Source organism: Pseudomonas sp. GL-RE-26, assembly GCF_019956275.1.
GTDB lineage: Bacteria > Pseudomonadota > Gammaproteobacteria > Pseudomonadales > Pseudomonadaceae > Aquipseudomonas > Aquipseudomonas grandcourensis.
This window is the reverse complement of record NZ_JAHBDI010000006.1, coordinates 57,439-113,926: the sequence shown is the minus strand read 5'-3', so window position 1 is coordinate 113,926 and position 56,488 is coordinate 57,439. Positions and strand designations below refer to the sequence as shown.

The 56,488-nt window shown below is 58.9% G+C and carries 53 protein-coding genes and 8 pseudogenes (2 of these 61 running past the window's edge); 22 read left to right on the top strand and 39 right to left on the bottom strand.

The window, feature by feature from the left end:
* Positions 1–108: the 3' end of a site-specific integrase gene (locus KGB07_RS04830; protein ID WP_223464764.1), read on the top strand. It extends 1,017 nt beyond the left edge of the window; only the last 108 of its 1,125 coding nucleotides appear in the window; its start codon lies beyond the left edge, outside the window; it ends in the stop codon at positions 106–108.
* 1 nt (position 109) lies between these two features.
* On the opposite strand, the gene KGB07_RS04825 is transcribed toward KGB07_RS04830, so the two are convergent.
* On the bottom strand, positions 110–385 hold the full coding sequence (locus KGB07_RS04825; RefSeq protein ID WP_223464763.1) for a pyocin activator PrtN family protein: 276 nt from the start codon (positions 383–385) through the stop codon (positions 110–112).
* 674 nt (positions 386–1,059) lie between these two features.
* Between KGB07_RS04825 and KGB07_RS04820 the strand changes: the two genes are divergently transcribed.
* The 3 genes and pseudogenes from KGB07_RS04820 (at position 1,060) to KGB07_RS04810 (ending at position 5,218) form a co-directional block, all read left to right on the top strand.
* On the top strand, positions 1,060–1,533 hold the full coding sequence (locus tag KGB07_RS04820; RefSeq protein WP_223464762.1) for a hypothetical protein: 474 nt from the start codon (positions 1,060–1,062) through the stop codon (positions 1,531–1,533).
* A 2,486-nt stretch (positions 1,534–4,019) separates the two neighbouring features.
* Positions 4,020–4,253, top strand: a complete 234-nt coding sequence (locus KGB07_RS04815; protein WP_223464761.1) for an AbrB/MazE/SpoVT family DNA-binding domain-containing protein — start codon at positions 4,020–4,022, stop codon at positions 4,251–4,253.
* A pseudogene (locus KGB07_RS04810) lies at positions 4,246–5,218 on the top strand (tyrosine-type recombinase/integrase). Before KGB07_RS04815 ends, KGB07_RS04810 begins: the two are co-directional and overlap by 8 nt.
* A 794-nt stretch (positions 5,219–6,012) precedes the next feature.
* Here KGB07_RS04810 and pncA read toward each other — a convergent pair.
* The 5 genes from pncA to KGB07_RS04785 are packed head-to-tail and all read right to left on the bottom strand — an operon-like array spanning position 6,013 to position 10,823.
* Entirely contained in the window at positions 6,013–6,681 is a 669-nt protein-coding gene (gene pncA, locus KGB07_RS04805; protein WP_223464760.1) for a bifunctional nicotinamidase/pyrazinamidase, read from the bottom strand.
* Between the two features lie 12 nt (positions 6,682–6,693).
* Positions 6,694–7,428, bottom strand: a complete 735-nt coding sequence (locus KGB07_RS04800) for a GntR family transcriptional regulator (protein ID WP_223464759.1) — start codon at positions 7,426–7,428, stop codon at positions 6,694–6,696.
* A 41-nt stretch (positions 7,429–7,469) separates the two neighbouring features.
* The gene (locus KGB07_RS04795) at positions 7,470–8,405 is read right to left on the bottom strand and encodes a PfkB family carbohydrate kinase (protein ID WP_223464758.1); all 936 of its coding nucleotides are present in this window, start codon (positions 8,403–8,405) and stop codon (positions 7,470–7,472) included.
* On the bottom strand, positions 8,402–9,796 hold the full coding sequence (locus tag KGB07_RS04790; protein ID WP_223464756.1) for a purine-cytosine permease family protein: 1,395 nt from the start codon (positions 9,794–9,796) through the stop codon (positions 8,402–8,404). Before KGB07_RS04790 ends, KGB07_RS04795 begins: the two co-directional genes overlap by 4 nt.
* Positions 9,777–10,823 carry an ADP-ribosylglycohydrolase family protein gene (locus KGB07_RS04785; protein WP_223464754.1) on the bottom strand — a complete coding sequence of 349 codons (1,047 nt, stop codon included), beginning with the start codon at positions 10,821–10,823 and terminating at the stop codon, positions 9,777–9,779. The genes KGB07_RS04790 and KGB07_RS04785 overlap by 20 nt, the downstream gene beginning before the upstream one ends.
* Before the next feature lie 1,021 nt (positions 10,824–11,844).
* On the opposite strand from KGB07_RS04785, the pseudogene KGB07_RS04780 reads away from it, so the two are divergent.
* Positions 11,845–12,039, top strand: a pseudogene (locus KGB07_RS04780) (Tn3 family transposase); the annotation flags it as partial.
* 6 nt (positions 12,040–12,045) lie between these two features.
* Here KGB07_RS04780 and KGB07_RS04775 read toward each other — a convergent pair.
* Positions 12,046–12,791 (bottom strand): annotated as a pseudogene (locus tag KGB07_RS04775) (transposase); the annotation flags it as partial.
* 345 nt (positions 12,792–13,136) lie between these two features.
* On the opposite strand from KGB07_RS04775, the gene KGB07_RS04770 reads away from it, so the two are divergent.
* The 9 genes and pseudogenes from KGB07_RS04770 to tkt all read left to right on the top strand — a co-directional run bounded on the left by KGB07_RS04770 (position 13,137) and on the right by tkt (position 21,716).
* Positions 13,137–13,592: a transposase gene (locus KGB07_RS04770; protein ID WP_223464751.1), complete on the top strand. Its 456-nt coding sequence runs from the start codon at positions 13,137–13,139 to the stop codon at positions 13,590–13,592.
* 226 nt (positions 13,593–13,818) lie between these two features.
* Positions 13,819–13,962 (top strand): hypothetical protein, encoded by a 144-nt coding sequence (locus KGB07_RS04765; RefSeq protein ID WP_411741525.1) that lies wholly within the window; start codon positions 13,819–13,821, stop codon positions 13,960–13,962.
* A gap of 84 nt (positions 13,963–14,046) precedes the next feature.
* Complete coding sequence (locus KGB07_RS04760; RefSeq protein WP_223464749.1) at positions 14,047–14,760, top strand: GntR family transcriptional regulator; 714 nt, start codon at positions 14,047–14,049, stop codon at positions 14,758–14,760.
* Positions 14,757–15,761: an ADP-ribosylglycohydrolase family protein gene (locus KGB07_RS04755; protein ID WP_223464747.1), complete on the top strand. Its 1,005-nt coding sequence runs from the start codon at positions 14,757–14,759 to the stop codon at positions 15,759–15,761. Before KGB07_RS04760 ends, KGB07_RS04755 begins: the two co-directional genes overlap by 4 nt.
* A gap of 116 nt (positions 15,762–15,877) precedes the next feature.
* A complete protein-coding gene (locus KGB07_RS04750; RefSeq protein WP_223464744.1) occupies positions 15,878–17,344 on the top strand; it encodes a purine-cytosine permease family protein in 1,467 nt (488 codons plus the stop codon).
* On the top strand, positions 17,337–18,257 hold the full coding sequence (locus KGB07_RS04745) for a PfkB family carbohydrate kinase (protein WP_223464742.1): 921 nt from the start codon (positions 17,337–17,339) through the stop codon (positions 18,255–18,257). The genes KGB07_RS04750 and KGB07_RS04745 overlap by 8 nt, the downstream gene beginning before the upstream one ends.
* Positions 18,258–18,417: 160 nt before the next feature.
* Positions 18,418–18,660: pseudogene (locus tag KGB07_RS04740) on the top strand (MFS transporter); the annotation flags it as partial.
* Between the two features lie 45 nt (positions 18,661–18,705).
* Positions 18,706–19,632 (top strand): transaldolase, encoded by a 927-nt coding sequence (tal, locus tag KGB07_RS04735; protein WP_223464740.1) that lies wholly within the window; start codon positions 18,706–18,708, stop codon positions 19,630–19,632.
* 86 nt (positions 19,633–19,718) lie between these two features.
* Positions 19,719–21,716, top strand: a complete 1,998-nt coding sequence (gene tkt, locus KGB07_RS04730; protein WP_223464739.1) for a transketolase — start codon at positions 19,719–19,721, stop codon at positions 21,714–21,716.
* 94 nt (positions 21,717–21,810) lie between these two features.
* Here tkt and KGB07_RS04725 read toward each other — a convergent pair.
* Positions 21,811–22,003, bottom strand: a pseudogene (locus tag KGB07_RS04725) (LacI family transcriptional regulator); the annotation flags it as partial.
* A 2-nt stretch (positions 22,004–22,005) separates the two neighbouring features.
* A pseudogene (locus KGB07_RS04720) lies at positions 22,006–22,086 on the bottom strand (short-chain dehydrogenase); the annotation flags it as partial.
* 791 nt (positions 22,087–22,877) lie between these two features.
* On the opposite strand from KGB07_RS04720, the pseudogene KGB07_RS04715 reads away from it, so the two are divergent.
* Positions 22,878–23,105, top strand: a pseudogene (locus KGB07_RS04715) (site-specific integrase); the annotation flags it as partial.
* A pseudogene (locus KGB07_RS04710) lies at positions 23,099–23,305 on the top strand (transposase); the annotation flags it as partial. The pseudogenes KGB07_RS04715 and KGB07_RS04710, both read left to right, overlap by 7 nt.
* A gap of 316 nt (positions 23,306–23,621) precedes the next feature.
* Here KGB07_RS04710 and KGB07_RS04705 read toward each other — a convergent pair.
* The 8 genes from KGB07_RS04705 to KGB07_RS04670 form a co-directional block, all read right to left on the bottom strand.
* On the bottom strand, positions 23,622–25,265 hold the full coding sequence (locus tag KGB07_RS04705) for a hypothetical protein (protein ID WP_223464737.1): 1,644 nt from the start codon (positions 25,263–25,265) through the stop codon (positions 23,622–23,624).
* 383 nt (positions 25,266–25,648) lie between these two features.
* Entirely contained in the window at positions 25,649–26,788 is a 1,140-nt protein-coding gene (gene rffA, locus KGB07_RS04700) for a dTDP-4-amino-4,6-dideoxygalactose transaminase (RefSeq protein WP_080925257.1), read from the bottom strand.
* A gap of 14 nt (positions 26,789–26,802) precedes the next feature.
* Positions 26,803–27,555 (bottom strand): class I SAM-dependent methyltransferase, encoded by a 753-nt coding sequence (locus KGB07_RS04695; RefSeq protein WP_046038109.1) that lies wholly within the window; start codon positions 27,553–27,555, stop codon positions 26,803–26,805.
* A 17-nt stretch (positions 27,556–27,572) separates the two neighbouring features.
* A complete protein-coding gene (locus KGB07_RS04690) occupies positions 27,573–28,535 on the bottom strand; it encodes a lysylphosphatidylglycerol synthase transmembrane domain-containing protein (RefSeq protein ID WP_046038110.1) in 963 nt (320 codons plus the stop codon).
* Between the two features lie 133 nt (positions 28,536–28,668).
* Entirely contained in the window at positions 28,669–28,905 is a 237-nt protein-coding gene (locus KGB07_RS04685) for an acyl carrier protein (protein ID WP_052960539.1), read from the bottom strand.
* Positions 28,906–29,199: 294 nt separating this feature from the next.
* Entirely contained in the window at positions 29,200–29,829 is a 630-nt protein-coding gene (locus KGB07_RS04680; RefSeq protein ID WP_223464736.1) for a hypothetical protein, read from the bottom strand.
* The gene (locus tag KGB07_RS04675) at positions 29,826–30,725 is read right to left on the bottom strand and encodes a DapH/DapD/GlmU-related protein (RefSeq protein ID WP_223464735.1); all 900 of its coding nucleotides are present in this window, start codon (positions 30,723–30,725) and stop codon (positions 29,826–29,828) included. Before KGB07_RS04675 ends, KGB07_RS04680 begins: the two co-directional genes overlap by 4 nt.
* Positions 30,725–31,675 carry a glycosyltransferase family 2 protein gene (locus KGB07_RS04670; protein ID WP_185754737.1) on the bottom strand — a complete coding sequence of 317 codons (951 nt, stop codon included), beginning with the start codon at positions 31,673–31,675 and terminating at the stop codon, positions 30,725–30,727. The genes KGB07_RS04675 and KGB07_RS04670 overlap by 1 nt, the downstream gene beginning before the upstream one ends.
* A 415-nt stretch (positions 31,676–32,090) precedes the next feature.
* Here KGB07_RS04670 and KGB07_RS29500 point away from each other — a divergent pair, with 415 nt between their 5' ends.
* Positions 32,091–32,219 carry a hypothetical protein gene (locus KGB07_RS29500; protein WP_259674424.1) on the top strand — a complete coding sequence of 43 codons (129 nt, stop codon included), beginning with the start codon at positions 32,091–32,093 and terminating at the stop codon, positions 32,217–32,219.
* Between the two features lie 107 nt (positions 32,220–32,326).
* Positions 32,327–32,545: a hypothetical protein gene (locus KGB07_RS04665; protein WP_223464734.1), complete on the top strand. Its 219-nt coding sequence runs from the start codon at positions 32,327–32,329 to the stop codon at positions 32,543–32,545.
* A 67-nt stretch (positions 32,546–32,612) separates the two neighbouring features.
* Here the strand turns inward: KGB07_RS04665 and KGB07_RS04660 are convergent, their stop codons facing one another.
* From KGB07_RS04660 to KGB07_RS04635, 6 genes are all read right to left on the bottom strand, one after another.
* Positions 32,613–33,374, bottom strand: a complete 762-nt coding sequence (locus tag KGB07_RS04660) for a transporter substrate-binding domain-containing protein (RefSeq protein WP_404942344.1) — start codon at positions 33,372–33,374, stop codon at positions 32,613–32,615.
* Between the two features lie 116 nt (positions 33,375–33,490).
* Complete coding sequence (gene copD / locus KGB07_RS04655; RefSeq protein WP_046038117.1) at positions 33,491–34,414, bottom strand: copper homeostasis membrane protein CopD; 924 nt, start codon at positions 34,412–34,414, stop codon at positions 33,491–33,493.
* A gap of 3 nt (positions 34,415–34,417) precedes the next feature.
* Positions 34,418–34,801, bottom strand: a complete 384-nt coding sequence (gene copC, locus KGB07_RS04650) for a copper homeostasis periplasmic binding protein CopC (protein WP_223464732.1) — start codon at positions 34,799–34,801, stop codon at positions 34,418–34,420.
* 52 nt (positions 34,802–34,853) lie between these two features.
* Positions 34,854–35,741: a copper resistance protein B gene (locus KGB07_RS04645; RefSeq protein WP_223464730.1), complete on the bottom strand. Its 888-nt coding sequence runs from the start codon at positions 35,739–35,741 to the stop codon at positions 34,854–34,856.
* Between the two features lie 10 nt (positions 35,742–35,751).
* Positions 35,752–37,458 (bottom strand): copper resistance system multicopper oxidase, encoded by a 1,707-nt coding sequence (locus KGB07_RS04640; protein WP_223464729.1) that lies wholly within the window; start codon positions 37,456–37,458, stop codon positions 35,752–35,754.
* 80 nt (positions 37,459–37,538) lie between these two features.
* Positions 37,539–38,267, bottom strand: coding sequence for a murein L,D-transpeptidase catalytic domain family protein (locus tag KGB07_RS04635; protein WP_046038125.1), 729 nt, complete (start codon positions 38,265–38,267; stop codon positions 37,539–37,541).
* Positions 38,268–38,348: 81 nt separating this feature from the next.
* Here KGB07_RS04635 and KGB07_RS04630 point away from each other — a divergent pair, with 81 nt between their 5' ends.
* On the top strand, positions 38,349–40,106 hold the full coding sequence (locus KGB07_RS04630; protein ID WP_046038127.1) for a murein L,D-transpeptidase: 1,758 nt from the start codon (positions 38,349–38,351) through the stop codon (positions 40,104–40,106).
* 143 nt (positions 40,107–40,249) lie between these two features.
* Here KGB07_RS04630 and KGB07_RS04625 read toward each other — a convergent pair whose 3' ends face one another.
* Entirely contained in the window at positions 40,250–40,717 is a 468-nt protein-coding gene (locus tag KGB07_RS04625; RefSeq protein ID WP_046038129.1) for a hypothetical protein, read from the bottom strand.
* 212 nt (positions 40,718–40,929) lie between these two features.
* Here KGB07_RS04625 and KGB07_RS04620 point away from each other — a divergent pair, with 212 nt between their 5' ends.
* The gene (locus tag KGB07_RS04620) at positions 40,930–42,501 is read left to right on the top strand and encodes a GGDEF domain-containing protein (protein ID WP_046038130.1); all 1,572 of its coding nucleotides are present in this window, start codon (positions 40,930–40,932) and stop codon (positions 42,499–42,501) included.
* Between the two features lie 163 nt (positions 42,502–42,664).
* Here KGB07_RS04620 and KGB07_RS04615 read toward each other — a convergent pair whose 3' ends face one another.
* A complete protein-coding gene (locus tag KGB07_RS04615; RefSeq protein ID WP_223464728.1) occupies positions 42,665–42,991 on the bottom strand; it encodes a hypothetical protein in 327 nt (108 codons plus the stop codon).
* A gap of 360 nt (positions 42,992–43,351) precedes the next feature.
* On the opposite strand from KGB07_RS04615, the gene KGB07_RS04610 reads away from it, so the two are divergent.
* Complete coding sequence (locus KGB07_RS04610) at positions 43,352–44,182, top strand: arylamine N-acetyltransferase family protein (protein WP_046038133.1); 831 nt, start codon at positions 43,352–43,354, stop codon at positions 44,180–44,182.
* Positions 44,183–44,237: 55 nt separating this feature from the next.
* Here the strand turns inward: KGB07_RS04610 and KGB07_RS04605 are convergent, their stop codons facing one another.
* Positions 44,238–44,543: a BrnA antitoxin family protein gene (locus KGB07_RS04605; RefSeq protein WP_046038134.1), complete on the bottom strand. Its 306-nt coding sequence runs from the start codon at positions 44,541–44,543 to the stop codon at positions 44,238–44,240.
* A gap of 3 nt (positions 44,544–44,546) precedes the next feature.
* A complete protein-coding gene (locus KGB07_RS04600; RefSeq protein WP_046038135.1) occupies positions 44,547–44,828 on the bottom strand; it encodes a BrnT family toxin in 282 nt (93 codons plus the stop codon).
* Between the two features lie 254 nt (positions 44,829–45,082).
* On the opposite strand from KGB07_RS04600, the gene KGB07_RS04595 reads away from it, so the two are divergent.
* Complete coding sequence (locus KGB07_RS04595; RefSeq protein WP_046038137.1) at positions 45,083–46,600, top strand: nucleobase:cation symporter-2 family protein; 1,518 nt, start codon at positions 45,083–45,085, stop codon at positions 46,598–46,600.
* Positions 46,601–46,668: 68 nt separating this feature from the next.
* Here the strand turns inward: KGB07_RS04595 and KGB07_RS04590 are convergent, their stop codons facing one another.
* The 12 genes from KGB07_RS04590 to KGB07_RS04535 form a co-directional block, all read right to left on the bottom strand.
* Entirely contained in the window at positions 46,669–47,901 is a 1,233-nt protein-coding gene (locus KGB07_RS04590) for a dienelactone hydrolase family protein (RefSeq protein ID WP_046038139.1), read from the bottom strand.
* A 27-nt stretch (positions 47,902–47,928) separates the two neighbouring features.
* Positions 47,929–48,717: an SDR family oxidoreductase gene (locus tag KGB07_RS04585; RefSeq protein WP_046038141.1), complete on the bottom strand. Its 789-nt coding sequence runs from the start codon at positions 48,715–48,717 to the stop codon at positions 47,929–47,931.
* Positions 48,714–49,307, bottom strand: a complete 594-nt coding sequence (locus KGB07_RS04580; RefSeq protein ID WP_223464727.1) for a cysteine hydrolase family protein — start codon at positions 49,305–49,307, stop codon at positions 48,714–48,716. The genes KGB07_RS04585 and KGB07_RS04580 overlap by 4 nt, the downstream gene beginning before the upstream one ends.
* Complete coding sequence (locus tag KGB07_RS04575; protein ID WP_223464726.1) at positions 49,307–49,840, bottom strand: aromatic-ring-hydroxylating dioxygenase subunit beta; 534 nt, start codon at positions 49,838–49,840, stop codon at positions 49,307–49,309. Before KGB07_RS04575 ends, KGB07_RS04580 begins: the two co-directional genes overlap by 1 nt.
* Positions 49,830–51,161: an aromatic ring-hydroxylating dioxygenase subunit alpha gene (locus tag KGB07_RS04570; RefSeq protein WP_223464725.1), complete on the bottom strand. Its 1,332-nt coding sequence runs from the start codon at positions 51,159–51,161 to the stop codon at positions 49,830–49,832. The genes KGB07_RS04575 and KGB07_RS04570 overlap by 11 nt, the downstream gene beginning before the upstream one ends.
* A 17-nt stretch (positions 51,162–51,178) precedes the next feature.
* Positions 51,179–52,123: a PDR/VanB family oxidoreductase gene (locus KGB07_RS04565; RefSeq protein WP_223464724.1), complete on the bottom strand. Its 945-nt coding sequence runs from the start codon at positions 52,121–52,123 to the stop codon at positions 51,179–51,181.
* Positions 52,124–52,252: 129 nt separating this feature from the next.
* Positions 52,253–53,047, bottom strand: coding sequence for an alpha/beta hydrolase (locus KGB07_RS04560; protein ID WP_046038150.1), 795 nt, complete (start codon positions 53,045–53,047; stop codon positions 52,253–52,255).
* 6 nt (positions 53,048–53,053) lie between these two features.
* Positions 53,054–53,740 carry an ABC transporter ATP-binding protein gene (locus tag KGB07_RS04555; protein WP_046038151.1) on the bottom strand — a complete coding sequence of 229 codons (687 nt, stop codon included), beginning with the start codon at positions 53,738–53,740 and terminating at the stop codon, positions 53,054–53,056.
* Positions 53,733–54,482 (bottom strand): ABC transporter ATP-binding protein, encoded by a 750-nt coding sequence (locus tag KGB07_RS04550; RefSeq protein WP_046038152.1) that lies wholly within the window; start codon positions 54,480–54,482, stop codon positions 53,733–53,735. The genes KGB07_RS04555 and KGB07_RS04550 overlap by 8 nt, the downstream gene beginning before the upstream one ends.
* Entirely contained in the window at positions 54,479–55,495 is a 1,017-nt protein-coding gene (locus KGB07_RS04545) for a branched-chain amino acid ABC transporter permease (protein ID WP_046038153.1), read from the bottom strand. The genes KGB07_RS04550 and KGB07_RS04545 overlap by 4 nt, the downstream gene beginning before the upstream one ends.
* A 10-nt stretch (positions 55,496–55,505) precedes the next feature.
* Positions 55,506–56,417, bottom strand: coding sequence for a branched-chain amino acid ABC transporter permease (locus tag KGB07_RS04540; RefSeq protein WP_046038155.1), 912 nt, complete (start codon positions 56,415–56,417; stop codon positions 55,506–55,508).
* A 66-nt stretch (positions 56,418–56,483) separates the two neighbouring features.
* Positions 56,484–56,488, bottom strand: the 3' end of a protein-coding gene (locus KGB07_RS04535) for an ABC transporter substrate-binding protein (protein WP_046038156.1). 1,156 nt of this gene lie beyond the right edge of the window; the window shows 5 of its 1,161 coding nt (coding positions 1,157–1,161); its start codon lies off the right edge, out of view — the gene reads right to left on this strand; the stop codon is at positions 56,484–56,486.

Here is a 56,488-nt window from a genome sequence, read left to right as displayed (position 1 = left end):
CGGCGTTACACTCACCTACGCGGTCGAGGTGATGCATACGCAAAATGGGAGTGGCTGGAGAAGATCCTACAGGCGCCCGTGAAATTGGGCGCCAAGACGTTGAAGTAAATCAGCTTCCACGTGGTGCACTGTTTAACTGATTGCTTTCTTTGACAGCTGCAGCGTGTTGCGCGTCCAGGTACGCGGAAAGATCCGAGATATGAACTCCTTTCGCACTTTTTTGACTTGCTTCCAAGCGAGTGATGGGGATTTTAATTTGTCCCGCCATAACCTTTCGTTGAAACATGTCAGGGGTTAGGTGAGTGAAGTAGTCGTGGCAGACTTGCGCTAAGGGAATGATCGCCAGGCCGTTATATTGGGCCATGAGAACAAGTAGGGTTTTCATGGTCTTGCTCCTTTTGGATGGCTAATTTTGGCGAGCTGTATGTTCGTGCTAGCCTCGATAGCGCCACCGTTGCGGGTTTGAGCTTGCATGGTTCTCTCCTTTCTGGGGTGGTCGGTGTCGGGGAGTTGCACCTCCTCGACACCTCTTTTTAATCAGTGGCCCTAAGAACGCTTAACCAAGTAGGCTTGATCTGCGAACCAGGTGAATCACTAGGTCGCTCAACGTACCGTTGGTGAAGACGAACTGCAGACGCGAAGCCGTGATCTCGACTGATGCCGCGTCGAATTGGCGAACAAGCACCGACATTAGCCCAGTAGCCAGCAAGCTCAGCGTCATCAGACGACACTCAATTTTCGTGAGAGTGTGCCATTTGAATTCAACCGTCCCCACTTTTCCGCTATCAATACTTGCGCGATCCAACATGCTCACGTCTCCATAAAGTGCTTTGCTGAATCGACGTTATCGGATCGGAAAGGAGGACGTGCGCGGCTTTATACAAATAGTTGTCAACTACATAATTTGTTACACATCAGCTCGCATCGCATGAAGCGTCAGCTGCCAAAGCATTTAGAGAGCGGCGTAAAGCTTTTGGGTCATCCTTCGGGATACTACGGTATTGCGTTACCTGCTCCTGCTCCTCCTCTTCGTTACTTAAAGTTTCGACAGGAGTAGGCGTGCGGAGCCCAGTATTCGTCTCAACGACCTTTGGTACGCCGCAGTATCGGACCATACGGCCAGCCGTGCTGGCGGTGTCGATTGACCTCTACACCAACAACACGTCAGCCTTACTGCAGCGGACCGACTACATGTTGGCCAAGGGCTCGGTGGCGAAATGCCGGCCGGCGATTAAGGGGCGGCTGGCCACCAGTGAAGACTTGGCATCCGTTTCCTCAATCGTTGCTGCCCGGGGAAATTGGCACTGGACGCCCAACATCTTTCGGGATCCTCACCTCACAAACAGTGGCACCAGTTATAGCTGGGCAACTGGTGCGGCCACGCCGATCGTGATCACGAACGGCCAAGCATGCATCGAAACGCCTTCGAGCGCCTTGGCGTCAAACCGCCGGACGGCCAAGTTCAGTGTGGTGAACTTCAAAAGCGGAAAAGTCTCGGCCTCGCTGGTGGTCCAGGAGAAGATCGGCGACTAGGGCATACCCGCGGCTCACATAAAGACAGCTATCCGCACTCCTGCCTCGGCAATAGGTCTGCGGCCTGCAGGTTACTCATAGGTGCACTATTTAGAAAATCACGCGGTCCCTTCATATTGAAAGGCACTTAAAGCTCCTCATAGGTGTCCGTCAGTGAACCGGGAGGTTTTGTTTGCAGATTGAGCAGCACCTACGAGTAACTTGTAAGCGAATCGAAAAAGCTCGTGAGAGGTGCTGTGGGCTGTCAGGGAGTCGGCGACGATACCCATAAACTGGCTACGCAGTTAGTACGGTCAATGCTCACTGAACCGCAAGCCCCCCTGCTTCTCACGGCAGTGAACATGTCACTCTGCAGATCGCCTTCCTTCTGGATTTTCTGAGCTGCCTATGCGGCAGTGAACCCTTTCCTTGATAACTCCTTGTCCGCAAGGACAAATAGCCTACATCCCCACGCTAATCCTTTTTTTTGCGATCCTTCGTAGGTGTTTGGTAAGCGTCCGCCGAAGTCACCCTGCGTGACTAAGGCGGGCACCATCGCCTTTATAGCGGGGATCAGGTAGGTGACTTCGCCGGACTCTTACTTTGGACTCCCTAAAGGTGGCGGTAGCGGTGTCGTACACGGCGCTGGAACTCATGCGTGAGCCCAGGGTTGTCGGAGCGCTCAACGAGTCGCTGCTGACCCATAATTTTCAGGCTGATTCGGACGAGCGATGTTGATGGCAACGAGCCTGTTTTGGTTGAGCGTGTGGTGTCCTACTGTCAACAATCAGGCGTTTGACCAATCTCATCGTTCTTGCACTTTAGTTGTGCGCGTGGTTTGCTTTTCTTTTGCTGGATCTGAATAGGTTTGGCCACTAAAAGTAACAGTACTTTCGCAACACCACAATTTTTGATACTCACCTATTTTACAGGTAGGCGTAGGACGATGTGTAATTTTACCGCCAATATGATTGGGTTTAGCCCAACAACTATTTTTTAAGGCCATGAAGATTGGTCGTCAGAATATCAAGGGGCATGTGGGGCACCCCATAGGATGGGCCAGGCCTGAATGGCACCCCTTACTCGGGATTGTTGGCGATGTTTTGCCTCCTGTCTCTTCGTAGAAATCCTCATTTTTGAGTCTGGGCGCAATCTCTAGAAGGGATGCGCATATTACGGAAATTGCTTCTCTCGCGTTCTTAGCTGCATCGCATCTCAAGATGCTGGCTAGATTCGCTCTTGTAATCAACCTTTTCCTTAGAGGAGAGACTGTGACGTCGTTGACGGGCACAGGCATTTTGGCGAACAGCTCAATGGCCGAGGCTATAACCCCGGTTATCCGTAGCACCTAAAGTGCAGCCAAAAAGCTGGCAAGGTGAGTGCGTACCAGCCTATTGCTACTGCATCCTCCTTGCGGTGATTGGGTGTTTTAGTTTCCATAGTATCTATCTATTTGGAAAACGAATTCGATTTCTTCTCTGATTCAGCATGGCAAGCATGTGGTGAACTCTCCAGCTTTTAGATGTTGCACAAATACTTCCGCATATCTATCTATATGGAAATCAAATTCGATTTCTCCAGCAAGCCGGTATCGTGCTGTTGCTATACTATCTATATGGAAAACAGTTTCGATTTCGCTACTCAGCAGAGGTCTGCGGTTGGTGATTTGTAAGAACTGGAGTGGCAGTAATTACCTTGCGATCACTAATCTATCTATATGGAAATCAAATTCGATTTCTCTAGCAAGCACGGTATCGTGCTGTCGCTATACTATCTATATGGAAAACAGTTTCGATTTCGCTAATCAGCAGAGGTCTGCGGTTGGTTATTGGTAAGAGCTGGAGTGGCAGTAATTACCTCGCGATCGCTAATCTATCTATATGGAAATCAAATTCGATTTCTCTAGCAAGCCGGTATCGTGCCATCGCTATACTATCTATATGGAAAACAGTTTCGATTTCGCCACTCGGCTGAGGGTTGCGATTGAAGATTACTAAGGCGCTATGGTGGGTGTGATTTGCAGCTATTTTTTGTATTATGATGATTTTTAAGATGTGCCTCCAGTTAGCGAGGGCAGGGGTGTCACGGTGCGAATGAGGGGGCGTGATAGGCTGTTTTTGATTTTTTATTGGAGGCTGCGTCGAGTAATTGTTATTTTGCTTCGGAAGAGTTGGCTTTTCGGATGGCTAGTTTCTGTACTTGTGTCTCGGTGGTTAATGCGTTGCACTTTGATTTATTTATATTGGCATGAATATCAACGATGGTAGAGCGCAGGGCTGTATAGCTTCTAATAGGTTGTCATCCCAATTCACGCAGTGCCAGCACTGGATGTCGTTCTAACTATCAAGGAGCTGATTTCTATTGGGTGTTTGAAAAAAAACGCTCGCTCAGTGAGTTCGTCAAGTTCACGGGGAGCATATTCTTCTATCGATTTCCCATTGAAAGGTAAGCGGAGAAACTATCGATAAAAACGGTTATCGTGAGTTTTTTCGTGCAGGAGCAGGCCCATGAAAACCCAACACCTGGTGATCGAGGACTGGGACGGCGACGGCGCCCTCCGCCTCCCGGATGAAGCGCTGCAGGAACTCGGCGTCGACGTCGGCGACACCCTGTACCTGGTCGAGGAGGTCGTCGGCAGCACCCGCTGCCTGGTGCTCAGCAAGACCCCGCGAATTCCGGATCGGCTCGATGAGCTGGTCGGCCGCTGGGACACCTTCGGCAAGGACCTGCCCGATGACTAAGCCTCCCCGGCCCGCATATGCCGACAACGCCACGGCCGCGCGCCGCCTGACCGCCGCCGAGCTCCAGGGCCTGGCCACAGTCCCAGCCGCCGTCGAATGGTTCGCCAACTTGGCCAACCCGCGCACGCGCCGCGCCTACCAGAGCGATATCGAAGATTTCTGCGGCTTTATCGGCCTGCACACCCGAGCAGTTTCGGGAAGTGACCCGCGCTCACGTCCCCGCCTGGCGCCACCAGTTCGAGCAACGCGGCCTCTCCGGGGCCACCCAGCGACGCAAACTCGCCGCCCTGGCCAGCCTGTTCGATCACCTGCTGGACCGCAACGCGGTCGCCGGCGGCAATCCGGTGCACGGCGTCAAGCGCCCAAAGATTGAAACCAATGAGGGTAAAACCCCGGCCCTCGCCGATCACCAGGCCAAGGCTCTGCTCGAGGCCCCCGATCCGGCCACGCTGAAAGGCCGGCGCGATCGGGCGATTCTCGCCGTCTTGCTCTACCACGGCCTGCGCCGCGAGGAGGCCGCCCGCCTGCAGGTCGACGACCTGCAGCAGCGTCGCGGTATTCAACACCTGCGCATCCACGGCAAGGGCGGCAAGCTCCGTTATGTGCCGCTGCACCCGGTCGCCGCCGAACGCCTGCATAGCTATCTCGAGGCTTCGGGACATCACCTGGAGCAAGACAAAGCGCCGCTGTTTCGCCCGCTACGCGGGCCGAAAACGGGGAGCGGGATTTCCGCCGAGGGCATTTATGCCCTGGTCGGCCAGTACGCCCAAGCGGCCGGGATCGCCGTCGCCGGCCTTGGTGTGCATGGCCTGCGCGCCACCGCTGCGACCAATGCCCTGGAACACGAAGCTGACATCGCCAAAGTCCAGGCCTGGCTCGGGCACGCCAATATCAGCACCACCAAGCTCTATGATCGGCGCCACTCCCGGCCCGAGGATTCGCCGACCTTCAAGGTCCGTTACTGACACGGACGTAGGGATATATAGGGATGTATAGCGAATTTTCCTACACATCCCTATATATCCCTAGATATCCGTGTCTCGGGCAACCGGTGCAGGGTGGTTAGCCGGTGATCTGAAGCGGGCTCAAAGCCCGCTTGCTAGGATTTCTGAAGGCTTTTGTTGCCAAACAAAAAACAAGACCTCTTGCTTTGGCTTACCATTCCCCGAGTAATGATTTTTCGACCGCTCGACTTGATACCCAAAGGTGGCCATGCCTGATCTTTCTGAAGTTATTCTCACTTTGGTACCCGCACCCGGTGAAAGGGATTGGTCGACTGCCAACCGTCAGGCAGAACTGTGGACGGTCCTTCAACAGCTGAGAGCCAATAACACTGCAGTGCTACCACGAGTGAGTAAGGGAAACCTCATAGGGGAGTTCTCGATCTGGTTGTCCCAGCTGGTTGAGTCCGTTGTTAGAGCACCTCTGGAGACATGGATACAAAAGTGTCCTGGCCGCAAAGTGCATCTGACAGCGCCAGGTATCAACGCGCAGGCTGAATCACCAATAGAGATTGAGCATCTGCTAACCAAGGTTATGGCGTTACGCCAGAACGACGTATCCAGTTCAGTCATGGGCCTTGAAGGTCAGTGACCTCTGACGTGAGCAGGAGATAGATCGCTGGAAAATGAAACAGCTCCTGATTGTGACTGGGCCAATCCTAGACCTGGGCAATGTCAGCTTCGTCCTTCAGTGCGTGATGTACGGGTCGCACGGAGGCCATGCAGGGGGGCCTACAGAATTCGGAAAAAATCGTACGCTAAACGGCGACAGGTATTGATGGGTTCTCTTGGGGGTCATGAAACGTATTGGTCGTGATCAGTTGGACACCCGCCGCCTGCATCTGCCGGACGGCCTTGGCCAGCGATCCATCCAGGTCAATACCTCGGCATGCATCGACCACGACAAAGGTGTTCAGTCCAGCTGCTCGCGCATCCAGCGCCGACCAGGCCACACAAAAATCTAGGGCTAGGCCGGTGAGGTACACGGTGTCGATACCTCGCGCCTTGAGGTACCCGGCCAAGCCGGTGCTGGTACGGCGGTCGGCCTCGACGAACGCGGAATAGCTGTCGATGCCGCTATTGCAGCCCTTACGTAAAATCAGCTGCGCGTGAGGCAGGTCGAGGTCTACATGCAGTTCGGCGCCGCTGCTACCTTGCACGCAGTGGGTCGGCCACAGAGTCTGAGGCCCGTAAGGCAGGTCGATGCAGTCGAACGGGCTACGTCCGAAGTGGTTTTCGGCGAAGGAGATGTGGTTGGCGGAGTGCCAATCCTGGGTGATCACCACCTGTTTGAAGTGCCGGCCCACCTGATTGATCCGTGGGATTACGGCCTCGCCGTCGTTGACCGCCAGCGCACCGCCGGGGATGAAGTCATTTTGCACGTCGATCACCAGCAGGACGCTGCGTGACAGGTCGATTGCAGTCATGGGAGCCACCGTCTAAGCGTTGAATTCGATTTCGTAGATGTCGCTGCGGCACAGGGTTTCGCTGTATTCCAGCAATGAATCGTCAGGGCCATAGCTCAGTTGCTTGATTCTCATCAGGGGCGCCCCAGCTTGGATGTTCAGCCATTCGGCAACCTCGGCGGTGCACGCCAGAGCCTTGAGGGAGAAGGTTTTGCGCGCGGCGCGAATGCCGCGGCTTTCCCATAAGGCATACAGCGAGTGTTCCAGTTGGGCCGGGTCTGGCAGGTACTGTTCGGGAATGTAGGTGGTCTCCAGGGACACCGGCACGCCATCCACCAGGCGTATGCGCCGCAGCTTGGCAATCGGCGCACCGCTAGCGATGCCGAGGCTGCTGGCAATCAGTGCCGGCGCCTTGAGCTTGACCCGCAGCAGCCATTGGTTGCTGACCTGGCCGCCTTCGCGCTCCACCTGGGCGGTGAAACCAGGTTCGGCGTTCAGGGAGTAATCAAGGTGTTGGGCCACCCGTGTGCCGATGCCTTGCTGACGGATCACCAGCCCTTGTTTTTCCAACTGGGCTATGGCCTTGGTCACCGTGACCCGCGACAGGCCCAGGCCCTCGGCCATGACGCGCTCGGCGGGCAAAAAGTCGTGAGGGGCTAGAACGCGTTGGCGAATCACCGTCTCGATGGCCTGGGCCAATTGCAGGTACTTGGGCCCATGGGCCGCGCCTTGGCAATGGTGTCGCAGCGTCGTTATCAAATCATCCATAACCGGCGTTCGCTCGTGTTCAGTGTGGGTAGTGTGCCTGATCAGCCTGGGTAAAATCTTCTGCGTAAATGGTCCCAGTCCGGTGCACCCGCGGCGCCGGTCTGTTCGACGACACAAGCGGCGACGCGATTGCCCAGGTCGGCGGCCGCCATCAGCGACCAGCCTGCTGCCAATCCTGCCAGCACCCCGGCACAATGGGCATCGCCCGCACCAACAGTGTCCACCAACTGCACGGGATACGCCGGCACCGGCTGGGGAGGCTGGCCGGGTTGGCAGCACCAGGCGCCTTCGTGATCGAGGCGGCACAGCACGTTCAGTTGCAGGCGCTGCGCCAGTGCCTGGGCTTGCGCCACCGGCTCGCCCTCGCCGCAGAGCAGGGCGGTTTCCTGACGGTTGAGGGACAGCGTGGTATTGCTACCTGCCAATGCACTGATAAACGCCGACGGCAGGTCGACGATGCGTGGCCCGAAATCCAGAAAACAGCATTGCTGTCGGGGTAAGTCCAGCAGCCACTGGCGCAGCGTCGCCCCCGCGTCGCCCACCAGCTCATAACCGTTGGCGTAAACGATCGCCTGAGCATCCAGGGGCAGCGAGTCCAACGCCGTGGTGTGCCATTGGGTCTCGCAACCGGTGACTGTCACAAACGTGCGCTCGCCATTGGGCTCCACCAGGGCTAGGCACCAACCATTGTCCTGATTCAGATCGCGCAACAGCACCGGCAGGGTCAGGGCCTGCATCTGGGCAGCGATCTGCTCGCCCCATGGGCCATTGCCGACAGTCATGCCGTTGATCACCTCGACCTCCAGCCGCCGCAACGCGCGTGCGACGTTAAAGCCGCACCCGCCCACCTGACGACCGGTTTCCACGGCCAAAGTGTCGCCGCCACTCCTGGGCAGTTGGTCGAGGTTGAGCACGATGTCACCGATGGCACCGCCGATGACCACTACTGGGCGCTGGGCCTTGAACAGCGTAGTCATGCCATTTTCCTCGGTCCGAACAGCAGCCACATCCCGTAGCACATCAGGCTTGCTAGAAACGAGACGAACAACCCCAGGCTGGAGTTGGCAAAAATACCCAGGGCCAGTGGGCCGTCGATAAACCCGGTCTTGCTCACCAGCAAGCCGCTGATGGCGCCGATGACCCAGCAGGCTAACGGCACCACCTGCACGCCACGGTTATGCAGGCCATAGAGTGCGTCCGGGTCATAGCCCTGATGGCGGCGCAGGTAGAAATAGTCGAGGACAAAGATCGCCTCCCACGCGGAGAGAAACACGCCACAGAACACCAGGAATGAAATGAACGGCCCGATAAACTCGCCGGAGATAAAAATCACATACACCGCCACCCCTAGCACCAATAACGCGTCCACCGTAATTGCCAGGCTCTGCTTGACCTGCACCCCGAGGGTCAGCAGGTTCAGGCTCGCCGAATACAGGCTCAACACCGCAATTGAAACGATACCTGCGGTGGCCGCCAGCAGGTACGGCACGGCCATCCAGGTCGGCAGCACAGTGCCGACCAGGGCGATGGGGTTGGCGTCACTGGACAGCCCTGGCAACTGCGCCGACAGCAGCACACCGGTGCCGATCAGGATCAGCAGAGGCAGGGCGGCACCGCCGACCACGGCGGCAAAGATCCGCCCGCTGCTGGCGTCTTCATGCTGAAAGCGACTGTAGTCGGCCCCCGCAATCGCCCAACTGATACCGGTACCTGCGGCAATGATCGACACCGCCGGTAGAAACCCGCTCAACCAACTGCCGGATGGCCGCGCCAGTACCTCGGCCCAAGGCGTGTGGGCGACGATGTAAGCCACCACCACCAACGTCAACGCACCAAAGACCTTGCCGAACCAGCGTTGCAGCGAGGCGACGGTGTTCTGCCCCAGCAGGCTGACGATGACGGTCAGGCCGCCAAATAAGGCCAGGCTTAACACGCTCAGCCAGGTACCGGCGGCAAAGCCCAAGGCCTGGAACAACGCCACCAGGGTCAGCGTCCCGGTAATGACGTTGACCGCCTCCCAGCCCAGCAGGTTGATCCAACTGAAGGCGGTCGGCGGTACGTTACCCTTGATCCCGAAGATCACCCTGGACAAGGTCAAGGTCGAGGTGCGCCCGCGTTTGCCGGCGAAGCTGGTGAAGCCCACCAGTGCAAAGCTGGCGACCCCGACCAGTCCGGCCAGCAATGCCTGGATCAGCGACAGTTCAAAGGACACGATGATCGCGCCGTAGACAATCCCAAGAATGCCGATGTTGGCGGCGGTCCAGATCCAGAACAACTCGCCGGGTGTGCCGGTGCGTTGGTCCTCGGGAACCAGGTCGATGCCAGTGCTTTCCAGGGTCATTGCCGGTTTACTGTTGGGTTTGTGCATGACGGGACTCCTTGGTGTGCCGCAGTTGGTTAAGGGAGAGGGCGTAGGGCAGTAAATCAATCTGGTTGGCCTCGGCGATCTGGCGTTTCCAGGCGTCGGGGAGGCGTTGGGCGCCGTGCAGTGCGCCGCAAATGGCCGTGGCCATGGCGCCGATGGTGTCGGTGTCGCCGCCCAGGTTGGCGGCGAGGATCGCGCAGCGCACTGGGTCGGTGCGCGCCAGATCCACCAGTGCCACGGCGCAGGGCACCGACTCCAGGGTGTCCATGCCGGCACCGACGCTTTCATAGAGTTCTGTCAGGGCATCCAGGTCCGACTGCCCGCACACACCAGCGGCGATGTCCAACGCATAGCGCGTACGCAGCGCCAGGCAGGGGCTGAAGGTCGAGGCCAGGCGGGTCTGAATCTCCCGTGCCAGGGGCATCATCTCGGTTTTAATCTGCCCCCAGTCGGCGCCTTCGATCGCACGGCTCACACACCAGGCGATCATCCCAGCACCGGCTACCGCAATGTCGGACTTGTGCGTCGGACTCGAAGCCAGCACCACCTGCTCGATAAAATGCTTGCGGTCGGCGGTGGGTACCAGGCAGCCCAGCGGCGCCACGCGCATCGCGGCACCATTGGTCACGCCGTTGGAGACGATACTGGCCACCGCTTGCCCACCACGAATCGCCAGCAACGCCGCCTTGGAGCTGGGGCCGAGGATGTTCTTGTCGAAGGCGCCCATGCGCAGGGCCCAGTCAAGAATGTGCCGGGCGATCACCTCGGGAACCACTTGGCCCCCGCATTCGATCAGCGCGTCGGTCAAGGCTATGGCCTGCTCGGTATCATCGGTGTATTGGCCGGCAATGAAGCCGGCAGCGGCGACGTTTTCCTCAGGCCCCGGGAGGAAACTGTCGATCCAGCCAAAGTGCTTGCGCACCCGGGCCTGGGGCCACAGTTCCGAGGGCATACCCAGGGCATCGCCTATGGCCTGGCCGTAGAGGCAACCAAGGATCGCGTCGGTGCGAGGTGTGAGTGTTACTGGCATACCCATCGAATCTCTGAAAGCGGGAGGTAGGCTTTCAGAGGCATAAATGATGCCAATATAGATCCAATATCAGTCCAGTGTATTTCTATAACCGCACGACGCCGTTGATGGACGTCCGGGCACCCAGGCAGTTTTTATCTTTTTTCCGAATTCTGTAGGCTCCCCAAGCTGGCGGAGTTTGGCCCCACGTAAGGAGGGAGGGCCAAAGATATGTTTAAGATAATTAAGCGTATTTGGAGCCTCGTTAGAAACGGAATAGGTGTAGCGGATCGCGTTTGAAAACAGCCGGGCTCGCATTTGTCCCATTTTTCGGCTCACATTATTTGTATCTATCTGTAACCACTGGCTCAGATTAGCTGCAAGTGAGCTCACATTATTTGCGACCAGCTCACATTGCCGTCTCATCGACTCAGATTAAAAGCAACTGTGATCTGTCCCGTATGGGTAGACCCAAACGAGTCGAGACCGCGAGACATAATTTACGTATCGCAAGGGTCTGTACGGTTTTTTTGAGACGCATCCCGACAAACGTCTAGAATCTAATCAGGCAAAACAAGCCTGCCTGGTAATTGCAAATAGCGTGAGCCCGTGACGATGGAATGCGAGCCCGCCCCGTCGAATGCAAGCTCACTTGCAGCTAATCTGAGCCGGTGACCTTGGCTGGTCGCAGTTAATTTGAGCCAGAAATGCCGTTGAATGCGAGCCCGCGTGTTTTCAAACGCGAGCCGCTACAACTACCGCCCCGAAAAAGAAGCCACCCGCGATGCTGATCATGACCGTGCGACTCATTTCTGCGGTGGTGGCTGTCAGCAGAAATTGCCGCATGCTTTCGTAGTCACCAAGGGCACCAACCAGCAACAGGCCAAACGGAGTCCAGGGCGCGAGCCTGAACCCTCCAACCATCCGCTGGTGAAGGACCTGGTGAAGGGTTGGACGAGTCCAGCGGGACTCGATTTTGCCCTTGTGCTTACTCAGGATACCGCTCACTGCGGCGTTGAGTTTTTCTATGTCCAATCCACGCATTGAGCTGCGTCGTCGAGTGCATGCTGGGTTGAACAAGGGCGAGGCACGCAATGCCCTGGCCAGGGCGGTGTTCTTCAACCGCCTCGGTGAAATCAGGGATCGGAGCTTCGAACAGCAGCGCTACCGTGCCAGCGGCCTCAACCTGGTGACCGCCGCAATAGTGCTGTGGAACACGGTCTACCTGGAGCGCGCCACCCAGGGGAGGCCTGCCGCCAGGCTGCTTGCCGGTCAGTTTGGTCGCGGCGGCACGTTGGTCGAGTTTCGCCTGATAGGCGGCCTGCTCTTGCTCGAAACGGACGCGGGCGCGCGCCTCAATCTTGACCTTCGCGATGTCCATGGCGGCCAGCCGGTCTTGCCGGCGCTTGATCTCCTCGGGCAGGTTGATGCCGTCGGGAAGATCCGCTTGGTCGGCACTCTCGGCCAGCGCCAGAAGCTCCTGAACTTGGGCCTTCAGCTGGCCCTCGATTACCTGGAGATGGCCATGCGATAGCGCGCTGTGGCGTGAGGCGTTGACATGCAGCTTGGTGCCGTCGAGGCTGACAGTACCGAGTTTGAGCAGTTTCATTTCGCCCGCCAGCTCCAGCACCTGCAAGAAGATGCCGGCTAACTCGTCGAGGAAACGCCGGCGGAAACTGGCGAGGGTGTCGTGATCGGGGCGGCTACCCGCGGCGAGATAGCGGAAGGCAAGTGAGTCGTAAGTCGCGCGCTCGATCTTGCGACTGGAAAAATTTCCGGTGGCATAGCCGTAGACCAGTAGGCTGAGCAACACCTCGGGATGATAGGCGGCGCTGTCGCGCCCGGCATAGCACGGGTGAGCGCGCCCAGATCGAGTCTTTCGATGGCTTCGAGAATGAAGCGCGCCAGGTGATCGTCATGCAGCCAGTCGTCCACCGATGGAGGGAGCAGGTAGGCGGTCTTGCGATCAATCGTGCGAAAGCGGCTCATGTGCTGGTCATCGGCAGGGCAGATGCCGGGATTATCCTAGAGCGCAGCGGAAAAGTCCGACAGGCTGCAAGGCTGCAATGGTACAGTGCATGTGCTTCTGGAGCGCCATGAATCCGGCAAGCAGAGTCTATTGATCGAAGTGCTTCAACGGGTAAAGGCCACCGGTCAACCGGCAGCCCTGGCGACCGTCATATCGGCGGGCCTAAAATTCCGTGTGCGAATCGGCGCTCGGATGGGCCTGAGCCCCTTTATGAGCCCGTGCCAGGGCATCCACTGCCAAGCGCTTGAACACACACCCTGCGTAGCGATTTGCTCGGTACCCTTGAGCGCAAAAAGTCTCAGTTGATGATTTACGGAAGCGGTGAGGATGAAGTCGAGGTATTTCTCGAATACATCGCGCCACGGCGCCGACTGGTGATCTTTGGCGCGGGTCATGACGCCCAGCCTTTGGTGCGCTTGCAGGATCTGTTGGCAGCCAACCAAACGCTGATGACGGTCTACCTGATGAAGGCCGAACTCAAAACGCTTTGGACTGCGGCAACGGCTTGGGGCTGGAGAATGACTTGGAAACAATGGCTGCGCCATGCCCATGAAAGCGAAATACCCGCCTTGATTCAGTTCGCCAAGCGGCTAAAACGTTACTGGCGCGGGATCGTAAGCCGAGTTCGCTGGCCGATGCACACGGGTCAATTGGAAGGGATAAACAATCGAATAAAGGTCATCAAACGGATGGCTTACGGTTACCGGGACAGCGAGTTCTTTTTCATGAAGATCAAGAGCGTCTTTCCCGGTAATCCGTGAAGAACCTTTTTTTTTGGGGGGGGCGATACTCCGGCAAGCGTTGCCTTGGCCATTGTTGGCGAAATCATTGCCTACCTCAATCAACGCAATGGCTCGATGCTGAAGTAGCGTAAAACAACCATTCACGAATCCAGTGAGTCAATCCACTCACCAGCGGTAGACGGCTTGCAGGTAAAAATAGAAGCTTAGTGTCTATAGCGGTTGCTCACAAGACTACACGGCTGGGGTGCGATGGAACTCGACGTCGTCTACCGAGACTGCTCGACTCTACCAACTGGTGGAACTGGCGGTGCCCCGGCAAATCGACGGCCAGTCCTGGCTGGGCGTGTGGAGTGGCGGCGAGTTTTTCCCGATCGGCCTTGAGTGCTGAGCTGTTCTCAATCACACCACCATTCATCTCCCTGAAACATAAGTCCCTTGCATCCTGAGGCCTGTTTCGGTTATTAATTTGAACATGATTAGACATGTCCGATTCGATAAGAAAAAAAAGGTGGTCGATGAGCTGATCCGGCGCATCGAAAGCGGTCTTCTCGAAGACGGCTTGCTCTTGCCGGGTGAACATCAGTTGGCCGAAGAATTCTCGGTGAGCCGTGGCACGCTGCGCGAGGCCCTGGCCGAACTCAAGCGGCGCAACTACATCGCGACCCAGAGCGGCGTGGGCTCCATCGTCACCTACGATGGCATTCCCCTCGACCAGCGCGCCGGTTGGGCCCAGGCCCTAGCGGACAGCGGGGCGCTGATCAATACCGAGGTGCTGCGCCTGGAAGCGGTGACGCGGCCAGACCTGTTCAGTCGCTACGGTATCGAGCAGTTCATCGCCCTCGATCGGCGCCGGCGCAATACCGAAGGCACCGCGGTCTCCCTTGAACATTCGCTGATACCGGCCAGCGGTGGCCTGGAACGCCTGCCCAGCGTCGGCCTGATTGACAACTCCCTGACCATTACCCTGGCGGCCTACGGCTACGTCGGTGATCGCGGCGATCAATGGATCGGCGCCGAACCCCTGTCCGCGGAATATGCCGAACTGCTGGGCCGTCCGCTGGGCACGGTCTTTCTCAAGGCCTTGCGCGCCACCTACGACAAGCAAGGACGTTTCATGGAGCAGGTCGAAAGCCTGCTCGATCCGCTGCATTTCCGCCTGCACCTGGCGTTTGGAAACCCGACATGACCCCGATTCATCGCGCCCTCGGCGCCTTCTACGGCCTTGCCTTGGGCGACGCCCTGGGCATGCCGACCCAATCCCTGAGCCGCGCACAGATCCAGGCCCGCTTCGGTAGCATCACCACGCTGGTCGACGCCGGTCCCGACCAGCCGATCGCCCCGAACATGCCCGCCGGTTCTATCACCGACGACACCGAACAGGCGATCCTGGTCGCGCAGTTGCTGATCGACGGCAATGGCCATATCGAACCGCCCCTGCTGGCCGAGCGGCTGATCGCCTGGGAAGCGGTGATGCAGGCCAAGGGTTCGCAGGATTTGCTCGGTCCGTCGACCAAGCGAGCCATTGAAATGATCCTCGCCGGCCACAGCCCCGAAGAAGCCGGGCGCTACGGCACCACCAACGGGGCGGCCATGCGCATCACTCCGGTGGGCATCGCTGCCGATATCGCCCTGCCTCAGCGCTTTCTCGAGGCGGTGATCCAGGCTTGCCAGGTCACCCACAACACCAGCCTGGGGATCTCCAGCGCCGCTGCCGTCGCCGCGGTGATTTCCAGCGGTATCAACCGCCAGAGCCTGGCGCACGCACTGGATATCGGCACCGAGATGGCCTTTACCTCCGAACAGCACGGCCATTGGGTCGCCGGCGGGCGCCTGGGGCCGCGGATTCGCTGGGCCCGTGAGCTCAGCCGCGATTGCCCGGACGCCGAACTGGCCGATCTGCTGTATGACGTGGTCGGTACCTCGGTGGCCTCCCAGGAGTCGGTGGTGGTGGCTTTCGCGCTGGCCCAACGGGTCGCGCTCGGCAAGCTCAAGGCCTTCGAGGCCCTCTGCCTGGCCGCCAGTATTGGCGGCGACACCGACACCATCGCCGGCATCCTCGGCGCCATGCTCGGCGCCTGCGAGGGGCTGGACTGCTGGCCCGCCGAGATGATCGCGAAAATCATTGAGGTCAACGCGCTGGAACTGCAGCCACTGGTTCAGGGGCTGATCGCCCTGCGCAACACCTGACACGCAAAAAGCACGCAATGGACTGCAGGCGAAGTGGGCCCGGATATGGCCCCGAGTTTTCTACACCTTTCACACTGCCCAACAACTACAACAAGTGGCATTAGGAGTTGAATACCATGACCTCATCAAACGCCGGACAATGCGCCGGCCAACTGGAAACCCGCGGCATAGAACCGGTCCCGGAAGCCGAGTGCAACGGCCATCCGCTGCAACTGTTCTGGGTCTGGTTCGCGGCCAATATCAGTATTCTCGGCCTGCCGCTGGGGGCGACCCTGGTGGCCTTTCGCGGCCTGGCGATCTGGCAGGCGATCATCGTCGCGATTCTCGGTGCGGCGGGTTCCTTCGCCGTGGTGGGGATCATTTCCATCGCCGGTCGTCGCGGCCACGCGCCGAGTCTGACCCTGTCGCGGGCGATCTTCGGCGTGCGCGGCAATATCGGTCCGACCATCGTTTCGCTGATGTCGCGCCTAGGCTGGGAAACGGTCAACACCACCACCGCCGCGTTCGTGCTGCTGTCGTTGTGTTCGATCCTGTTCCACTCGCCGGTGGAGGCCAAGAGCGCCCCGGTGCTGACGCTGCTGTTTATCGCCATCTTCGTGCTGCTGACCCTGTCGGTCTCAGGCCTGGGGCATGCCACCTTGCTGGTGATCCAGAAGTGGGCAACCTATGTCTTCGGTGCCTTGAATATCCTGGTGGGCGGTTTCCTATGTGCGACCATCGACTGGAGCGCGGTGTTCAACGCCACCCCGGCACCGATGAGCGCGATGATCATCGGCATCGGCACCATGGCGGCGGGCACCGGGATCGGTTGGGCCAACGCCGGCGCCGACATGTCGCGCTACCAGCACAAGAGCGTCAAGGCGGTCCGTCTGGTGGCCTCGGCGGCCTTCGGTGCCGGTATCCCGCTGGTGCTGCTGATCACCCTTGGCGGCCTGCTGTCGGTGGGCAACCATGATCTGGCCCAGGCTACTGATCCGATCATTGCGATTCGCGACATGCTGCCGACCTGGATGGCCGTGCCGTACCTGATCACCGCGTTCGGCGGGCTGTTGCTGTCGAACAACCTGTCGGTGTACTCGGCGGGCCTGACGACCTTGACCTTGGGCCTGAAGGTCAAGCGCGTGCATGCGGTGATCGTCGATATCGTGGCGATCTTCGCCGGCTCCATCTACTTCATGTTGATCGCCGACAGCTTCTACGGACCGTTCATCACCTTCATCTGTTTGCTGGCGGTGCCGATTACCGCCTGGGTCGGGATCTTCGTGGTCGACCTGGTGCATCGTCAGTACTACAGCGCCAAGGACCTGCTCGATGTCAGTCCGACCAGTGCCTACTGGTATAGCGGTGGCATCGAATGGCGTGCCTTCGGTGCCTGGGCCGTGGCGATTGTCCTGGGCTTCAGCTTCACCACCATCGGCACCACCGCCGAGACCACCTGGTTTCGCGGTTTCCTCTCCGACTCCTGGCTGGGCCACAACGGCTTGGGCTGGGTCGTCACCTTCCTGGTTGCAGGCGGTATTTATGCCGTGCTCGGCGGTGCGGCGGATCGCCGTGTCGCTTTTGTAGAGAATGCCAATGGCTAGATTACTGCATACCGGCCAGGTCATGGTTGACCTGGTCATGTCCCTCGACCAGCTGCCGGTGACCGGTGGCGACGCGCTGGCGAACGCCGCCAGCTTCGAAGCAGGTGCGGGTTTCAATGTCATGGCCGCTGCCCGGCGCAGTGGTTTGCCGGTGGTCTACCTTGGGCGCCACGGTAATGGGCGCTTCGGCGACTTGGCCCGGCAGGCGATGGTGGCGGAGGGGGTCGAGGTGGCCCTCGACCGCTATGGCGAGAAGGACACGGGGCTTTGCGTGTCCCTGACCGAGGCCAGCACCGAGCGCACCTTCATTTCCTATATCGGTGCGGAAGGCGGTCTCTCGGCCGAAGAGCTGGCGCGGGTGTCGGTGCAGGCCGACGACTACGTCTATGTCAGCGGCTACAGCCTGCAATATCCGGACAAGGCGCCGGCGCTGCTGGAGTGGGTGTTGGCCTTGCCGAAGGCGGTGACCGTGGTATTCGATCCTGGACCGTTGGTCAACTCTCCGGACGCAGCACCCATGGCCGCGTTGTTGCCGCGCATCGATATCTGGACCAGCAACAGTGTTGAATCCTTGCGTTTTACCGGTGCGGCGGATATTGCCGGCTCCCTCGGCATTCTGACCGAGCGTTTGGCCGATGGCGCGCTGCTTGTGGTGCGCGACGGCCCGAACGGTTGCTGGGTCGGTCAGGGAGGGGAGCACCAGCACATTCCTGGCTTCAAGGTGCAGGCGGTGGACAGCAATGGCGCGGGCGATGCCCATTCCGGGGTGTTCCTCGCCGGGCTGGCGGCGGGGCTGGATACCGCCCTGGCGGCCCGTCGCGCCAATGCAGCGGCGGCCCTAGCAGTCTCGCGCTGGGGGCCGGCCACCTCGCCTGGGACGCAAGAAGTGGACGCGATGCTGGCTGAAGGTTGAACCTGATTCCTGTAGGTGCAAGGCTTGCCGGGACGCCGCCCGGACCAAGCTCTGCTCCTACATCGAGGTACGAGCGGTGTAACGTGTGGATCAAGCGTGCTTTGTACACAGCGACCACTCTTAAGGAATTTGAGCAGGTATTGGGACGCCCCATCGCCTCATGGGGTTCTGGATGCCGACCTTCATCCGTAACGCAGGGATCGTCGACACCGTCCACATCGGCATCCTCACCGCGCTGCCGAGCATCGCCGCATTGCTGGGCATGCTGCTGATCGGCGCCAGTTCAGACAAACACCGCGAACGCCGCTGGCACATCATCGTGCCGTTCTTGGTCGGCGCTGCGGCGATGGCCAGTGCACCGTTATTCGTACACAACGTGGTAGCGGCCGTGGCGCTGCGCGCCCGCAACATACCTCAACCCCCGACCATTACAGGACTCTGACGCGCTATGACCTTTAAGCTGGAACAACTCAAGCAAATCACCACGGTGGTTGCCGACACCGGCGACTTCGAAGCTATCGCTCGGGTCAAACCGGTGGATGCCACCACCAACCCTTCGCTGCTGCTTAAGGCCGCGGCCATTCCAGGTTATGCCGAGCTGCTGAACGCCTGCGTCAGCGACTGCAAGGGCGATATTGGTCTGGCCAGTGATCGCTTTGGCGTAGCGGTCGGGCAAGAAATTCTGAAAGTGATTCCTGGCCGTATTTCCACTGAAGTGGATGCGCGCCTGTCGTTCGACACTGACGCCGTATTGAAGCGCGCGCACCGTCTGATAGAGCTGTATGACAAGGCCGGTATTGGCCGTGAACGCGTACTGATCAAGGTCGCTTCCACCTGGGAAGGCATCCGTGCCGCCGAGCAACTGGAGCGCGAAGGCATCCAGACCAACCTGACCCTGCTGTTCTCGTTCGCCCAGGCGATTGCCTGTGCCGATGCCGGGGTATTCCTGATTTCGCCGTTCGTGGGCCGGATTTACGACTGGTACAAGAAGGCCAACGGTAGCGACTACACAGGCTCCGATGATCCGGGCGTGCAGTCGGTCACTCGCATCTACAACTACTACAAGTCCAATGACTACAAGACCGTGGTCATGGGCGCCAGCTTCCGCAATCTGAACCAGATCGAGCAGTTGGCCGGTTGTGATCGCCTGACCATCAGCCCGGACCTGCTGGAGAAACTCGCTGCCGATACGGGCAAGCTCGAGCGCAAGCTGGCCCCAGGCCACGCTGGCGAACCCCGTCAGAGCCTGACCGAGAGCCAGTTCCGCTGGGCCTCCAATGAGGACGCCATGGCCACCGAGAAACTTGCCGAAGGTATTCGTCAGTTCGCTCTTGACCAGGAAAAACTCGAAGCCTTGCTCGCGGCCAGAGCCTAATCCCGCCCTGACACACCGGCCTGGCAGGATGACTGTACAGGGTCGGTTTTTCCTTTTCGTCCTATTCGATTCTCTGGAGATCAGCGATGCCCAGCCGTCGTGAGCGTGCCAACGCCATTTGTGCCCTCAGCATGGATGCTGTGCAAAAAGCCAACAGCGGCCATCCCGGTGCCCCTATGGGTATGGCGGATATCGCCGAAGTACTTTGGCGTGACTACCTCAAGCACAACCCGAGCAATCCAGCGTTCGCCGACCGTGACCGCTTCATCATGTCCAACGGTCACGGCTCGATGTTGATCTACTCGCTGCTGCACCTGACCGGCTACGACCTGTCGATCGATGACCTGAAAAACTTCCGCCAACTGCACAGCCGCACCCCGGGTCACCCGGAATACGGCTACACCCCGGGCGTTGAGACCACCACCGGCCCGCTGGGGCAGGGACTGGCCAACGCTGTCGGTTTCGCCCTGGCAGAAAAAGTCCTGGCGGCGCAGTTCAACCGTCCGGGCCACAACGTTGTCGACCACCACACCTACGTGTTCCTGGGTGATGGCTGCATGATGGAAGGCATTTCCCACGAAGTCAGCTCGCTGGCCGGGACCTTGGGCCTGGGCAAACTGATAGCCTTCTACGATGACAACGGCATCTCCATCGACGGCGAAGTCGAAGGCTGGTTCACCGACGACACGCCGAAGCGTTTCGAAGCCTATAACTGGCAAGTGATCCGCAATGTCGACGGTCACGACCCGGAAGAGATCAAGACCGCCATCGACACTGCACGCAAAAGCGCACAACCGACGCTGATCTGCTGCAAAACCACCATCGGTTTCGGTTCGCCGAACAAGCAAGGCAAGGAAGACTGCCACGGCGCCCCACTGGGCGACGCGGAAATCGCTCTGACCCGCGCTGCCCTGAAGTGGAACTACGGCCCGTTTGAAATCCCGGCTGACATCTATGCCGAGTGGGACGCCAAAGAAACCGGCGCTGCTGCCGAAGCCGAGTGGGACCAGCGTTTCGCGGCTTACTCTGCTGAATTCCCTGAGCTGGCCAACGAGTTGATCCGTCGTCTGAGCGGCGAACTGCCGGCTGACTTCTCCGAGAAAGCTGCGGCCTACATCGCTGAAGTGGCGGCCAAAGGCGAAACCATCGCCAGCCGTAAAGCCAGCCAGAACGCCTTGAATGCTTATGGTCCGCTGCTGCCGGAACTGCTGGGCGGCTCCGCTGACCTGGCCGGTTCCAACCTGACCCTGTGGAAAGGCTGCAAAGGCGTCAGCGCTGAAGACGCCAGCGGCAACTACATGTACTACGGTGTTCGCGAGTTCGGCATGAGCGCGATCATGAACGGCGTGACACTGCACGGCGGTCTGGTGCCTTACGGCGCGACCTTCCTGATGTTCATGGAATACGCCCGCAACGCAGTGCGCATGTCCGCGTTGATGAAGAAACGCGTGATCTACGTTTACACCCACGACTCCATCGGTCTGGGCGAAGACGGCCCGACTCACCAGCCGATCGAGCAGTTGTCCAGCTTGCGTTGCACGCCGAACCTCGACACCTGGCGTCCAGCCGATGCCGTTGAATCGGCCGTGGCCTGGAAATGCGCGCTGGAGCGCGACGACGGTCCGTCGGCGCTGATCTTCTCCCGTCAGAACCTGCAGCACCAAACCCGCAACGCGGTGCAGATCGAGTGCATCAACCGTGGTGGCTACGTGCTCAAGGACTGCGCAGGCGAGCCTGAACTGATCCTGATCGCCACCGGTTCCGAAGTCGGTCTGGCCGTTCAAGCCTTCGACAAACTGACCGAACAAGGCCGTAAGGTGCGCGTGGTTTCCATGCCATGCACCAGCGTCTTCGAAGCTCAGGATGCCGGCTACAAGCAAGCGGTTCTGCCGTTGCAGGTCAGCGCCCGTATCGCCATCGAAGCCGCTCATGTGGACTACTGGTACAAGTACGTGGGCCTGGAAGGTCGCGTCATTGGTATGACCACCTACGGCGAGTCGGCGCCTGCGTCTGCCTTGTTCGAAGAGTTCGGTTTCACCCTGGAAAACATCCTGGGTCAGGCTGAAGAGTTGCTGGAAGACTAAAAAACGCGAGCGCGGAGGCTTGATCAGCGGCTACAGGTATTGGGGTGGTTTGTGATGGCCTGCATCAGGCCATCCAGAAGGTGGCATACGGCGCTCAGCCGTTCTCCAACTCACCGGCAATCACCACCTTGTTGCGAGGTTTTTGCGGGTTCTCCGGGCGATCCAGCAGCAGCCGCACCGCGCTGCTGCCGGCCAGCGATGCATCGTGAGCGACACAAGCGATCGACACCCCCGAAGATATCGGCGAACGGCAGACGGTCGATGCCGCAGATGGTGATGCTTTCATGGGTTAGCGGCTGGTGTATCCGCCATCGATGGGCAGGCTCACGCCACTGATCATGCTGGCGGCGTCGCTCAGCAGAAAAGGAACGGCGTTGTTTGGTCATCTGACACCTCGATCTGGCGAGCATTCTCGCCTAAATGGGTGTCCGGTTTCATTAGACCACTACACATCAGGTAACCCTGACAATGGCCAATCTAAACTCCGCAGAAAGGTGAAGAGGACATCGATAGCGCCAGTCCCCTTTAATCATGTCTGCGCTAGGGGTTTAGGTGGTGCTTGAACAACGAGCAAAGTGACCATTCAAGCTCCATCACTGCTGCTTCCAGGGCCAACTGGTTGTGGTAGATCCGTTCCAACACATCTGATAGTGAATATTGGCCTGGCATGATTTCGACTCCTTTCGAGAAAACCCAAGCATAGCAGCGACAGTGCCCGTAACAGGCACCACAAGGTGGTCGCTTAAATTTTGCTACAGAGCGGGTAGGAAAGTCGTCGGATTACGTATGGCTGGGGCATGTGCGGACCAGTGGCATCAAATGGCAAACACGTATGAACGCGCTCAGAGACGCGGAAATTACTTAGCGCGGACAGCAATTTGGAGTTGCGAGCAAATAACACTGGTACAAAACTGGTACGAGAAAATTCACAATTGGCTACAGGTCTTTAAGATGGGAGCTTCAGTCGTTAGTCGGTCCAATCCATCATGGGTGCAACAGAAAACCTCCTGGATACCGAATCGGCTGGATAGGCTAGGTTTTCTGTGGGTTTCATCGGCATTTCGCGACTTCTCATTTGCTGCGGTTTACTACGGTTTTTGCTTAATATTGAGAGAGCCTTGCTGCAATGTAGCAACGCAAACCACTCGTGTAGCAAAATCCATGGAGTCAATCACCGTTCGCAAGCGCAAGGATGGCTCTGCAGCGTACACAGCACTGATCCGCATCATGCAAATGGGTGTGACAGTTTATCAGGAAAGCCAGACCTTCGATTGCAAGACCACAACCCAAGCCAGGCTCAAGCGGCGCGAAACCGAGCTGGTCGAACCTGGTGCAATTGCCAAGGCCAATCGCATGGGCGTGACGGTCAAGGAAATGATCGAGCGCTACCGGGTATTGGCTTGCTAACCGCTAATGCGTTAATCGCCTCGATCGGCGATGCGAGGGACTTTAACAAAGGACGGTAATTGGCTGCCTGGTTAGGCCTCGTGCCTAGGCAGCACTCCGGCGGTGGAAAGCCGACGTTGTTAGGAATGAACAAACGAGAAGGCGCGTACCTACGAACCTTGATGATTCATGGCTCCCGCTCCCCCCACAAAAGCGAGTACCAACCGGATTGCCGGCGTCTTTCACGCCTGCATGGACGAGTCGTCGAGGTTTCATCGACGTAGATCACACCACTGATTGCACAGGCAATTACTTAGTGGGGGAAAGACAGGAAAGGCCGTGGTCGGCACCGTTCGCGCCGGACCAGGCAGTTGGAATGCGTGTAATCGATTGAGGCGTTGACCAGCAGGGGGGGGCGTCCATGAACGCCGGAACGCTGGTCGCGCGATTGCCTGATGCATCGAAACCCCTCGGCGTCCCGTTTCCGGGGGCCGAGGGCGCTAATGCCGGTAACGCTAGTCAGATTTTACCGAAATTGACACAGCAGTAGCCCATGTCGTCCTTCTCCTGCACCTGCCGGAAATCATACGGCACCCATTCGCAGCGCGTAATCAGGCCTGGGCTATTCAATCCTTTGAGAAATGGCAGCAGTCTGCCGTTACTCAAGTCGCCACCGTAACCGGTCTCAGACACATAGAGCACATGGATCGGTTTCTTGTCGCGCAAAAAGGCAAAATATGTCATGTGGTCCACTACGACATTTTCTGCCGACTCCGCAGGAATACCACATGACACCCCCAGCTTACTGATTGAATCCAAGTGAAGCTGAGACCCCAGCACCGGAATCGAAAGCGGCTGCCCGGGCAAACTCGATTGCGCGAAGGAGGAGTTGCGTGTGATACCAGGGGTCACGAGGGTTAACAGTGTCACCATCGACGCCATGGAAAGCAGCATTAACAGTGAATAGGCTAATAGTGTGGGTGTGTTACTCCGCTTCACTGCGCGCCGGGAGTGCATCAACAGGGCTGCGATGATGATCGACACAGGCATGAATTGATTAGCCGCATAAAAATTCTGGATGTTGTAAAAAAACGCATTGATTAAATCTGCGCCGACCAACAACAGCGCCAGCACGACAGACGCAGACACTTGGCGGCGAACCAATTGCAACAGAAATACCGCGATACTTACAATGTGGATTCCGATAATAAACGTGTACAGAGAGTAATAAATGGCAAGATTGATGTACGGCAACGCTTCAAAGCTACCGACCATAGGAGGCAGCCAGCCCGATTGAAAAGTTTCATTAAAGGTCAGATGTATCAACAACCGGTCAGGAAAGCTTATTAAGTTGTTGTATGCGGCGCTGACAAACTCAGCCGGTGCAGAGAACAGCATACCCGGTAACAATGTGTTGAACGCCAGCATTTTTTGAATGTTCGGCGCATCCTGACAGCCCGCCAGCGCGCTGAAATAGTGAAAGTTCTGAATGCACAGAACCACGACGAACAGCCACAAGCCATAGCGAATCGCTTTGTGGTACGTTGCCGTCGCGAACCACACGGCCGCTAGCGCGAATGGCGCATAGAACATGCTCTTGGGGTGAGCATAGAAAAATAATGTCAGCAACAATGCCAACCCAACAGTCATCGCCACCTGCGCGCGCGCAGGCTTCTGCTCCTTGAAGAAGAGTGCCAACAAACAAAGCACCAGGATCGGCAGCATCAGAAGTTGTTCAGGACGCGACAAGGCCCACAGATAGGGTAGGACACCCAGTGAAGCCACCGCCACCAATCCAGCGAAACGCTGAAGAGCCCCTCCAACATCACGCGCCTGCGCCAAGCACCAATACGCGAGCAAGGCAAACCAGATCAGCGATAAAGAAATCCCGCTCACTCTCAAGCCAAAAGGACCCAGGTGGGCATAGATCGCCGACAGTAATATACCGGCCGGATAAAATACCCATGAAACTGTCCGCCCTGCAGTTGTTGTGCATTGTGGATAAAGGGTGACCGCATTTCCGTCCTCCAGAAATAGCCGCGCAACCCTGAATTTTGTCATGACTTCATCGGAGTAAACCGGAAGAAATACCCCGCTCAGTAATACAGCAAAGAACAATGCCAGAACAATTATTGGAATTTTATTTGTTAAAACATCTCTCATTCTTCAATACCCAGTCGATTTAAAAATCGATTATTCTATCTTCGTCAGTAAAGGCTTATTAATCGGCGCCAATGATAGCCCAATCCCAGCATTGAACCTGCATTGTATCCATCGAACCTGAAAGCTCTCTGGAAACTCCGGGTAAGCCCTCAGGTGTGCTGAAATGCGCTCTGACTACCTGAAGCGAGCCTATAAAATCACTTCGTTACGCCAGTTCGCCCGGTAATCCTCCATTTTTAGTACTCGCCAAAAGTAGAGGTCAGGCCACTAGTGTGCTGAGCGGTTAGTTCATTTATCTACTGGTAAGGATATACCGTGCGTCCAATGTCATGGGTGCAGCTACGCAGTGTGCAGATCAGCAATTGCACGCTGCGTGTTCCTCTTCAGGATACGGCGCGCTGTAGCGAGTCGACGATACCTGCCTGTTGTTCCGTTGTCAGCCCCATCCACAGTGGCAAGCGAATCAAGCACTCCGACAGGGTGTCTGTATTTGTCATCGCGCCATGTTGTCGGCCGTAGCGCAGTCCTGCCGGTGAGGAATGCAGCGGTACGTAATGGAACACCGGGTGGATATTGTCGTGTTTAAGTTTATCTAGCGTGCGTTGGCGATCGATGCCGGGAGCAAGCAAGACATAGTACATGTGTGCATTGTGTGTGCAATCTGCCGGAATGATCGGGCGGCGTACTGCGCCTGTCGATTCAAGCCCTTCGAGCGCTTGGTGATAGTGGTTCCAGCTGTCCAGGCGATTTTGTGTAATCGACTGTGCCTCTTCCAGCTGGGCCCAAAGAAAAGCGGCGGTCAATTCACCTGGCAGGTAGGAAGAACCGACTTCCTGCCAAGTGTACTTGTCCACTTCACCTCTGAAGAAACGGCTGCGGTCCGTACCTTTCTCCCGAATAACCTCGGCGCGTAATGACAGTGTCGGGTCGTTAACCAATAGCGCACCCCCTTCGCCGGATATCACGTTCTTGGTTTCATGGAAGCTATATGCGCCCAGATCACCAATACTGCCCAAGGCTCTTCCTTTATAGGAGGCCATGACCCCCTGCGCAGCATCCTCAACCACGCGGAGACCGTGCCGGCGGGCGATCTCCATAATCGTGTCCATTTCGCATGCGACGCCAGCGTAGTGAACCGGAACGATTGCCTTGGTGCGAGGTGTAATCGCAGCCTCAATCAAGCGTTCGTCCAGATTCAGTGTGTCTTTTCTGATATCGACAAACACCGGTACTCCACCGCGCAATACAAAAGCGTTGGCAGTGGAGACGAAGGTGTAAGAGGGCATGATGATCTCATCCCCAGGTTCAATATTCAGCAATAGGGCTGACATTTCCAGAGCAGCAGTACAAGAGTGCGTCAACAGTGCCTTTTCGCTGGCGGTGTACTGTTCAAGCCACTGATGGCAACGTCGAGTGAAGGGGCCGTCACCAGCAAGCTTATTAACGAACTTTGCTTCTGCAATATAGTAAAGTTCCTTTCCCGTCATGAAAGGGCGATTGAAGGGGATTTTAACGTCGCTCACTGTAGGTCTCCAGATTATTGTTTTTTGGCTAACAGCAAGAGTGAGCCGCCGAGAGGAAAGGTGATACCTACCTTCAAAAGGTCAAACTCTATCTTCATAACGAATTCAAGGAGCCGATTGGTCCGGTCAGAAATATCGAACTCGCTGTTTACTTGCGCATTTTTTTGACCGGGGCGCTGTCGTGCCAGCCACATCAAGGAGACGAGCAGGGTGACAAAGGATGTGACGTATTGAACCTCAAGGCCGGCGCGGCCAACCTTGTCGACAAGCTCGCGTCGAGTGTAGCGGCGCACATGACAGGCGCGTTCATCCGCCGCGGACCACAGCCACCGGTGCTGGGGAACGGTCAGCAATAGATGACCATCCTTATGCAGTGCACGGGAAAGGTTCGCCAGTACCTGTTCATCTTCATTGATATGTTCGATGACATCAAAAGCGCCAATTACATCAAATCGCTCTGCATCGTTCATGGCGCGCGCGTCCAGCTTTTCAAAGCTTGCGCCGGGCACGCGTCGACGTGCGTGCATCTGGCCTTCTTCGAAAAACTCGGTGCCGGAGAGTGTCGTTTCGGGAAATTCCTGGTGAGTCCCTTCCAGCACAAAGCCGGTACCACAACCAATCTCCAGGAAATTCCGGATTTTGCCGATGCGAGATTTCAGCACCCAAATGATCACGCGGTTACGGGCGCGAAACCACCAGTGGCGTGCCTCTGCCAGGGCAAGCACCTCAAAGGCGGACTTGGGGAGCGGGGTGCGATCTGGGGGCATCAATCTGGCTCTCTGTTTTAGTTTCTGTCCTTCTGGCGATTTTCCCGAATAGTATCCCACAAGTAAATAAAGCCACCGCAAGTGGCAGGGATCAGGGCCATTAGAATGTAGTTTGCCAGGGAGGCGCCTACAGCTATATTGGCTGGTACGTCTAGTAGACCATAAAAATAAACAAAAAAACCTTCGCGTACCCCAAGTCCGCCCACTGTTATTGGAACCATGGTCAGGATGGCGATGACTGGATAGAGAGCAAAGTGCTGAATGAAGGGGATGTCATAGCCATAGGCACGAAATACCAAATACACTACCGATATCAGGGATATTTGATAGCAGCAGATAAAAAGCAGGGATGACGTGAGCGCCTGCCGGTAGGGGAAGTTTATCGTGCTGGCATGAAGCTTTTGAATATACATCAGCAATAGAGCAAGTAACGAGTTTTTGACGGTGCGGTGGCTATAAAGTGCATGGATTTTTTTGCTGGTCAATATAATTTGGGTCACTACGGCTATGCTGCTAACGGCACCGACGGTCATGATGAGCAGCGTGTAGTTGTCTGATGCAGGTAAGAAGGGCAAGGCAAAAAGGGTAAAGGTACATAACACCAATAGTCCAATCATGCGCTCAATAATTACCGTACTGCCTGCGGTACCCCGCTTTTTCGGGTGGCGTCGTTCGATGTGAAGCATACGAAAGGCATCCGCACCCTGTGTTGAGGGTAAAATCAAACCTTGAAATTGAGAGATCAGATTTATTTTCCAGAGGTTTGTTAACGCTTCGTCAATCGAATTGAGCCGCAGGAACACTTGCCAGCGGTTGGCAGAAAAAAAAGAACTCAAAGTGATTGGGATAATAGCAGCCAGCGCAAGGTAGTGCCATGCTGTAATGTCGCTGATTAATGCCGTTAGTTTAAGGTCAAATGTGTGTATGAGAAATGCACAGATAAAAAACGCGATCAACAATTTCAAAAACGTTAAAGGCATGCAGGGTGCTCAACGTAGGAGGGTGAGGCTAACGCTTTGTAGATAATAGGTTGGCGAACCCTGTCACGGTCGAGAACGGCATGAGGGAGAGTGAACATATTGTCTGCCTCCCCTACATGACAAGGGATGTCGGTTATTGCAGTTTTGATTTTATGTAAGCGGCCAGGTCATTGATGGTTTTAAGGTCTTCAATATCCTCGTCAGGTATCTCGATGACGTAGTGATCCTGGATAGACAGAATGATATTGAACATGCCGAGAGAGTCAACACCCTGGTCGCTCAGGCTAATATTGTCGCGTAGCGTTGAGGCATCTGCTACAACATCAGCCTGGGAAATGATGTTGATAAGTTGTTCTTTTGTCTGGGGCATGGTTAGTAATTCATCGTATAGGTGTTGAAGTTACCCCGGCCGGTACGTTTGTACTGCGGGAGGGAAGCTTGGTGGCATTGCTGGCAGTTGACGAGGTTGTCTGCAGGCTACTGAGCTGAGCGGTGGTCATGTTGCCACACTCCATGCAACAGAGGGGGGCTGCTCTGTTGCCTGCTTCAAAAAGATGTAGCACATTAGCAGCTGTCGAGAGAGGCGTGTAGTGTTGATCGTCGAGCCATAAACCTCGCTGAACCGGCACCTCGCCTTACTGCAAGGTTCGTGTGCAGCGGTAGGCTACTCGACTTTGAGGGCGCTGAAGTAGAGCATGCCGATATGTTCTGCATTGAGCTCAATGCGACTACGGGTCAATCGAGTGCCCAGCGTCTGCTCAAGTGTCAGCCCTACCCCGCTCAAGTCAGAACACGGCGGCCACTTCGGGCTTTCCCAGCGACAGAAAACCCACTGGCTGCCACTGGGTATGCTCAATTCCTTGAGATGCAGTGCCTTGTTCATGGATACCAGCACTTCGATCGGAGAGAAGTCATCTGGCATGGTCGTCAGGCTCACTGACCGATGGGCGGGTGTGAAAACACATTGTTTTTCAACCAGCGACTCGTTGTAAGCACGTCGTGTATCGGCGCAACCTTCGCCTTGAATCAATTTGCCTTCATGATCAATACCGTCGAGTTGAAAGGTGAAGGTAGCGACAGCCTCACCCGGCAATGATCGAGGGGTTGCTCTCGGCCACCAGTGACAGGTGAGTAGATGTCTGGTCATTCTACTGATTCTGAAGTCCAGCTTTTCGATCCTTGCGTGCGGCGCGTGGCGAGTGATGGCCTGCATCGTGGCATTGAGCATGTCGGACCCGTGTATGTAGGTTCGTTCGCCCTTGAATCCCAGTGATAGCTCGATGAAGTGCGTCACTTTTGTTTCCTGAGGTGAGCTGTCATGTTAGCCCTGTGATTGATTGCGAAGTTTCCAGAAACGACGCTGTTTGGCGCGATGTCGCCGATGACAACCGAGCCCATTTTTATTTGTACTGCGTCGCCAATCACAAGGCCCTGTGCGATGGAGCAAGAGGCACCGACCCATGCTCCGGCCCCCAGGCGTGTGCGTCCTGCAACAACGGTGTTGCCAGAAATTACCGAGTTCTTGCCAATCACGGCGCCATGACCAACATTGGTCATGATGCCGATCTGGCAATTTTCTCTGATGGTTGTCGGCTGCTGGAACAAGGACCTGGCGATTACAGCGCCGGCAAGTATCTGGCAACCCGATTCAATGCGTACACCGCCCTGATGTTTGATCACCATCAGCGTGCCGTTGTCGTTGCGTAGCGTGATCAAGCCCTCGGCGCCTACCACTGCATTTGAACCGATGTAGACATTGTCCCCGATCTCGACAGGGCCTTCGATCACCACATTTGCTGAAATTTCGACATTGTTACCCAGTGTGGCCCGTGGCGAGATAACCGCGCTGGGGTGCAGCGTGCAATTTTCGCCGATGGTCGGTGTTTGCGCCGTTGCGTACTTTGCATCTTCACCCAACCGGTTGTAGAGGTGGAAAAAAGAGGTGCGTGGGTCGGCACAGAATACAATTGATTTTTCAGACGCTAATTCTTCATTTTTTAAACTTTCGGGGCACAGGACACACGCGACGTTGGGTGAGGCCAGGGCTTTTTGCAAATAGTGCAAGTTCTGACAGTAGACCAGTGCGCCTGGTGTTTGCGCATCGATTTCGTCGAGGTGTGCAAAGACCCCATCGTTCAAAATGTGTTCAGCAGGGAAATAATCCACGACGCGGTAAGCGGATGTCATCATTACTCCACATGCTCTTCAATAATGGGGAATTGACTAAGGTGGGTTGCATTTTCGACCAGTCGTCCGAGGTACTCGCCTTGCACACCCAGGGCCAGAAGGATGTTACCGGCGAGGAATGACAGCAGGATCGCCAGCGACGCCCAGCCTGGCACTACATGATCGGTCAGGAGGGTGCGCAGCAGAACATACATAGCGAAAAAAATGCTCGACGCGCTGACCAGAAAGCCCCAGATCGACACGTAGCGAAGTGGCAACAGGGAGTAATTGACGATAAGGAACGAAAGCGTTTTGAACATCTTGCCAAGGGTGTAAGTGCTCGGGCCGCCATCGGCGCGTGGCGCGTGGCGAATACTCACGTTCGCCATCATGCTGACGGGCACCGAATTAAAAAGCATCGCGGCGATATGTGGGTGTGAACCCTGATATCTGACGAGCTGTCTTGCCACCTGTTGACTCATGGCCCTGTAGCTCGAGAGGCTGAAACCGGTCGGTTTGCCCATGACCTTGCTAACCAGTTTCTGGTTGATGCGCGAAGCCATGTTGCGCCAGGCGCTGTGTTGTTTTTCAGCCATTGGGATCTTACCGATGACGACATGCTTGCCAGCTTGAAGTTGATCAATAAACAGTGGGAGGTCTTCGGGGAAGCACTGCAGGTCATCGTCGATTGTCACGACATAGCGTTTGCCGGCATAGCCGATGCCGCACAGCGTAGCGTGTTGTTGTCCCTTGTTCTTCGCGAAGCGAACGACTTTGACTCTGCGGTCTTGTTCGTGAAGTGCCAGAGCGGCAAGCCACGTCTGGTCCGGGCTCGCGTCATCGACAAGAATAATCTCCCAGTCGTCGCAAATCTGATCAAGAGTTGCGCGCGCACGCTCGTAAAATTGCGGGAGCGTACTTGCGCTTTTATAAACGGGTACCACCAAGCTTACTGAGACGGTTTTATTAATCACCTTGAGCCTCATCCTGATCATTCGGTTGTGCGATGACGCATGCTGCTAACGGGTCCTGCCTGGATTTTGCAGGCTCGTAGAGTTGTTGTTTGCTACTTGGCATCGCGCGCAGAGGGGGGGAGGGTATGCTATATGCCATCCGATTGGTAATCCTCAGGGAGCCGGTCACCGAACACATGAACAACATTACTGCTCATGCAAGGTGGACCATCAGGCTCTACCAGCAGCCAGGCGTCGGACAACTGTGGACAGGGCACCGAACGAAGCATGTTGATTGGTCGGTTGAAGCCGCGGATTTTAAGCTATGGGGGGAAAGGTGTCACGGTGCTGGAAACTTTGCCTCTCGTTTTCAATCTGTTCGGGGGTGTAGTGGTCTGATTACCCCCCCTGAAAAAATTTAAGCAGGCGTTTTTTCATGTCTGGTCTGGCGCTGTCGATTCAGCAACTGGCGGTGGTGGAAGAGTTGTTGGTGAATCGAGCATTGGACAATGTCGATCCACAAGGCAGTGGGTGTGAGAGATCGCCAGGTGCGCACGGTTTCTGAACCAACGCTGTCACCCCCTAAAGTTTCATGTTGTCAGGCACAACCGAGGAATAGGATGTCCGCCAAAGGTCATGTCCCCCCGCGCCTCAACCCACAGGAATCAAAAAATGATCGCAAACCTCGTCAAAGTCTCGCTGATGGCCGGTGCTTTGTTGTTGAGCGCCTGTTCGGGTGTGAACACCCACAGCGATTATTCGGTCGACTCCGTGCAACCTGCCGACTTCGGCCCGGGGCCTACCAGCAACCCCGACAAAATGAATTTCCACGGCAGCGCGCTCGGCAATAGCTTTGGCGAATACGGTTCAGGTTTGCTGCACGACGACTGATACGCGCTCCGCAATGAAGAAGGGCGCTCCTTTGGGGGCGCCCTTTTTTGTGCGAAAAAACGATCCGTTACTTGGCGTCAGGCACCGCCAGCCACTGGCGCAGAATCTTCTGGTAGTTGCCTGTCGCCTTGGCCAGGTGCAGCCATTGATCGACGTACAGCTTCCAGGTGATGTCGTCGCGGGGCAGCAGGTAGGCTTTTTCGCCGTATTGCATGTAGTGCGTGGGGTTGACCGCGCACAGGCCCGGTTTGAGCTTCTGCTGGTACAGCGCCTCCGATGCGTCGGTGATCATCACGTCGGCTTTTTTATCCAGCAGTTCCTGAAAGATGCTCACGTTGTCGTGCAGTTGCAATTGGGCCTTGGGCAGGTAGGCGTGGACGAACGCTTCGTTGGTGCCGCCAGCGGGTTCGACCAGGCGAACCGAGGGTTGGTTGATCTGTTCGACGGTCTGGTACCGCGCCTGTTCTTCGCAGCGCACCAGGGGGATTTTGCCGTCGACGTCGAGGATACTGCTGAAGAAGGCTTTTTTCTGCCGTTCCAGGGTGACCGAGATGCCGCCCATGGCGATGTCGCACTTGCCGGCGAGCATGTCGGGCATCAGGGTTTTCCAGGTGGTGGGCACCCACTCGACCTTGACGCCAAGGCTGTCGGCCAGGGCGCGGGCCATGGCGATGTCGATGCCGGAATATTCGCCGTCCTCGGCTTTGAGGGTGTAGGGCTTGTAGTCGCCGGTGGTGCAGACGCGCAGTTGTCCCTGTTGCATGACGCTGTCCAGATGCGAAGGTTCTGCCTGGGCCCCAAGGGAGAGTGCGAGCAAGCCGCCGAGCATCATTGCTCTTTTGATTTTCGTCATTGTTGTCGGGCTTTTGTGCTGGAGTGGTTTTGAAGCAGAGAGTGTAGTGAAACTTTCACTGGTGTGAAAAATCAACGCCCCTTGAAGATTGCTCATTCCACTTCCGGGCTCAACGTCCCCAACCACGCCACCAACCCCACAATCAATACCGCCGCGGCCATTTCCACCACCACACTACGCCGAAGTGCATGGGCCGCCACGCGATATTGGCCCTCCCGCAACGACCGCTCCAGCAAGGGGCCAAGATGAAAGCGGTTCAACGCCGCCAACACCAGCATCCCGGCAAACAGCAGCACTTTGATCGCCAGCAGAATTCCGTAGTGGCTGAGTAAAACCTCATCGAGTTTGGGCCCGACGATGAACAGGTAGTTCACCACGCCGGTCACGGTGATGATCACAACGACCAGCGCACCGACAAGCTCAAATCGCATGACTGCGCGAGCCAGCAACCGTATCTGTGCTTCGGTTTGCAGGGCCCTGGGTTGCGCCATCAAGGCAAACGCCAGCAACGCGCCGAGCCAGGCGCCGGCCGCCAACAGGTGCAGGATGTCCGCAGTAAAGTGCCAGAAACGGCGACTGCCTTCGTCCATGGCGCCATGCCCGCTCCAGGCCAAACTGGCGAGGGTGATGCCGCCTGCAACGGAGGCGATCACCAGGCTGATACCGGGTGCGCGTGGGTTGAGCATCAACGCCAATCCCGCGACCGCAAATGCAATCATCCGCACGGCCCAGGCCAACCCGACATCTGTCTCGAACAGCATCATTTCGAGGTGAGGGCGCAACTCGGTAACGTCTGATTCGCCGCTCATGGCGCGGACCATCAGCACCATGCCGGCGACGGACAGCAGGGCGCCGAGTCCGGCTGTTGCCGTCAACAATCGGCGAAAGGGCAGCACCGTCCCGGATAACCGTTCCTGTCCCTTGAAGCTGTAGAGCCCGAACAGCGCCACGCCAAACAACAGCATCAAATCCACATACAACACAAACCGCAGCACGACGTTGGCCGAGTCGCTCATCGATCATTTCACTTTGAAGGTGACGTTACCGGTAATCGGGTGGGTGTCCGAGGACACCGCGCGCCATTCGACCTTGTAGGTGCCGGCAGTCAGGGGTGTTGTCGGGGTGATGAACATGCTCTTCGGGTCACTGCCGCCGCTGACTTTGGCCTTGACCGGCATCGGGGCGTGGGCCATGCCGGCCATTTCGGTCATCAGCAGTTTGGCGCCGGAAAACTGGGTGACGAGGTTTTCGGAAAAGTGCAGTTCGATCTTGTCGGGTGGCGCACCTTCTGTGCCTTCCGTTGGGGTGGAGGCGAGCAGTTTGGGGTGTGCTGGAGCGAGGGTGCTAACAAGCAGGCCGCTGAGCAACGCGATTGCGACGGCGGTGGGTTTGATGATGCGCATGCAAGGTCCTTTACCGCTCGAGGCGGTTGTTGTTGGTTTTGGGTGAGTCTGTTCAGAACCACATCCGAATACCGAGCACGAGGCGGGTTTCGCTGCGGTCCTCGCCTTCGTCGTTGGCATAGTCGGCGGTGTTGCCGTAGGTGCGGTTCCAGGTCACGCCGAGGTAGGGCGCGAATTCCCGGCGGATTTCATAGCGCAGGCGCAAACCCGCCTCGGTGTTGGACAGCCCTGCGCCGATGCCCCGTTGCGGATCGTTTTTGCCGTAGGCATTGAGTTCGACGGTCGGCTGCAGGATCAGCCGATTGGTCAGCAGGATGTCGTAGTCGCCCTCCAGCCGCACGGCGCTCTGGCCGCCTTCGCCGATGAAGGCCGTGGCTTCGGCTTCGAAGTTGTACAGCGCCATGCCCTGCACGCCGAACGCGGCCCAGGTTTGCGGGGCGCCGGGTTTGAAGTCCTGGCGCACGCCGCTGACGACGTCCCACCACGGGGAAATGGCGTGGCCCCACAGGGCCTGGATTTCCGCGTCCTCGGTCACGCCGTTGGTGCGCTCGCCTTCGGAGCGCAGCCACAGGCGATCGATGTCGCCGCCGACCCAGCCGGACAAATCCCAGGCCAGGGTGCTGCCGTCATCGGCGTCCTGCCATTCCAGTTTGTCGGCGAGGAAGAATGAATTGAGCGTGCTGTCATGTACGTGGTGACCGGCGGGATCGGCATACACCGCCGCGCGATCGGCATCGGTCAGCACCGGGATCGGCGTGCGGCTTTCGCTAGGCGCGGCGGGCTGCATCTGGCCGTCGTCCATGCCTTGCATCTGACCTTCGACCATGCCTTGCATTTGGCCGTGGTCCATCTGGCTGTGATCCATGCCTTGCATGTCATCGCTGGCGGCCATCGCCGTCGAGGTCGCGAGTGCGAAAAAAAACGGGGTGAATCGAATCATGGGGTGCGCCTCATTCTTCCACGCGAACTTCACGGAACATGCCCATTTCCATGTGGTACAGGAGATGGCAGTGATAGGCCCAACGGCCGAGCGCATCGGCCGTGACCCGATAGCTGCGCCGGGAGCCGGGTGGCATGTCGATGGTGTGTTTGCGCACCATGAACTGGCCGTTCTCGTCTTCGAGGTCGCTCCACATTCCGTGCAGGTGGATGGGGTGCATCATCATCGTGTCGTTGACCAGGACGATTCGCAGCCGCTCGCCGTACTTGAGGCGCAGGGGCTCGGCATCAGAGAACTTCACGCCGTTGAACGACCAGGCGAATTTTTCCATGTGACCGGTCAGGTGCAACTCGATGGTGCGGCCAGGCTCGCGGCCGTCCGGGTCTTCGAAGGTGCTGCGCAGGTCGGAATAGGTGAGCACGCGACGACCGTTGTTGCGCAGGCCCATGCCGGGGTCGTCGAGTTTCGGTGAGGTGGACATGGCTTGCATGTCCACCAGCGGGTTGTCGGTTTCCGAGGCCGGGTGGGACTGCATACCGGGCATGTCGCCCATGGCCATGTTGCTGTGATCCATGCCCGCCATGCTGCCGTGGTCCATGCCGCCCATGCCCATGTCATCCATGGTCACCAAGGGGCGCGGGTCCAGTGGCGGCAGCGGCGCAACCTGTCCCGCTTTCACCGCCAGGGTGCCCCGTGCGTATCCGGTGCGATCCATCGCCTGGGCGAACAGGGTGTAGGCCGCTTCGGTCGGCTCGACGATAACGTCGAAGGTTTCGGCCACGGCGATGCGAAACTCGTCGACGCTCACCGGTTTGACGTGCAGGCCATCGGCGGCGACCACGGTCATTTTCAGGCCGGGGATGCGCACGTCGAAGTAGGTCATGGCCGAGCCGTTGATGAAGCGCAGCCGCAGCTTTTCCCCCGGGCGGAACACTCCGGTCCAGTTCGAATCCGGCGCCTGGCCGTTCAACAGGTAGGTGTAAGTGGCGCCGCCGACGTCCGCCAGGTCGGTGGGGTTCATCTTCATCTCGGCCCACATCTTTCGATCGGCGACGGTCGGCCCCCAGCCTTTTTCGCTGACGTCGTGGATGAAGTCGCCCACGGTGCGTTTGTTGAAGTTGTAGTAATCGGACTGTTTTTTCAGGGTCTTCATCAGGCCGACCGGGTCTTCGTCGGTCCAGTCGCTGAGCATCACCACGTAGTCGCGGTCGTACTGGAAGGGTTCCGGGTCTTTGGCGTCGATCACCAGCGGGCCGTAGACGCCAGATTGCTCCTGAAACCCCGAATGGCTGTGATACCAGTAGGTACCGTTCTGGCGCACGGTGAACTGGTAGACGTACATGCCGCCGGGCTCGATGCCCTTGAAGCTCAGCCCCGGCACGCCGTCCATGTTGGCCGGCAGCAAGATGCCGTGCCAGTGAATGGAGGTGCTGTCCTTGAGTCTGTTGCGCACCCGCAGCGTCACCGTATCGCCTTCACGCCAGCGCAGCATTGGGCCGGGGATGCCACCGTTGATGGTCATCGCGGTGCGCGGGCTGCCGCTGTAGTTGACCGGGGATTCGCCGATGAACAGCTCGAAATCATTACCGGCCAACACCTGGGGTTCGCCGGGGCTGCTGATCGCCCAGACCGGCGTGCGCCATAACCCGAGGCCGCCGCAGAGCCCGCCGATGGCCAGGCCTTTGACGAAGGTGCGTCTTGAAGTGTGGGAGTGCATGCCGTGTGTTCCGCCCGTCAGCCTGTTGAACTTGTCGACGAGGCTAGCGGGCGGTGCCTTTCAGCAGGCTGAGGCGGGGATTACAGTTTTGACAGGTTGGGCGTCGCTTTCTGGCTTGAAGTGGACTTTTCCCTTGAGGCCACGGTGTCGCCGCCGCAGTTGATGTAGGAAGACGACTTCAGCCAGCGTTGGTCCGGGTAGTAGGAAAACAACAACTGCCCGTCCTTCATCGAATCGATCAGCCGATGGGCAATTGCAGGCCTGACGGCCGGGCATCCCAGGCTGCGGCCGATGCGGCCATTGGCGCGGGCCAGCACCGGGCTGACATAGGGCGCGCCGTGAATGACGATGGCCCGGTCAAAGGCGTTATCGTTGAAGCCGGGCTCCAGGCCTTCCATGCGTAACGAGTAACCGTTCTGGCCGAGGTAGCTTTGCTGGGTGCGGAACAGGCCGAGGCTGGTGGCGTGGCTTTCGTTGCGGTTGGAGAACAGCGTGGCCATGTTTTCACCGCTGTTGCGGCCATGGGCGACCAGTTCGTGAAACAGCAACTTGCGCCGCTTAAGATCGAAGACCCACAGGCGTTGTTCGGTCGAGGGCAGGGAGTAGTCGATCACCGCCAGTCTTTGGGCGGGGGCAACACCTTGGGCACGGCTGCATTGGGTGGCGCGAACGGCCAGGGCAATCACTTTGGCGTCGGCGCCGGGTGCTGCTTTGACCAGCGCGTTTTCAAGCGAATCGGCGTAGGCTGACGTTACTGAAAGGCACGTCAGTAAAATGGCAAATAAAAGGCCAAAGCGGTTTAGCGCCATAGTCGGGTCTCATCATGATAATTTCGAGTCTAGCAGCGAGTGGAAAGCTAGCCGTTTGAAACGGAGGATTAAGGATTATCCATGGTGCAATTAACAAGGTCATTCGTCATAAGCCGCATGTTTTTTATGGGCTTTCTGATCAGCGGTGCGGCGTTTGGGCAAACTTCGCCGATTGAGCCGGTATCTGCGGCAAGCAGCGCAAATGATGCCGCGGCGCCCGACGACGCAGTCGGCCAAGCGATTCAGGCGACGCTAGAACCGCTGCGGTCGGCTTTTCCGCCGCTGCTCACCTCCAGGCGTCATCAGCGTGTCGATGTCAGCCGGGTGGTGCTGGATTTCTATATGCATCGCAACTATCGCGCCGCGTGGACGGACGATCGTGACGTGGCGCAATTGCTCAAGAGCCTCGAAGACACCCGTATCGACGGCCTGAATCCGGCGGATTTCCGTATCTCCGAACTGGCCCAGGCCCATGAATCGCTGGTGGCCGCCATGCCTTCCACGGCGCAACGGGCGATGTTCGACATGGCGGCCACCCGCACCTTCATCACCGCGCTGCTGCAACTGCGGCGGGGCAAGGTCGATCCGGCGCGCTTGGACATTCACTGGAATTTCGATCCGGCTGGCGGTGATGCCCGGGAGGACATGAACAACCTGTTTGCCGCCCTCGATGCCCATGACGTGGCGCGTGCATTCGCCGATGCGCCGCCTCAGGAAATGATTTACCGCAATTTGCGTGAAGGCCTGGCCCGGTTGCGCCAGGTCCGGGACGCGGGTGGCTGGCCGAAAGTCATCGAAGGTCAATCGCTCAAGCCCGGCATGGACGGGGTGGCGGTCACACAATTGCGTGCGCGTCTGGTGGTGGGCGGTTACCTGGACCCGCACCTGTCGAAAAAGGCCGGTTACGACGACAAGGTCATTGCCGCGGTGAAGAGGTATCAGACCGAGCAATACCTGGGGGCCGATGGCGTGGCGGGGGCGGCGACGCTGGCGGCACTGAACGTGCCGGTCGAGGCGCGGATCGATCAGGTGCGGGTCAACATGGAGCGCGCCCGGTGGCTGTTGTACAAGCTTCAGGGAACCTTCGTGATCGTCGATATCGCCGGCTACAAGGTGGCGATGTACCGCGACGGTCTGCCGATCTGGCATTCACGGGTGCAGGTCGGTAAACCGGTGCGCAGTACGCCAGTGTTCCAGGCCGAAATCACCTACATCACGTTCAACCCGACCTGGACCGTGCCGCCGACCATCCTCAAGCAGGACGTGATTCCGAAAGTCCAGAACGATCCGGGTTATCTGGCGGCCAACCGGATTCGCGTGCTTGACCGCGAAGGCAATGTGCTCGATCCGTCGGACGTTGACTGGAGCAATCCGCGGGGCATTCACCTGCGTCAGGATGCCGGCCCCGACAGTTCGCTGGGGCAGGTGGTGATCCGTTTCCCCAACGACTATGCGATTTACCTGCATGACACGCCGCACCGCGAGTTGTTTGCCAAAACGGTCCGGGCCACCAGTTCAGGCTGCATCCGCGTGGAAAACCCGCTGCAACTGGTCGAACTGTTGTTCAACGACCCAGTGCGCTGGAACAGCGCCGGCATTCAGAAGCAGTTGGCCAATGGCCGGACCGAGAACATCCTGCTGCCGGTGAAAGTGCCGGTGCTGTTGGCCTATTGGACCGTGGACCTGAGCAATGACGGACGGGTGACGTTTAAGCCCGACATTTATGATTACGATGCCAGGGTGCTGCAGGGCTTGAGTCAGCCTGCGAAGTTGCCAGCCCTGGACTTGCGTCGCGTAGAGATACCGCTGGTGGTGACGGGGCAGAACCAACAGCAATGACCAAACCCGGACACTGTAGGAGTGAGCCTGCTCGCGATGAGGGAGGCACATTCAGAAGTGATGTGACCGACAGTCCGCTATCGCGAGCAGGCTCGCTCCTACAGGATTTGTGGCACTCGATAGACTGGCATTCAGCTAATCCCCTAAAGCGCCAACCCTTGTTGCACCACGACAAGCAGATCGGTTTCCGTCAGCGCCACCGCATCCAGCTGCGCGGTGGCCTGCTCGATCGTTTGTAGCCACCAGTGTGTTTCACCGTGTTCGTCCACGGTGCGCAACAGGGCGAGTTCGTTGCCTGTCGTGTGGATCTCGACCCGCCCCTCGCCATCGGCGGTGAAGCGTGCAACCGGGTCAAAGGTAATGCTGTGTTCGTTGCCGGTGATCACCAACTGGTCGATGGCGTAGTCGTAAGCGTCGCCATCGGGGTGACTCTCGAACACGTGGGTGGGGTTGCGCCGCAGGACCAGGCCCGCTTCGGTCAAGGGCAGCAGCCAGGCCTCTATCCGTTGATACAGTTCGTAGACCTGGCCCGGCCAGCCATCGATCGCCTGATCCGCGCTGGTCAGCCGTGTCTGTTTCAATTTTGCGGCGAGCTCGTCTGCTTTGCTCATGTCGATTCCCTGTTTTGAGGTCAGTCTAATCGTAGCTCGTTGACGCACAGGTAGCGCTTGCCCCGGATCATGTTTGCCGCTCAGGCCGGGCAGGTGTGATACCTCTGGGCAAGTGGCCACCCATTTATCCTGGATAACCCCGTAAACTACGGCCCACAAAGACTGAGGGCTTTGGGTTGTTGCCCGCGCCTTGCCCCCGACAGGATGAACTTTTGCCCACGCGCTTTAACGACCCGGACCACACCCCTGGCATCGCATTGAAACGCATACCGTTGCGCAAGGCCGCGGTATTGTTCATTGCCACGGTGTGCCTGTGCCTGTGCGGTTTGCTCTACCTGCAACTGGAACAGTCCCGTCGCCATGACCTGAGCCTGGCGCAAGTGGCGTCTTCGAACCTGACGCGGGCCATGGCGCAGCAAGCCGAAGACACCTTCATGAAGGCCGACCTGGTGCTGACCAGCCTGGTGGACTGGATTCAGGTCGACGGTTTCGGCCCGGACCAGCGGCCACGCTTGCAGCAGACCTTCGCCCGGCGGGTGCTGGCGCTGGATCAGTTGCACGGCATCCTGCTGTTCGACCAGAAGGGCCAGTGGGTGGTGACCTCGTTTGAAAACCTGCCGCGGGGGCCCGGCGTCGCCGATCGCGAGTACTTCAAGTACCACCAGCAGAACGTATCGTCCGTGGCGCATATCGGCCCGGCCATCCGCAGTCGGGAAAACGGCGAGTGGATCATTCCGATTTCCAAACGGGTCAACGACAGGAACGGGCATTTCCAGGGCGTGTTGCTGGCCGGCATCAAGATGTCGTACTTCGACCAGTTCTTCAAAAGCTTCAGCCTCGACGACAACGGCTCGATGTTTCTCGGCCTGACCGATGGCACGTTGTTGGCGCGTCGACCTTTTGTAGAAGCGCAGATCGGTGTATCGCTGGCCCAGAGCGAGATCTTCCAGAAGTTCCTGCCACTGGCCACCTCCGGCAATGCGATGTTCACGTCCATCATCGATGGAGTGACGCGCATGTACGGTTACCGACAGCTGGAGGGGTATCCGCTGGTGGTCACCGCTGCGTCGTCCACGGAGTCCATTCTCGCGGGCTGGTACGACACGGCGTTTCGCTCCAGCCTCATCGTTGCCCTGGTGTTGCTGGGCGTGGGGCTGTTCGGGTGGGTGTTCCTGCATCAGGTGCGTGTCGGCGAGCGGGTCGAGTCGGATTTGCGCAGGGCCCAGCAAGCGCTGGAGCTGATCGCCACCCACGACAGCCTGACCGGGCTGGCCAACCGCCGACTGTTCGAGCGGGCGCTGGACGTCGAGTTCGGGCGCGGCGCCCGGCAGGCCAGCCCGTTGAGCCTGATCATGCTCGATATCGATTACTTCAAGCGCTACAACGACACCTACGGCCACGTGGTGGGAGATCACTGCCTGGCCGAAGTGGCGCGCGCGCTGAAGAGTTGCTGCCACCGCAAGGCCGATCTGGCGGTGCGTTACGGCGGCGAAGAGTTTGCGGTGCTGCTACCGGACACCGACATCCATGGCGCCATGACGATTGCCGAGCAGATCCGCCGCAGCGTCATCGACAGGCACATCAGTCACACTGGCTCGCCCAATGGCTGTGTGACGGTCAGTCTGGGTTGCTATTCGTTTGTGCCGTCGGGGCGTGACAGCATGGACGTGTTCGTCGAGCGGGCGGATGCGGCGTTGTATCAGGCCAAGCATTCGGGGCGAAACCGCGTGGCAACCTTGTCGATGGCCGGCGGTGTCGAGGCCTTGATGCGCTCTGACCGCTGAAGTGCTTGTGCTGCCGGTGGTCCGCCTCCCGGGCCCGGTGGCCGTTCAACCTGACCATGCGTCTGTACGGCCCGAAAGCCGAGGCGCTGAATGGCAAATGGAACCCGCCGGCGGTCAAGCCGATGTAAGCCTCAGGCGACAAAAAGCGGCCAATGACGGCGGGTCATTGGCGGCTTTGGCCTGTCCAGCTACCCGTCCCGCCGCCAGCACCGCCGGTTCCGCCACCGGGCGCACCAGTGCCGCCGCCCGCGCCACTGCCCGGACCATTGACGCCGGTAGTGCCGCTTGACGAACTGGGGCCGCGACTGCTGCTGTTGTTGCCCGAGGGTTCACTGGGTCGGTTGTTATCAGGCAGCAGGGTTGAATTGCGGGTTGCGCCGGGTGCCGTACCGGGCGCGCCAGGGACATCGCCGGGCGCCGCAAAGGTGGCCAGGGACGCTGCCGACAACAATCCGGCCAAGAGCAGTGAAGTCATTCTGATGTTCATCATGGTCGTCTCCAGGGATGAGTCGTTACCTGATGTTGGTGTGAAGGGCACGCGGTGGGTGCCGACCGGTTGACGAGTGGGGCGGACTTGACCGTAACCGGCACTGGGCCGCAGTGGGGGAGGCACCTCATCCTTAGGAGTGCCCGTTCAGGAAGAAGTTGCGGATCGCTTCGTTCAACGTCAATCACCTGCGCGCACGGCTACCGAAGCTGCTGACCTGGATTGAACCGGGTTCGCGCAAGCGGCGTTGATTATCCGCACAAGGCGATTGGCTAAATCAATTGTCGGCGACAGTGCTTGATCCCGTATACATAGCGGCCACTGGCGGAGCAATCCGCCGCTTGCGTGCAAAAGGATTGAACGATGAGCGAGCCACGCCTGACCGACCCAGCCTTGTATCTGCGACGCCTGGGTTTCGATGCACCTCCGGCACCGATCCTGGAAACCTTGCGCCAACTGCAACTGCGCCATACCGGTGTTTTCCCGTTTGAAAACCTCACCACGTTATCCGGCGAACCGGTGCTGATCGACTTGCCGTCCATCGAGCAGAAGGTCTTGCACGATGGTCGTGGCGGTTACTGCTACGAACTCAACAACCTGTTCCTGGCCTTGCTTCAGGATTTGGGTTTCGACGCCCGTGCCATCAGCGGCCGGGTAGTGATGGGCCAGCCGGAGGGTGCCTGGACTGCCCGGACCCATCGCCTGAGCCTGGTCATCATCAATGACGTGCGCTACATCACCGACGTCGGCTTCGGCGGCATGGTGCCGACCGCGCCCCTATTGCTTGATACCCGCGCCGAACAACCCACCCCGCACGAGTCGTATCGCATCGACCTCCACATCGACGGTTTTACCCTGCGGGCCAACGTCGCGGGCGAGTGGCGAGCGATGTACATCTTCGACCTGCAACGCCAGGAAGACATCGATTTCGCTGTGGGCAACTGGTACGTCTCGACCCACCCCGAGTCGTCTTTCGTCAAGCAGTTGATGGTGGCGCGCACCGGGGAGGGCTGGCGGCGCACGCTCAACAACGGCAGCTTCGCGATTCACCGGGTTGGCCATGACAGCGAGCGGCGGGAGGTGGCGGATGTTCAAGAGTTGATTGGCCTGCTGAGCAGCGAGTTCGGCATTCGCGTACCGGAACAGGCGCAATTGGCGCGGACGCTGGAACGATTGATCGCAGCACCGCAGTAGCTGGCTGATCCTGGACATCACAATGGGCTGATCCGATTGATCGGCCCTTGGTGTTTCAGGGCCGGACACCCGGCTCCATCACCCGTTGGATTTCGCGCAAGGCCTCTGCCAGTTTCTGCTCCAGGCCCTTGAGTTCGGCAGGGGTGAGGGGTTGTTTCAGGTGCGCGCTTTTGCCTTCGTTGAGCAGGGCTCGGCGCAACGTATTGTTGATCGCCGTCTGGTAGCCGTACCCCTCGTGTTCTGCCAGTGCCCGGGCGGCTTCGATGACAGCGTCATCGAGCATGATGGTAATGCGGGTCTTACCTTTGGCGGGCACCACGGCCCCGCGCCTGGCGTTGCTGAAATCGTATTCGTCTTTCATCGGTCATGCCTCCAGATACTGACGGCGCTCGCTTTTGGTAGCGACGCGCGCGGATATGATTCGAACGAAATCCGGATCGCGGTGGGTGTACACGACAACCAGTAACCGGCCTTTGGCATCCAGCCCCAGGGTGATCCAGCGTTGTTCCTCATGGTGGTTGTCCTCGATGGTCAGCGCTCGTTCGTCATGGAATACCGGTTCAGTCTCGGCGAGGCTGATGCCTTGGTGCTTGAGTTTGTTGGCTGCGTTCTTGGCCTTGTGGAACTGAATTTCGAATGACTTCATTATGCATACTTTATATGTATAGAGAAGAGGCGGGCCTTGCCGATGGTCGCCAGGAATTCAAAAGACTAGTCAGCACCCGGTGGTGGGCGGCGAGGGATGTATTTCAAGGTTTTTGGCGGGGCCAGGAGGGTGGGTGTCAGGCGGAAATGGACAAGTATCCATTTTGTGATCGATAAGTTGTATACAACTCTATAGACATTTGTCCCGTGTCTTGCATACAGTGTGCGCATAACAAAAACCAGGGAACCCCCTCCATGAAAACGCCCCATGTTTCACACCAACGGCCCGAGGACGAAAATCTTGGGATCGGCGCGAATATGGCTTATGGCCTGCAACATGTTCTGACCATGTATGGCGGTATCGTCGCGGTGCCATTGATCATCGGCCAGGCGGCCGGGCTCTCGCCGGCGGACATCGGTTTGTTGATTGCTGCTTCATTGTTTGCGGGGGGGCTGGCAACACTGCTGCAAACCCTGGGTTTACCGTTTTTTGGTTGTCAATTGCCGCTGGTACAGGGCGTATCCTTCTCTGGCGTCGCGACCATGGTGGCGATTGTCAGCAGTGGCGGGGAGGGCGGGTTTCAATCGGTGCTGGGGGCGGTGATAGCGGCGTCCCTGATCGGGTTACTGATAACCCCGGTGTTCTCGCGTATCACCAAGTTCTTCCCGCCGCTGGTGACCGGCATCGTGATTACCACCATCGGCCTGACGCTGATGCCGGTCGCCGCGCGCTGGGCAATGGGTGGCAACAGCCATGCGCCGGACTTCGGTAGCATGGCGAACATCGGTCTGGCGGCGGTAACGCTGATGCTGGTACTGCTGCTGAGCAAAATCGGCAGTGCGACCATCTCCCGCCTGTCGATTCTGCTGGCCATGGTCGTCGGTACGGTGATCGCGGTGTTCCTTGGCATGGCGGATTTCTCGTCCGTGACCCAAGGCCCGATGTTCGGCTTCCCGACGCCGTTCCACTTCGGCATGCCGACCTTCCACTTCGCTGCGATCCTGTCGATGTGCATCGTGGTGATGGTGACGCTGGTGGAGACCTCGGCGGACATTCTGGCCGTCGGTGAGATCATCGGTACCAAGGTTGACTCCAAGCGCCTGGGCAACGGTCTGCGCGCCGACATGCTGTCGAGCATGTTCGCGCCGATCTTCGGTTCCTTCACCCAGAGTGCCTTCGCCCAGAACGTCGGGCTGGTGGCGGTCACCGGCATCAAGAGCCGCTACGTGGTGGCCACTGGCGGTGTGTTCCTGGTGCTCCTCGGCCTGCTGCCGTTCATGGGCCGGGTGATCGCCGCCGTACCGACCTCCGTACTGGGTGGTGCCGGCATCGTACTGTTCGGTACCGTCGCGGCCAGCGGCATTCGGACCTTGTCCAAGGTCGACTACCGCAACAACGTCAACCTGATCATCGTCGCGACCTCGATCGGCTTTGGCATGATCCCGATCGCGGCGCCGAACTTCTACGATCACTTCCCGAGCTGGTTCGCGACCATTTTCCATTCGGGCATCAGTTCCTCGGCGATCATGGCCATCGTGCTCAACCTGACCTTCAACCACCTCACCGCCGGTAACTCCGACCAGCAATCGGTGTTTGCGGCCGGTACCGAGCGAGTGCTGCGTTATCAGGATCTGGCGGCGTTGCGCGAAGGGGATTACTTCAGCGATGGAAAGCTTCACGACTGCGATGGCAAGGAAATTCCGGTGGTTGAGGTGGACCACGGGCATGGCGAGCCACACGCGGTGCATGCGAAAAGCAGTGAGCATGTCTGACGTTTAAACGAATGAAAAAAAGGCCGATCTGTTGAGTGACAGATCGGCCTTTTGCATTCATGCGGTCTCTATTGCTCGCTTTGCGTCCAGCGCCCCATCAACGTATTGGACGGCAGTTGTTCATCCAACAGCTTTCTCGCCGTTTCCACCCCTGCCACCGGCAGCCCTTCAGGGTTCAACAAGCCAATTTGCACTAGCACGCTGGCCTGGTCCCAGTAGATATGCTCGTGGTACAGCTTGTCCCCTCGGAACTTGATCACCCCCAGCATCGGAATCTCGACGTACTTCCCGGTCGGTGCCACGTTGGGCAGCATCCAGTCGATTTCGGTGCTGTGGGTGAAGCACATGATGAATTCGTCGACGATCTGCAAGGCGCCGATGGTGCGGGAAATAGGGATGAGCTTCATGTCCGGCGGATTGCCGTGGACAAAATGGTGTTGGTAGAAGCGGCTGAGTTCCCTGGCGCCGACGCCGCCGGTCATGGTCGGAATATGGTTGACGTAGGGTTCGGCGACCATGGTAGCCATGGTGGCGGGCACGTCGCGGGTGTCGAACTCGTGGCGGATGTGTTCTTCCCACAGGGCTGACAGGTTGAAGTGGGGGCCGATCTCGCGCTTGAGTGCGGCGATGCTGCGTTCATGGGCCATCAGCGAGGCAGGCTTATCGTAGTGTGGGCTGCCGGCTCGGGCGAAGGCATGGTCGACGCCTGGGTACACGTAGATTTCGGTTTTGTCGTTGCCAGCCAGGTGTTCGCTGATCCGGGCGCGAGCACTGGCGTCGCAGTAGCCATCGTTTTCGGCAAAATGCAGGACCAAACGGCCCTTGAGGTTTTCCGATTCGTGCAGCAGGTGTTCGATGCCCATGCCGTAGTAGCCGACGGCGCAAGCCACATCGGTGCGCGTGGCGGTCAGCCAGGCCAGCTTGCCACCCATGCAGAAGCCGACATAACCCAGGCCCGCGCCTTCGACTTCAGGCAGTGCACGCAGGGCTTTTAAGCAGGCGTCGATGTCGGTGATGGCCTTGTCCACGTCCAGGCGCTGGAACAGGTCGACGGCAACGGCAAAATCCGTTTCGGTGTAACCCAGATCAATGCCAGGCTGCTGGCGCCAGAACAGGTCCGGCACCAGCGCCACATAGCCTTCCTCGGCATAAAAATCGGCCACCGCGCGCATATTGGCGTTGACCCCGAAAATCTCCTGGCCGATCACCACCCCGGGGCCTTTACCGCTGGCCGGCATGGCCAGGTAACCGCTGAACGTGGCGCTGCTGTCCGTTGCCCGGATCTCAATCATCTTGCCCATGTCATCTACCTCATTCGGTTATCAGATTTATTGGCTGTCACGGTGTTGTTGGAACCACACGCGCGGCGACACGCCGCGGTCTGGTCCGAGAATCGAAAAGCCGCCGTCCACTGGTACATCGACACCGGTCATCCAGCCGGCACCGGCACTGCACAGAAAGGCCACAACGCTGCCGATCTCATGGCCCCGGCCGATGCGTCCGAGCGGGTGAAAGGGTGCCCCGACCCGATCGGCCAGCTGCGGGTCGTTGTCGCTGAACTCGGCGACGCTGGGCGACCAGGTCCAGGCCGGGGATACGCTCAGCACCCGGATTTGTTCCGGGGCCAGGGTCATGGCCAGGTTTTTTGTCAGTTGCAGGATGCCGGCCTTGGAGGCGGGGTAGAGCGCGCGCCCGGCCGCGCCGAACTTGCCGCCGGTGCTGCCGATGTTGATCACCACGCCGCCGCTGGGCAGATGCACGGCGGCCTTCTGGGTAAAGATCGCCGCCGACACCAGATTGACGTTGAGGGTTTTCAGCCACTGCGCGCGATCCGAAGCCAGCCCCTGATCGGCGTACAGGCAAGCGTTGTTGACCAGAATGTCGAGCCTGCCGAAGCGGGCCAGCGTGGCAGCGATGCACGCGTCGATGTCTTCGTCGCGCTCCACATCGCAGGCGCAAAATCCGCAACCCAACGCTTGCGCCAATGCCATACCACTGTCGGCGTTGCGCCCCACCAGCATCACCCGGGCACCCTCAGCCAACAGTTGCCGAGCGATATCCAGACCCAGCCCCTGCGTGCTGCCGGTCACAATCGCCACTTTGCCTTCGAGCATCATGACAAGTCCTCCAGAGCTTCGTTGACGTGACTGATACGGGCGATCAGCGCCATGCTCGCCAGTGATGCCGCGTGTGCACCGGTGTCCGCGCTGGCGCAGGCATCCGCTGCGACCGTCACCTCGAAACCGCAATCCACCGCATGGCGCACGGTGCTTTCCACCACCGAGTGGGTCGCCACGCCGGCGATCAACAGGTGCGAGGGATTGAATCGGCGCACCACGGTTTCCAGCGGCGAGCCATAAAACGCATTGATCCGGTTATGGGTGACGACGAACTCGTGGCGGCTGTTCAGTGGCGCCAGAGCGCTGAGGAACTCCGCGCCCCAACTGCCTTCCCGGACCGCGCCAAGGGTGGCGACCGTGCGCAGGATCGGCGCGTTCTGGATCAGGTCGGCGTAGTCCGGTCGGAACGCCACACGCACGTGGACGATCGGCCAGCCCTTGGCGCGAGCGCCGGCGAGTAATCGGCCGGCCGCATCGAGCAGGGCGGCACGCACGCTGTCATCTGCCCCCAGCCCGACCCGAATCTTGCCTTCGGGGTGCAACACGTCATTCTGATAGTGCAGGGCGATCACCAGCGGCGTGTTCATCACACGAACACCTCAAGGTTGGCGAACACATCGTTGCAGTTGATGAGATCCACGCGTTTGAGCTGGATCTGCCAGCCACCACTGTCCCGGGCGGCCAATTTATAGGTGTAGCGACCGGCGAGCTGGCGTTGTTCCAGGCGCCATTCGCTGTACTGGAAGCTGGCGCTGACCACCAGCAGGCCCTGGGCGTCGAGACCCTCGACCATCACATTACCGACCAGGTGCGTGGTTTGGGTCTGCGGTTGCTGGGACCAGTTGCGGGCGTTTTCCACCCGACGGATCCGCACCTCGCGCAGCATGCGGTTTTCCCAGAACAGAGAGATATGGTCGAACGGGTTGGCTTGCTCGTGCTTGTGCGGCACCCAGTACATGCCGGTGTCGGTGAACAGCTTGTCCCACTCCCAGAAACGCCGCTCATCCAGCAGGCGCGCCTCCTGGTAAAGAAACTGTTCGATCTGGCGCAGGGTCTCGACGGGAACCTGGGCGGGAGTCAACTGGCGGGTGTCGACGTCGATTCGGCGGTCAAGCAGCATGGGTGCTTTCCTTGGCAATCAGGGTGGCGGTCATGAACTGTTTCCAGGCGGCGAACTGGTTGCGCATCGGCAGTTCGCTGGTGCCGTTGGTGGAGACTGCACCGTCCTCCAGCGGCTTATCGGTGCCCGCGTAGCGGTGCATGCTGATCCACTCGCCACCGCGGGTCATGTTGCCTTCCTGACAGCGAGCATAGACTTCGACGTCGTCAGGCATCACGTTGGAGGAGGGCGAGTTGATGACGTTGGCGTAGGTCAGCGCGCGGTCGAACACGGCATCCGGTGCACCTTTGCAGCGGAACGTCTGGATTTCGACCATGGTCTGGTCCACGGCGATGGGGCGGATGACCCGGAATTGCATGAACACCGTGTGCGGCGATCCGCTGCCGTAAATCACCGTGTTGTGGCGATTCATGCCCAGGATCTCCTTGGCGCGCTGCTCGCCGTAGGCCTGGCTCAGGCATTCGAAGTGGGCGCGGGAGACCTCGTCGCGCTCGGCGGCGGCCGGGTCGAAGATCGCTTCCATGTAGCCGTGGCCGTTGTGGTAGGCACGCAGCTCGAGTTTTTCCCAGAAGTCGTAGGGTTCGCCGTTACCGTCCATGATCAGCAGTTCGAAGGGCATTTCACCGATGGCTTGGGCTTCGTCACGCGCAGCGTCTACCGACGATTCGTGGGTCACGCGGGCGTGCATGGTGTCGTGCAGGTTCTCGTAGAACACTTTCCAGTTCGAGCGCTGCTGAACACGGAAGATGCCGCCGGCCACCTCGACTTCACCGACGGGCGAGCGGTCGCACAGGTTGTCGATGGAGGTGATGACGCCGCCCAGAAATGTTTTCAGGTCCGGTCCGAACGCCGCCTGGCTGGCGAACACGAAGCCGCGATAGGTCTCGACGCGGGCGACGCTGAGCATGGAAAAATCCGGGTGCTTGGGGTCGTAGCAGGTGCCTTCGAAACCGCTCTTGAGCGGCGCCGACAAATGCTGGCCGTCGAGCTTGAAGGTCCAGGCGTGGTACGGGCAGCGGAAGAATTTGCCGACACTGCCGTCACCGTCAGCCACCAACTTGGCGCCCTTGTGCGGGCAGCGGTTGTACAGCACGCTGACCTGCTGGTTGGCGCCGCGCACCATGATCACGTCCTGATCGCCGATGCGCGTGGTGTGGTAGTCGCCGGGGTTCTTGACCTGGCTTTCATGGCCGACGTAGATCCAGGCGTTGCCGTAGATGCGCTCCATCTCCAGCTTGAACAGGGTCGGGTCGGTGTAGACGCTCTTGTGTACGCTGTCCTCGCGGATCAAGGCAGCGATTTGCTCGTTGGTCGGTATCACGGGATGTCCTCGGCTTGTCACAGATCGAGCACCAGCAGCGCGCTGCTGGCACGGGAGACACAGGTACAGAAACTGCCGCTGGCGCGGTCGCGCTCCGACAGGCAGATGTCGCGGTGATCGGGCTGACCATCGATGACCTGGGCGACGCACACCCCGCAGTCACCCCGTCGGCAGTCGAACATCGGATCCAGGCCGGCCTGGAGCATGGCGTCCAGCACGCTTTGCCCGGCGGCCACTTGCAGGTTCACACCGCTTTCGCGCAGGTGCACCTCAAAGCCTTTATCGCCGGCCATTTCCAGGGCGCCGCTGAACAGTTCGTAATGCAAGTGATCTTCTGCCCAACCCTGTTCGCGAGCGCAGGCCAGCACGTTGTTGAGCATGGCGGTCGGGCCGCAGATGTAGAGGTGCAGGCCGGGTCTTGGCGCGGCCAGGATCGCGGCGGCAGGAAAACGCTTTTGCGGGTCGCCGCCGCTGATCCAGCAATGGTTGTTCAGGCAGGCGCGGGCCTCTGGCAGATAGGCCATCTGCGCTTCATTGCGACCGGCGTAGTGCAGGGTGAAGGGCTTGCCCGCCGCTTGCAGCGACCGGGCCATGCCAAGCATGGGCGTGATGCCGATGCCGCCTGCGATCAGTACTGCATGTTCGGTGTTTTCACACAGTGGGAAGTGGTTGCGTGGCGCATCGGCCAGCACTTCATCGCCGACCTTGAGTGAGTGCACCCAGCGCGATCCACCGCTACTCGCTTCTTCGAGCTGGACGGCGATTTCGTAGTGTTGACTGTCGGGCAGGTTGACCAGCGAATAGGCCCGGCGTTGGGCGCGACTGCCCGGTACATGCAGCTCCAGATGGGCTCCGGCAGTGAAGTCCGGTAGCGGCTGGGCGTCGTTGGACACCAGCAGCACGCGGCGGATTCTGGGGGTCAGAGGATCGATTTGTTGGACCCTGAGCGAGAGGCTGGACATACGCAATTCCTGTCTGAATTCGTAGCCACTGTATGAAGCCTGAGAGGGTCAAAAAAGCCGCAAACGGCAAACCGGTATCCACATCTGGCGAGAGTGAATTGCAGGAGCGAGCGCGCTCCTGCAGGCAGGCTAACGCTTGAGGTGCTCAAGCAGGGCCCGCAAGTGTTCGCCATCCGCCTTGGCCAGATCGTCCAGCACAGCAAAGTGATGACACCCTGCAAGCTCGACAAGGCTCACGGCATGCCCCGCCTCGCGACAGGCACTGGCGTACTCGCGCGAGTGGCGGATCAACTCCGGCAACTCATCCCCGCCCACGGTCACCAACAACGGTGCGCCATCGCCGATCAGCCTTTGCGGGCTATAGCGCTCGATGTCCTCTTCGCTCAGTTGCAGCTTATCGTTTAGCCAGCAACGGCTGATGGGTTCAAGCTCCATCAGGCCGCTGATCGGCATGGCCAGGGTCACTAGCGGATGCCGGCGATACAGCGCGGTCAGATGGCCACCCGCCGAGTGCCCGCACAGCACCACCTGCTGACCGATGTTCAAGGCTTCGCGATGCGCAAGCAGGTAGTCCAGTGCCTTGCCGATCTGTCCGACGATGGTGCCCATGCTCGCCTCGGGCGCGAGGGTGTATTCCAGCAAACCGACATTGAAACCCGCTTCGATCAGGCCCTCTGCGATAAAGGCGTAGTCGTCCTTGTCCGAGGCTTGCCAGTAACCGCCATGAATGAACAGCAGTGTCGGCGCCCCGGCATTCGCCTGGGCGTACCAGTCGAAACGCTCGCGCCTGGCATTGCCATACGACACATCACGCTGCCAGGCGTGGTTCGCATAGGTCTGGGCACTGCACTGGCGAAAACGCTGCATGATCTGTGGAAAATTACCCACGGCTGCGACGTTGTTGTAAGCCTGATTGAGGTCCATGGCTGCTCACACTCCCAGGTAGCGTTGCGACAGTTCGGGTTGAGCCGCCAGCTCCACCGGTGTGCCATCCCAGACCTGGCGCCCCTTCTCGATGATGTGATGACGGTCGACCACCCGCGCCATTTCCTTGAGGTTCTTGTCGATCACCAGAATTGTCTCGCCCTCGGCCTTGAGGGTGGCCAGGCAACTCCAGATCTGCTCGCGAATGATCGGTGCAAGGCCTTCAGTGGCTTCGTCGAGAATCAGCAGGCTGGGGTTGGTCAACAGCGCGCGGCCGACCACCAGCATCTGCTGCTCGCCGCCCGACAGGGTGCGTGACAGCTGCTCCTGGCGCTCCAGCAAACGCGGGAACAGTTCATAGACCCGCGCCAAATCCCACTTGCCCCGCGTGGCGGTGGCCAGCAGATTTTCCCGCACGCTCAAGGTGCCGAAGGCGCGGCGGCCCTCTGGCACCAGTCCGAGGCCGGCCTTGGCGATGCGATAGGGCGCAGCACCACGCATTTCCGTACCGTTGATGCGGATGCTGCCGGCGCTGGGCTTGAGCAACCCCATGATCGATTTGACCGTGGTGGTCTTGCCCATGCCGTTGCGGCCGATCAGCGACACCACCTGGCCCTGCTCGATACTCAGGTGCATGTCGAACAACACCTGGCTCAAGCCATAGCCCGCTTTCAAGCCTTGAACGTCAAGCATGTTCTTCTCCCAGGTAAGCGGCCCGCACTTGCGGGTCGTTGCGCACTTGTTCGACGCTGCCGGTCAGCACCGTCTGGCCGTACACCAGCACCGTGATGCGGTCGGCGAGGGCGAATACCGCGTCCATGTCGTGTTCGACCAGCAGGATCGCGTAACGGCCCTTGAGGCTGTGCAGCAGCTCGGTCATGCGCGCGGATTCGTCGGCACCCATCCCGGCCATCGGCTCATCGAGCAATAGCACCGAAGCTTCCTGAGCCAGAGCCAGGGCGATCTCCAGTTGCCGCCGTTCTCCATGGGAAAGTTCGTGGACCGGGTCTTGCGCGCGAAGGCCCAGGCCCACCTGCTGCAAGTAGCCCAGCGCCGGTTCCAGCAAACGGGTGTCGCGGCTCAGCGGACGCCACATGCCGAACGCCTTGCCGTCGCGGGCGGCGATGGCCAGGGCGACGTTCTCCAGCAGGGTGAACTCGGTATACAGCTGGCTGACCTGGAAGGCCCGCGCCAATCCCAGGCGCGGCCGCTGCCAGGCCGGTACGCGGGTGATGTCCTGGCCGTTGAGGTGAATCTGGCCGTGGTCGGGGAAAACTTCCCCGGCGATCTGCGCGATCAGCGTGGATTTACCGGCGCCGTTGGGGCCAATGATGGCGTGCAACTCGCCCTTGGCCAGTTCAAGGCTGGCGCCGTTGGTGGCGTTCACCGCGCCGAAGGCCTTGTGTAGATCACGAATCGATAGCTGTGCGCTCATGGGCGTACCTCCACGGCGGCGTTCGGTTTGATGGCAACCACCTTCGGTTTGCGCTGCAACAGGCTTAGCAGCAATCCGTAGACGCCTTTCTTGCCGAACAGCACCACCAGTAACAGCAGGGGGCCGAAGATCAGCATCCAGTGCTCGGTCCACTGGCTCAGTACCTGTTCGAGCCCCAGGTAGGTCGCCGCGCCCAGCAGTGGGCCGAGCAGGGTGCCGACGCCGCCGAGGATCACCATCGCCATCAGTTCGCCGGACTTCTGCCAGGCGCCCATGTCGGGGCTGACGAACAGCGCGTAGTTGGCCCACAGAATCCCCGCCAGGCCACCGCCGGTGCCGGCGATCACAAACGCCGTCAGGCGATAGCGCAAGGGTTTGAGGCCCAGGCTGACGCTGCGCCGCTCGCTCTGCTTGAGCCCGCGCAGCACAAAACCAAATCGTGAATTGACCAGTCGCCGACACAGCAGCAACCAGCCGGCCAGCAAGACCACGCACAGGTAGTAGAAGTGGTTGGCGTCGCCCAGATCCAGTGCGCCGAAGGTATTGCGCTCGTTGAGCAGAATGCCGTCGTCGCCGCCGTACAGCGATAGCGAGCCGAGCACGAAGTAGAGCATCTGGCCGAACGCCAGTGTGATCATGATGAACTGCACGCCGCTGGTGCGCAGCGACAGATAACCCACCAGCAGCGAGAGCAGCGCGCACACCAGCAGGGCCAGGGGCCACACCACCAGCGCGCTGTTGCTGCCTTCCCAGCCCCACAGCGGCAGGCCTTGCGAGGTGTGAAAGGCAACGATGCCGACGATATAACCGCCCAGGCCGAAGAATGCGGCGTGGCCGAAGCTGACCATGGCGCCATATCCGATCAGCAGGTCCAGGCTGATGGCCGCCATGCCGTAGATCGCAAGGCGGGTGAAGAAGCTGACCAGGTAGGGTTCGTGCAGCCAGTGGGCCAGCAACGGCATGCAGGCGAAGGTCGCCAGGCACGCAAGGTCGATGATAAGGCGTGGTGACATGGCGTTCTCCTCAGGCACGGGCCGGTAGCAGGCCGCGCGGACGCACCAGCAGCACCAGGGCCATGACGATGTAGGCGCTGGCGGAAATCAGCCCGGCGCTCAGGGTGCCGCTGGTTTCGCTGGGCAGCAGTTGGTCCAGCAGCGGCGGAATGTAGGCACGGCCCAGGCTGTCGACCATGCCGATCAGCAAGGCTCCCACCAACGCGCCGCGCACCGAGCCGACACCGCCGACGACGATGACCACGAAGGTGGTGATCAAGATCTTTTCACCCATGCCGATCTCCACCGACAGCAGCGGTGCCGCCATGAAACCGGCCAGGCCGCACAGCACGCAGCCGAATACGAACACCAAGGTGTACAGCCGGGCGATGTTGACGCCCAGCGCGCCGACCATTTCATGGTCGTCGGCACCGGCGCGAATCAGCATGCCCAGGCGCGTGTGGTTGATCAGCAGCCACATGCCGACTGCCACCACCAGCCCTGCGGCGATAAACAGCAGCCGGCTGACCGGGTACATCAGCCCCGGTAGCACTTCGACAAAACTTGAATACCATTCGGGCGTGGGCATCGCCGGTGGGCTGCGGCCGAAGATCAGGGTCAGCAGTTCGTTGCTGAAAAACACCACGGCCAAAGTCGCCAGCACCTGATCCAGGTGATCGCGATTGTAGAGGCGGCGCATGATCGAGGTTTCGATCAGCGCGCCGTAACAGGCCGAACCGATCAACGCGGCCAGGCCGCCGAGCCAGAACGAACCGGTGGCCATGGCGGTGTAGGCGGCGCAGAAAGCACCCACCATGTAAAAGGCGCCGTGGGCCAGGTTGATCACGCCCATGATGCCGAAAATCAGGGTCAGGCCTGAGGCCAGCAGAAACAGCAAGGCGCTGTATTGCAGGCCGTTGAGAATCTGTTCGAGCAATAACATGACTGCGTTCCTCATGAAAACGCCCCGCAGTTGTACTGCAGGGCGAGGACGGGGCTCAGGTGCCGGTCAGA

Excerpts from the sequence above, each read along its gene's own strand:
- KGB07_RS04785 (WP_223464754.1), bottom strand. The coding sequence starts at position 10,823 with ATGCCAGTAACACTCACACCTCGCACCGACGCGATCCTTGGTTGCCTC.
- copC (WP_223464732.1), bottom strand. The coding sequence starts at position 34,801 with ATGCGCATCATCAAACCCACCGCCGTCGCAATCGCGTTGCTCAGCGGC.
- KGB07_RS04745 (WP_223464742.1), top strand. The coding sequence starts at position 17,337 with ATGGCTAGATTACTGCATACCGGCCAGGTCATGGTTGACCTGGTCATG.
- KGB07_RS04755 (WP_223464747.1), top strand. The coding sequence starts at position 14,757 with ATGACCCCGATTCATCGCGCCCTCGGCGCCTTCTACGGCCTTGCCTTG.
- KGB07_RS04705 (WP_223464737.1), bottom strand. The coding sequence starts at position 25,265 with ATGAGAGATGTTTTAACAAATAAAATTCCAATAATTGTTCTGGCATTG.
- KGB07_RS04695 (WP_046038109.1), bottom strand. The coding sequence starts at position 27,555 with ATGCCCCCAGATCGCACCCCGCTCCCCAAGTCCGCCTTTGAGGTGCTT.
- KGB07_RS04580 (WP_223464727.1), bottom strand. The coding sequence starts at position 49,307 with ATGAACACGCCGCTGGTGATCGCCCTGCACTATCAGAATGACGTGTTG.
- tkt (WP_223464739.1), top strand. The coding sequence starts at position 19,719 with ATGCCCAGCCGTCGTGAGCGTGCCAACGCCATTTGTGCCCTCAGCATG.
- KGB07_RS04600 (WP_046038135.1), bottom strand. The coding sequence starts at position 44,828 with ATGAAGTCATTCGAAATTCAGTTCCACAAGGCCAAGAACGCAGCCAAC.
- KGB07_RS04690 (WP_046038110.1), bottom strand. The coding sequence starts at position 28,535 with ATGCCTTTAACGTTTTTGAAATTGTTGATCGCGTTTTTTATCTGTGCA.
- KGB07_RS29500 (WP_259674424.1), top strand. The coding sequence starts at position 32,091 with ATGTCTGGTCTGGCGCTGTCGATTCAGCAACTGGCGGTGGTGGAAGAG.
- KGB07_RS04640 (WP_223464729.1), bottom strand. The coding sequence starts at position 37,458 with ATGCACTCCCACACTTCAAGACGCACCTTCGTCAAAGGCCTGGCCATC.
- KGB07_RS04800 (WP_223464759.1), bottom strand. The coding sequence starts at position 7,428 with ATGGATGATTTGATAACGACGCTGCGACACCATTGCCAAGGCGCGGCC.
- KGB07_RS04630 (WP_046038127.1), top strand. The coding sequence starts at position 38,349 with ATGGTGCAATTAACAAGGTCATTCGTCATAAGCCGCATGTTTTTTATG.
- KGB07_RS04565 (WP_223464724.1), bottom strand. The coding sequence starts at position 52,123 with ATGTCCAGCCTCTCGCTCAGGGTCCAACAAATCGATCCTCTGACCCCC.
- KGB07_RS04590 (WP_046038139.1), bottom strand. The coding sequence starts at position 47,901 with ATGGGCAAGATGATTGAGATCCGGGCAACGGACAGCAGCGCCACGTTC.
- KGB07_RS04540 (WP_046038155.1), bottom strand. The coding sequence starts at position 56,417 with ATGTTATTGCTCGAACAGATTCTCAACGGCCTGCAATACAGCGCCTTG.
- KGB07_RS04545 (WP_046038153.1), bottom strand. The coding sequence starts at position 55,495 with ATGTCACCACGCCTTATCATCGACCTTGCGTGCCTGGCGACCTTCGCC.
- KGB07_RS04610 (WP_046038133.1), top strand. The coding sequence starts at position 43,352 with ATGAGCGAGCCACGCCTGACCGACCCAGCCTTGTATCTGCGACGCCTG.
- KGB07_RS04625 (WP_046038129.1), bottom strand. The coding sequence starts at position 40,717 with ATGAGCAAAGCAGACGAGCTCGCCGCAAAATTGAAACAGACACGGCTG.
- KGB07_RS04605 (WP_046038134.1), bottom strand. The coding sequence starts at position 44,543 with ATGAAAGACGAATACGATTTCAGCAACGCCAGGCGCGGGGCCGTGGTG.
- KGB07_RS04550 (WP_046038152.1), bottom strand. The coding sequence starts at position 54,482 with ATGAGCGCACAGCTATCGATTCGTGATCTACACAAGGCCTTCGGCGCG.
- KGB07_RS04660 (WP_404942344.1), bottom strand. The coding sequence starts at position 33,374 with ATGCTCGGCGGCTTGCTCGCACTCTCCCTTGGGGCCCAGGCAGAACCT.
- KGB07_RS04560 (WP_046038150.1), bottom strand. The coding sequence starts at position 53,047 with ATGGACCTCAATCAGGCTTACAACAACGTCGCAGCCGTGGGTAATTTT.
- KGB07_RS04595 (WP_046038137.1), top strand. The coding sequence starts at position 45,083 with ATGAAAACGCCCCATGTTTCACACCAACGGCCCGAGGACGAAAATCTT.
- KGB07_RS04825 (WP_223464763.1), bottom strand. The coding sequence starts at position 385 with ATGAAAACCCTACTTGTTCTCATGGCCCAATATAACGGCCTGGCGATC.
- KGB07_RS04575 (WP_223464726.1), bottom strand. The coding sequence starts at position 49,840 with ATGCTGCTTGACCGCCGAATCGACGTCGACACCCGCCAGTTGACTCCC.
- tal (WP_223464740.1), top strand. The coding sequence starts at position 18,706 with ATGACCTTTAAGCTGGAACAACTCAAGCAAATCACCACGGTGGTTGCC.
- KGB07_RS04795 (WP_223464758.1), bottom strand. The coding sequence starts at position 8,405 with ATGACTACGCTGTTCAAGGCCCAGCGCCCAGTAGTGGTCATCGGCGGT.
- KGB07_RS04675 (WP_223464735.1), bottom strand. The coding sequence starts at position 30,725 with ATGATGACATCCGCTTACCGCGTCGTGGATTATTTCCCTGCTGAACAC.
- KGB07_RS04585 (WP_046038141.1), bottom strand. The coding sequence starts at position 48,717 with ATGATGCTCGAAGGCAAAGTGGCGATTGTGACCGGCAGCACGCAGGGG.
- KGB07_RS04665 (WP_223464734.1), top strand. The coding sequence starts at position 32,327 with ATGATCGCAAACCTCGTCAAAGTCTCGCTGATGGCCGGTGCTTTGTTG.
- KGB07_RS04615 (WP_223464728.1), bottom strand. The coding sequence starts at position 42,991 with ATGATGAACATCAGAATGACTTCACTGCTCTTGGCCGGATTGTTGTCG.
- KGB07_RS04760 (WP_223464749.1), top strand. The coding sequence starts at position 14,047 with ATGATTAGACATGTCCGATTCGATAAGAAAAAAAAGGTGGTCGATGAG.
- KGB07_RS04750 (WP_223464744.1), top strand. The coding sequence starts at position 15,878 with ATGACCTCATCAAACGCCGGACAATGCGCCGGCCAACTGGAAACCCGC.
- KGB07_RS04790 (WP_223464756.1), bottom strand. The coding sequence starts at position 9,796 with ATGCACAAACCCAACAGTAAACCGGCAATGACCCTGGAAAGCACTGGC.
- KGB07_RS04635 (WP_046038125.1), bottom strand. The coding sequence starts at position 38,267 with ATGGCGCTAAACCGCTTTGGCCTTTTATTTGCCATTTTACTGACGTGC.
- KGB07_RS04645 (WP_223464730.1), bottom strand. The coding sequence starts at position 35,741 with ATGATTCGATTCACCCCGTTTTTTTTCGCACTCGCGACCTCGACGGCG.
- KGB07_RS04770 (WP_223464751.1), top strand. The coding sequence starts at position 13,137 with ATGATTTACGGAAGCGGTGAGGATGAAGTCGAGGTATTTCTCGAATAC.
- KGB07_RS04555 (WP_046038151.1), bottom strand. The coding sequence starts at position 53,740 with ATGCTTGACGTTCAAGGCTTGAAAGCGGGCTATGGCTTGAGCCAGGTG.
- pncA (WP_223464760.1), bottom strand. The coding sequence starts at position 6,681 with ATGACTGCAATCGACCTGTCACGCAGCGTCCTGCTGGTGATCGACGTG.
- KGB07_RS04815 (WP_223464761.1), top strand. The coding sequence starts at position 4,020 with ATGAAAACCCAACACCTGGTGATCGAGGACTGGGACGGCGACGGCGCC.
- copD (WP_046038117.1), bottom strand. The coding sequence starts at position 34,414 with ATGAGCGACTCGGCCAACGTCGTGCTGCGGTTTGTGTTGTATGTGGAT.
- KGB07_RS04685 (WP_052960539.1), bottom strand. The coding sequence starts at position 28,905 with ATGCCCCAGACAAAAGAACAACTTATCAACATCATTTCCCAGGCTGAT.